Source organism: Catenuloplanes sp. NPDC051500 (assembly GCF_044454585.1).
In the GTDB taxonomy this organism is placed as follows: domain Bacteria; phylum Actinomycetota; class Actinomycetes; order Mycobacteriales; family Micromonosporaceae; genus Catenuloplanes.
The window spans coordinates 103,373-161,043 of the sequence record NZ_JBITDX010000007.1; the positions used below are offsets into that span (position 1 = coordinate 103,373).

Below are 57,671 nucleotides of genomic sequence, written 5' to 3' on the forward strand. Positions count from 1 at the left end.
GCCGCCCGCCCACACCTCCCCCCCCCCCCCCCCCGCGCCGCCCCCCCCCCCGCCGGCCCTGCCCGCGGCCCCCCCCCCCCCCCCCGGCCCCCCCCCCGCCCGGCGCGGTCGAGGCCATGTTCGCGCCGGTACGCGCGTCCGGCCTGGACATCCTGGTCAACAACGCCGGGATCGCACCGGCCGCGCCGCTCGCCGACCTCACCGGCGCGGACTTCGACCACGTGATGGCGGTCAACGCCCGCTTCCCCCTCCTCGCCATGCGCGAGGCCTCCCCACTGCTGCGCGACGGCGGCCGGATCATCAACGTGTCCACGCTCAACACCGTGCTCCCCGCCCCGGGCCTCGCGCTCTACTGCGCCAGCAAGGCCGCGCTCGAACAGTTCACCGCGGTCGCCGCCCGTGAACTCGGCCCCCGCCGCATCACTGTCAACACCGTCTCCCCCGGCCAGACTGACACCGACATGCTGCACGCCAGCGCCCCCGCCGACGCCATCCGGTCCGCGTCGGCACTGAGCGCGCTCGGCCGCATCGGCACGCCCGACGAGGTCGCCGCCGTCATCACCTGGCTGGCCGGCCCGGACGCCACCTGGATCACCGGCCAGAACATCCGCGCCACCGGCGGCCTGCTCCTCTGATGAGCCTCTGTGACGTCCGCGAGCAGCGCCGCATCACAGTGCGTAGGCATCCTAGGAGGCTAGTCGTATGCCAGGTACGGGCTCCCTGCGGCTGACTCCGCGCGTGGCCTGGTCTGGCCGCACGTCGTGAAGACCCCCTCGCCGCGCATCCAGAGGGCCTCTTGGGCCACCGCCCTGGCATTGGGCAGGCTTTAAGCTCGATGGATGACGAACGTGATCATCGCTGGTGGTGGGGTCGCGGGCGTGGCCACCGCGCTCGCGCTGCATCGGGCCGGGATTGCCGCCGCGGTCTACGAAGCACACGAGGCCGGCGGTGCGGACGCGGGCGCGTTCCTGACCGTGATGGCGAACGGCATGGCCGCCCTCGAGTCGCTCGGCGCCACCGACGCGGTGACAGCCGTGTCGTACCCGGCCCGCACCGTGGACCTCTACGACGCCCGGGGAGTGAACCTCGGGCACCGCGCGATCTCCGGACCGGCACGGACGCTGCGCCGGGACGCGCTCTACCGGGCACTTCAGGAGTTGGCGGTGGCGCGCGGGATCCCGGTCCACCACGGCCGGCGACTGACCGGGGTGGCGGCCGGTATCGTCGCCACGTTCGCGGATGGCAGCACGGCCGAGGGTGACGTCCTGGTCGGCGCGGACGGCATCCACTCGCTTGTCCGCCGGCTGATCGACGCGGACGCGCCGTCGCCCCGCTTCACCGGGCAGCATGTGATCTACGGCTACGCGGACGGCAATGCGGCAGGTGTCGCGGAGGACGGCTACCACATGGTGCGCGGCGAGCGGGCATCGTTCGGGTTCACCGCACCCGGCGACGGGCGCACCTGGTGGTTCGCCCGCATTCCCGGCGAGCCCGGAACCACTGCGGGCCACAGTGGGCACGTGTGGCGGGACCTCGCGCTGGCCGCGGTCCGGGACGACGCCACCCCCGCCACGGCGATCATCTCAGCGACCGCCGGGGAGAACGTCCTCGGCGGCGACTCCTACGACATTCCCACCACACCACGCTGGTACGGCGGCGGAATGGTGCTGGCCGGGGACGCGGCACACGCGGCCTCTCCCGCCACGGCCCAGGGCGCCTCGATGGCGCTGGCGGACGGGGTGGCGCTCGCGGCGGCGCTCAGCGCACATCCGGACGAGCCCGCGCGCGCCTTCGCCGCCTACGAGACCCTCCGCCGCGCCGAGACGGAGGAGAACGTGGCGGCCAGCGCAGCCCTCAACCGGCGCTGAGCACACCCGGACGCGCCCTCACCCGCCTCCGACACCCGACGGCGAGCCGAACGGACGAGAACAGGGCGGCCGGCGCAGCCTCAACCGGCGCTGAGGCCGAGGGCGGTCTTCGGCCCGGCATCGAGGCCACACCGACGCCGGGACCGGCAGGTCAGTCGTCGTCGCGGTCGGTGGAGAAGCCGCGGGCCAGCAGGGCCGCGATCGCGACGCCGACGACCGCGATGCCGACCTGCACGCCCACCACAAGCCAGTCGAAACCGCGGTCGAACAGCGTGAACGTGTAGTCGCTGTGCAGGCCGTAGCGGTCGGAGACCCAGGTACCGCCGACGGCGGCGGCCACTCCGATCAGCACGGTCAGGATGACGCCGATGCTCTGCCGTCCAGGGAGCAGAATCCTGGCCACGACACCGATCACCGCACCGAACACGATCGCCGACACATAGTCCTCGATACCCATGATCCGATCATGCCCGGTGCACGCAAGCACCCGGCCCGGCGGCTCCGGCGCCGATGGGATGGGGCGGTCATCGGCATGGCAGCTCGGCGAGTTGCTCCGCGGTCAGGCCCCACAGCGCGACGCGCTCCCCCGCCCGCCGCCGGAGCGCCGTGAAGTCCGCCGTCCGGGAAATGTCGTGGAGGTGCATCAGCGCCACGTCGGTGCCGATCGACGCCAGCACGTCCAGGCCTGTGACAGCGCGGGCATGTCCGCCCTTTGCCGGCCAGATACGGATGATCGGCGCCAGGCGGCGTACCGTCTCGCCATTGCCGATGTCGCCGAGCGTGGTCAGCGCCCAGCGGTGCTTCGCGGGCATCCCGGCCTCCTCCCAACGCCTGAAGACGATCCAGCCAAACTCCGCCAGGTCCGCCCGGTCCAGCACGTCGAGGTCGGACGGGTGCCCGCCGCCTGCGAACACGGTAAGCAGCCGCGTGGCGGACGAGACGGGCAGCACGCCGGAACCGTCCCGCAGCGCGATCCTCGGCAGCGTGACCGCGTCCGTCCACGCCGGGAGCAGCGCGCTGCGCTTGGTCGGCGATACCTCCCAGCTCGGTGGTTCCTCGGCCGTGCGCCTCCCGGTCCGCGGCGGCGCGACCACCGACGGAGGCGGCTCGCATGCACTGCCCCGGCGGCGGCCCCGGCTGCCGGGCTCTCCCCGCGCTTCAGTCGCGACACGACCACGCGATTCGCCCTCCATCGCGTCCGCACTCGTGAACCGGCCGTCTGCTCCCGCCTCCCGGATGTCGACCGCGTCGGCGAGGATCGCGCGGAGCCGGGCGGCCGCCACATCGGGCAGCTCCGGAAGCACCGCGCGGGCCAACTCCGGGAACCGCATCACGTGCACCCGCAGCAGTTCCTCCACCGCCCCGGACGAGGAGAGCGGAGCGAGCCGCATCGCCCGCCCGGGGTAGCGGGTCATCGCGGCACGCACCGCGTCGCGCGCGTCCCGGTCGTCGGCGCGGTCGAGGAGCGCGGTGAGCGCCGGGGCGGACGGCAGCCCGGCGAGTGTCTCCGCAAGGCGCCGGCGGGCCATGACCGGGAGGCTGCGGTCGTCGAACCAGCGCGCCAGCAGCGGCGCCGCCGTCACGCCGACGCCCTCGACCAGGGACGGGAGCATCCCGCCGTACCAGTTGACGGCCGGTGTGTGCAGCGCGGCGGCGACCGCCTCGAGCTGCCCGGCGGTCCGCACGGAGGAGAGCAGCAGTGGTACCCCGCACCTGACCGGCACCTCGGCGATCAGCGCGAGGTCCTCGTCCACCCAGTCCTGGCGCTCCGGCAGCAGGAACGACGTCACAAGCCGCTGAAGCGGAAGACCGGCGCGGCGGTACGGCGTGAGCGCGGCCGTCACCGCCGCCGTCTCCTCGTCGCCGGCCGTTGCCAGCCGGGCCCGCACCCCGGTGCTGAAGTCGGTGCTCCAGTCCGGCCAGCCGTGTCCGGGCCAGCCCTGCACGGCCTCGTCCTGCGGAAACCCGTCCGCGGTCGTGCGCCGGCGCACCGGGTCGCCGGAGATCAGGCCGGCCAGCAGCACCGCCGCCTCGGCCGCGGTCACCGGCCCGTGCCCGCACGCCCAGCGCGCGCCCTCCTCGACCGCGGCGTGCCGCAGGTGCCAGGGAAGCGATGCGGCCGCCGCGGACACCACCACCGCCACACCGAGCGGGGTGACGCGAGACAGGTCCCCGAGCGCGGCCAGGCCTGCCGCGGCCAGGTCAGGTGGGGTCGCCGGGTTGCCGAGAACGCGGCGCACGCCGTCGGCAGGTGCCGTCGGGACGTCGGTGGCCGGGTCAGGCGGTGGTGCATCGGTGAACCAGCCGCCGCGTCGCAGATGGTGGCGTTGTTTCCAGGGGGCGGGCAGCACCAGCACGTCTTCGGTGGACGCGGGTGGGGTGGCGCGCGCGGCGTACCCACCGGCTTGTCTGTGGGTGATGCTCTGCTTCAGGTGGGCGGCGGCGAGGGCCGCGGACGGGTAGCGCTCGGCCTGCTCGACCGGGATCGCGCCGGGCCGGGTGAAGCGCACGGTCACGACCGCCCCGGCGCGGCTGATCTGCCAGAGAGCGCCGCCCGGCGACTCGAAGGCGCGCACGGGGTCTCCTAACCGGATGCGAGCGCGGCCGCCTGGGCCAGCAGGGCCGGGTCGTGGGCGCTGACGATTGTCAGGTCCGGGTCGGCGCGGCGGTGCAGGGCTGCGAGCCGGCGGTGGTTGTCGCGGACCTGCGCCCGGTCGACCGCCACGGCCTGCTCCTGCACGCGCAGCGCAAGTGGCTCCCGGCCGGCGCCGGTGAGCACGCTGCGGTCGTAGAACGCGTCGCCGGCGTGCAGAATCCAGCGGGAACCGGCGTCCACGGCGACTGCGGCATGACCCCGGGTGTGGCCGGGGAGCGGGATCAGCACGACGCCTGCCACCTCGCGCGCGCCCGCGAAACCGCGCCATTCGTCGCCGCCGGGGCCGTGGGTGACGACGTGCGGGCCGTGCTCCCACTGGGCGGCGCGGTAGCGGGCGCGTTCGCCGGCCGTGGCCGGGTGGCGGGCGGCCTGCCACTCGCGCTCGGTCAGGTGCACGCGGGCGCCGGGGAAGTCGGCCAGGCCGCCCGCGTGGTCCATGTCCAGGTGGGTGAGCACGATGTCGCGCACGTCGGCAGGATCCAGTCCGGCGGCTCTGACCTGCGCGATCGCGGTCTCCGCCGGGTCCAGGACCGGGCGGCTGACCCGCCGGTACGCGCCGAGCCGCCGGCCCGGTTCCGCGACGTCCGCCATGCCGTAGCCGGTGTCGACAAGCGTCAGTCCGTCGCCGGTCTCGACAAGCAGCACATGGCAGACGATCGTCGCGCCGGGAATGCGCATGGTGCCGCAGTTGAGATGCCGCACCCGTGTTCCGTCATCCACGTCGATGCACCCTACCCACAGGCGGGGCCGAGCTCAGGAGCGGGACCAGGCGGCCGCGCGGATCTCGCGGAGGGCGGCGCGGCGGGCATCACCGCGGAGCGTGTCGACGTAGAGGCGGCCGGAGAGGTGGTCGGTCTCGTGCTGGAGGATGCGGGCGAGGAAGCCGGAGCCGGAGACGGTGAGCGGGGCGCCGTGCTGGTCGACGCCGCGGACGGTGGCGGTGGTGGCGCGCACGGTCGGGAAGAACAGGCCGGGGACGGAGAGGCAGCCCTCGTCGTCCTCCTCGGTGTCGGGGCCGAGTTCGATGGTCGGGTTGACGACATGTCCCCGGTGACCTTCGTCATCGTCGTAGACGAACACGGCCGCGCCGACGCCGATCTGCGGGGCGGCGACGCCGACCCGGCCGGGCTTGCCGGTAAGCGTGTCCATCAGGTCGGTCACCAGCTCACGGAGGCCGGCGTCGAAGGTCGTCACGGTGTCGGCGGGGCTGCGGAGGACCGCGTCGCCGAGCACCCGGATGGGCCGCATCGTCATGACCGACAGGCTAGCGGAGTCCTTACCGGGTGCGGAGCGACACGGCGGGCGCCGGACAATAGGTGTGGCACCTCTGGCGGGCGGGAGTCACACTCGGAGCGTGACAGCGATGACGATCTCCGTAACGCTGGGATCACCCCGAGTGGGAGCGATCCCATCCGTCCGGACTGATGTAGATCAGCCGAACGGAGGATTCACGTTCATTCGCGCACCGCAGGCTCGGAGGTGCACTAGCGCCTTGGTAATGTGCATCACCGGGCATGTGAAACATGCCACAGAAATCCCCCCGACCGGAGAAAACCTGATGTGTCAGCACCAATGCCCCTGTCCGACCTCTGATGCCACCGATCGGGAGGCCGCGAAGGTGATCGCGTCCTTCCCGGAGCAGGGCTGGAGCCTGCTCTGCAACGGTGTCATCGTCTTCGAGGACACGGGCGAACTGCTGCCGGACGGCAGCTGCATCGAGCCCCACCGCGGTCCTGCACGGCACGCCCTGGCGGCTTGATCCACCCCCAGCCGGACGTCGACGACGCCACTCCGGCGGTGGCTTCACTTAGCCACTCCATGTAACGCACCGTACCGGTGCGGCTCAGCGTCGAGCTATCTCTCCGTAACCAATCGGTCGTCTTCCGACGGCTGGTCCGATGAGCGCTGCCTCACGTGTGGCGGCGGCCGGATCAGCACGGCGCCGGAGACCACCGCGGCCGCAACCCGGCCCGCGCCACAGCCCGCCCGGACGGTGACGTCCGCCGGCTCGGTGCGCCCGCAGCCGCCCGGCTCCCCCTGACTGACCGGGGCAGAAAAGACATACGCCGGGCGGTGCGGCCGCCCGGCGTACCCTCACAACGTTTTTAGTCTTCGAACGCCTCGGGTGACGGGCAGGAGCAGACCAGGTTGCGGTCGCCGAACGCGCCGTCGATCCGGCGGACCGGCGGCCAGTACTTGGCGGCCCGGTCCACACCCGGCGGGTAGGCGGCGATCGAGCGCGGGTAGGCGTGCGCCCACTCGTCCGCGCTTACCGACGCGGCGGTGTGCGGCGCGTTGGAGAGCGGGCTGTCGGCCAGCGGCCACTCCCCCGCCTCGACCCGGGCGATCTCCTCGCGGATGGCGATCATCGCGTCGCAGAACCGGTCCAGCTCGGCCAGGTCCTCGGACTCGGTCGGCTCGACCATCAGCGTGCCGGCCACCGGGAACGACATGGTCGGCGCGTGGAAGCCGTAGTCGATCAGGCGCTTGGCCACGTCGTCGACTGTCACGCCTGTCGCCTTCGTGAGCGGCCGCAGGTCGAGGATGCACTCGTGCGCGACCAGGCCCTTGTTGCCCGCGTAGAGCACCGGGTAGTGGTTGCGCAGCCGGACCGCGACGTAGTTGGCGGCGAGCACGGCGGCACCTGTCGCGGCGACCAGGCCGTCCGGGCCCATCATCCGCAGGTACGCCCACGGGATCGGCAGGATGCCTGCGGAGCCGTGCCGGGCGGCGGAGACCGCGCCGACCGCGCCGTCGGCAGCCGGCGTCAGCGGGTCGCCCGGCAGGAACGGCGCCAGGTGCGACCGGACCGCGACCGGGCCCACGCCCGGACCGCCGCCACCGTGCGGGATGCAGAACGTCTTGTGCAGGTTCAGGTGCGAGACGTCCGCGCCGAACCGGCCCGGCTTGGCGAAGCCGACGAGCGCGTTCAGGTTCGCGCCGTCGACGTAGACCTGGCCGCCCGCGTCGTGCACCTTGGCGCAGAGCGACGCGATGCCTGTCTCGTAGACGCCGTGCGTGGACGGGTAGGTCACCATGATCGCGGCGAGCGCGTCCCGGTGCGCCTCAATCTTGCGGTCCAGGTCGGCCAGGTCGACGGTGCCGTCCTCCTGGCTGGCGACCACGACGACCTTCATGCCGGCCATCACCGCGGAGGCCGCGTTGGTGCCGTGCGCGGACGACGGGATAAGGCAGACCGTGCGCTGCGCGTCACCGTTCGCCAGGTGGTAGGCGCGGATCGCGAGCAGGCCGGCCAGCTCACCCTGCGAGCCGGCGTTCGGCTGCACGCTTACCTTGTCGTAGCCGGTGACCTCGGCCAGCCAGCCCTCGAGCTGCGCGATCAGCTGCGCGTAGCCGGCCGCCTGCGAGTCCGGCGCGAACGGGTGCAGCTGGGAGAACTCGGGCCAGGTGATGGCCTCCATCTCCGCGGTCGCGTTCAGCTTCATGGTGCAGGAGCCGAGCGGGATCATGCCGCGGTCGAGCGCGTAGTCCATGTCGCTGAGGCGGCGCAGGTAGCGAAGCATCGCGGTCTCGGAGTGGTGGCTGGAGAAGACCGGGTGGGTGAGGTACTCGGTCGTGCGGACCAGCGCCTCCGGGAAGGCCTTGGCGTCGGTGCTGCCGAGAGCGCCGCCGCCGAACACCGCGAGCACCGCCTCGAGGTGCGCGACAGTCGTGGTCTCGTCACACGAGATGCCGAGGTGATCGGCGTCCACCCGCCGCAGGTTGATGCCCGACTTTTCGGCCTTTGAAGCGATTTCAACGGCCTTCGCGGGTACGCGTACCAGCAGCGTGTCGAAGAAGTCGTCGTGCACGACTGTCACGCCGTCGATCGCGCGCAGACCGTCGGCGAGCTGAGACGCCCGCAGGTGCACCCGCCGGGCGATCGACTGCAGCCCGGCCGGGCCGTGGTAGACCGCGTACATGCTTGCCATCACGGCCAGCAGCACCTGCGCGGTGCAGATGTTGCTCGTCGCCTTCTCCCGGCGGATGTGCTGCTCACGGGTCTGCAGCGCCAGCCGGTACGCCGGGGCCCCGTCCGCGTCCTTGGACACGCCGACAAGCCGGCCCGGCAGCGAGCGCTCAAGCCCGGCCCGGACCGCGAGGTAGCCGGCGTGCGGGCCGCCGAAGCCCATCGGCACGCCGAAGCGCTGGGTGGTGCCGGCCGCGATGTCCGCGCCGATCTCGCCGGGCGCCCGCAGCAGCGTCAGCGCCAGCAGGTCGGCCGCGACAGTGACCAGCGCGCCCTTGGCGTGTGCCGCCTCGATCAGCGCGGCGTCGTCACGGACCACGCCGGACGCGCCCGGGTACTGCAGGTGCAGGCCGAAGAACTCGTCCGGGAGGCCGTCCTCGCCGAGGTTCCGCACGTCGATGGTGAGCCCGAGCGGCTCGGCCCGGGTCAGGATGATGTTGAGCGACTGCGGCAGCGTCTCGGAGTCGACCACGTACACGTTGCTCTTGCTCTTCGAGGCGCGGCGGGCAAGCGTCATCGCCTCGGCGACCGCGGTGCCCTCGTCGAGCATCGACGCGTTCGCGGTGGTCAGGCCGGTGAGGTCGGCGACCATCGTCTGGAAGTTGAGCAGCGCCTCGAGGCGGCCCTGGGAGATCTCCGGCTGGTACGGCGTGTAGGCCGTGTACCAGGCGGGATTCTCGAGCACGTTGCGCAGGATCACGCCGGGCGTGTGCGTGCCGTGGTAACCGAGGCCGATCATCGAGACCGCGACCGTGTTCTGCGAGGCGAGCGCGCGCAGCTCGGCGAGCGCCTCCGCCTCGGTCGACGCGGCGGGCAGGTCGAGCGTGCCGTGCCAGCGGATGACCTCGGGAATGGCGACGTCCATCAGCTCCTCGACGGAGCCGTACCCGATGGCCTGGACCATGCGCCGCTGGTCCTCGGCGGACGGGCCGATGTGACGCGCGGAGAACAGGTCGGGATCGTCAAAAGGGGGCATGGCACGGCTCCTCGGGCGGAGAGGTCGACAGGATCCAACCTCCCCCTCTGTCGCGCCCGCCGATCTGGTTATAGATCAGCACACACTTCAGAGTCGCCTGCCCGTACGGTCCTTTTGCCTGAGAGGTTCCGGGGAGGATTTGCCCCTTCGGCGCCCGGGATGTCGAGTCTCTCCCGTACGGATGATGCCGGCAGCGCCAACGCTACCAGTGATCATGTTTCGGCCCGGTCACGAGGCGCTCGGCGCTCACGGACGACTGCTCACCGACAGGTCGTTGACGGCGGAACCGGTTCAGTGTTGTGATTTTCTCGCGTTTTACGTTATCGCAGGTGAAACGGGCACAAACCCACACACTGCACGGTCCACTCAGTCGGGGGGCGCGGTTGACGATCGGGGATGCCCGGAGCGGGCTCGTGCTGAGCGTGCGCCAGGTCACGGTCGACGGCGCGCTCCGCGAGGTGGGCTTCGACCTGCCCGGCGGCGCCATCCTCGGCGTGACAGGCGAGCGCGGCAGCGGCCGGACCACACTCACCCGCGTGCTCACCGGCGACCTGCGCGATTTCGAGGGCCGGCTGACACTCCGCCCGCGCGACGGCGGCGCCGAGATCACGCTCTCCGCGGAGACCCCCCGGCCGAGCCGTGGCGAGCGCCTGGCCGCCGCCTCCCCGCGCGTCCTGGACAGCGACGATCCCATCCTCACACCCCGCCAGCGGTACGCGGACGTGCTGGTCATCGACGACATGCCGGCCGAGGCCGCGGGCCGGCTGCGCGCGCTGCGCGACAGGCACGGCTTCGCGATCGTGGTGACCGGCACCGACCCGGCCGCGCTGCACGGCGTGGCGGACGAGATAGCGGTGCTGCACGCCGGCCGGATCGTCGAGCACGGCCGCGCCGAGGACCTCTGGGCCGGCCCTCACCATCCGCACACGATCGACCTGTTCGCCGGCGCACCACCCGCACCCCCGGCGGCTGCGCCCGGCTGTCTCTATCGCGCGCGCTGCGCGTACCAAATGGGGATTTGTCATGATTCTGATCCGGTTCTTGATCTGGTGACCGTCGGCAGCGGTGGAACCACGCTCACCGCCTGCCTGCAATATGACGAGGGCAAGCCGGATCCGGCGCTGCTGGCCGCCTCCGCACACGCCGTCACCCAGCGGGGATACGCTTCCCCGCGTGACGTACAACCCCGCAAGTGACCGCTACCAGACCATGACCTACCGGCGCTCCGGGCGCAGCGGGCTGAAGCTGCCCGCGATCTCGCTCGGGCTCTGGCACAACTTCGGCCACACGCGGCCGCTGGAGACCCAGCGGGAGATCGTGCGCCGGGCCTTCGACCTGGGCGTCACGCACTTCGACCTGGCGAACAACTACGGGCCGCCGGCCGGCTCCGCGGAAACGAACTTCGGCGCGATCCTGCGCAGCGACCTGGCCGCGCACCGCGACGAGATCGTCATCTCGTCCAAGGCCGGCTACTTCATGTGGGAGGGCCCGTACGGCGAGTGGGGCTCCCGCAAGCAGCTCGTCTCGTCCCTGGACCAGTCGCTGAAGCGCCTCGGCGTGGAATACGTGGACATCTTCTACCACCACCGCCCGGACCCGGACACCCCGCTCGAGGAGACCATGTCCGCGCTTGACGCGATCGTCCGGTCCGGCAAGGCACTCTACGTCGGCGTCTCCAACTACACCGCCTCGCAGACCGCCGCCGCCGCCGAAATCCTGCGCGGGCTCGGCACGCCGCTGCTCATCCACCAGCCGTCGTACTCGATGCTCAACCGCTGGATCGAGCGCGACGGCCTGCTCGACGCGCTGGAGACGGCCGGCGCCGGCTGCATCGCGTTCAGCCCGCTCCAGCAGGGCCTGCTCACCGACCGCTACCTGCGCGGCGTCCCCTCCGACTCACGCGTCGCGACAAGCCACTTCCTCAACGAGTCCGACCTGTCCGACGACACCATGGACAAGGTCCGCGCACTCAACGAGATCGCCTCCGGACGCGGCCAGACACTGGCCCAGCTCGCCCTCGCCTGGGCACTTCGCGACCCGCGGATGACCAGCCTGATCATCGGCGCGTCAAGCGTCGCGCAGCTGGAGGGCAACATCGCGGCGCTCGGCAACCTGTCCTTCAGCGACGACGAGCTGGCCGACATCGAGAAGTACGCGGTGGACCGGAGCTGACGGTCTCCCTGCCGCTGCTTCTCGACGACGCGGGCCGCCGGCGGCTGGAGCCATGGGCGGCCGGCGAGCCGGTGGCCGGGGGTCCATCGGCTGCTTCAACGGCGTGGCCGGCGTCGCCGCGTCGGTCCGCACTGGGACGATCTGCCTGACGCGGTACGCGGAGAAGGCCGCCGCCGGCACGACGACCAGACAGCCGAACATCGCACCAATACGCGGATTCCGCCGATATCAGGGCTCTGCAGTCACGATGACCGGCACCTGGTCGCAAGAACTGGCAACGATGCACGGGTCAGCGGATGTTTTCGATCCATGGTGCCGCTGACGGAATCCGGATGGCGGAACCAGGCCGGCCTGGGTCATGCCGCGACCGCACGCTCGACGAGATCGTTCCCTTCTCCGGGCCGTCCACGCACGAGACCGGCCGCAGCGCCGACGACTTCCCGATCACGGTTCCGCCGGCCGCACGAACGAGACCTGGACGCATCGTGCCGTCTTCGCCCCCGGGCCCCGGCCGCACAACTCTTCACAGCCGACCCACAGATCGAGCACCTCGCCTCTCGACCCGCACTGCCACTCCATCACATCCGCCCTGGCCCGTCGCACGACCAGCACCTCCCACCCGCTCTTGCCGCATAACCAGCGCTTTCACCTGCGCCCGCTGCGTAACCAGCGCTTTCTAGCCCGGCCCGCCGCACAATGGTGCTTTCACCCCGGCCCGCCGCAAGAGCACCGCACCCCCACCCGCTGTAGAAGACGCTTTTCACCCCGGGCCCGATGCACAAGAACCGAACACCCGACCTGCCGCAGGACGAAGCCTCGCACCCGATATTTCATTATAAAGCGGTCCAAATTGACTGGTCCAGCAGCGCAAGAAAGTGCGTAAATGCTCGCCACAAAAACGAATCATCAAGCGCGGTGAGATTTGCACCGCAATGGCGCGAGCCAACGCGCCTCGCCCGATATTTCATCTTTTATCGTCGAGTGCGCGGACCCCTCGCACAATCGCTCCCCAAACCCCTCAAGATCAACCGTCGAATGTACATGGGAGTCGTTATAAAGCCGCCATAACCACTCTCATGTACATTCGACGGTTGATCTTGCGAATCGATTGAAAGAATCGCACCAGTTGCTTCAGCATCGCCGAAGAACTCAGAACAACCGCACAGGGCCAGCCCAAGCCCCGCATGACGACGCGGAGCTTGGGCTGGGGTGGCAGGGTGGCGCCTCAGGACTTGAGGGCGTCGGAGACCAGCGCCCGCGCCTCCTCCTGGATGAGGGCCAGGTGGTCGTCGCCCTTGAAGGACTCGGCGTAGATCTTGTAGACGTCCTCGGTGCCGGAGGGGCGGGCGGCGAACCAGCCGTTCTCGGTGGTGACCTTGAGGCCGCCGATCGGGGCGTTGTTGCCGGGGGCGGAGGTCAGTGTGGCCGTGATCGGCTCGCCGGCCAGTGAGGTCGCGGTGACCTGGGACGGGGAGAGCTTGGCGAGCACCGCCTTTTCCTCGCGGGTGGCGGGGGCGTCGATGCGGGCGTAGGACGGGGCGCCGAACTTCTCGACAAGTGTTGCGTAGTGCTGGGACGGGGACCTGCCGGTGACGGCCAGGATCTCGGAGGCGAGGAGGCAGAGCAGGAGGCCGTCCTTGTCGGTGGTCCAGACCGAGCCGTCGCGGCGCAGGAACGATGCGCCGGCGCTTTCCTCGCCGCCGAACGCGACCGAGCCGTCGAGCAGGCCGGGGACGAACCACTTGAAGCCGACCGGGACCTCGACCAGGCGGCGGCCGAGGGACTCGGCGACCCGGTCGATCATCGAGGAGGAGACGAGCGTCTTGCCGATCGCGGCGTCGGCGCCCCAGCCGTCGCGGGAGGAGTAGAGGTACTGGATGGCGACGGCGAGGTAGTGGTTCGGATTCATCAGGCCGCCGTCGGGGGTGACGATGCCGTGGCGGTCCGCGTCGGCGTCGTTGCCGGTGGCGAGCTGGTAGGCGTCGCGCTTGCCGATCAGCGAGGCCATCGCGTACGGCGAGGAACAGTCCATGCGGATCTTGCCGTCCCAGTCGAGCGTCATGAAGCGCCAGGCCGGGTCGACGTCCGGGTTGACGACTGTCAGGTCCAGGCCGTGGCGGGACGCGATCTCGCCCCAGTAGGCCACGCTGGCGCCGCCGAGCGGATCAGCTCCGATCCGTACCCCCGCGTTCTTGATCGCTTCGAGGTCCACGACCGAGGGCAGGTCGTCCACGTAGGACTCCAGGAAGTCGTACCGGCCGGTGGTGTCGGCGTTGACTGCCTGGCTGTAGGGGATCCGCTTGACACCGCGCAGACCGTCCGCGATCAGCGCATTCGCCCGGTCCTGGATCCACTTTGTGGCGTCCGTGTCGGCGGGGCCGCCGTTCGGCGGGTTGTACTTGAAGCCGCCGTCCGCGGGCGGGTTGTGCGACGGCGTGACCACCACGCCGTCGGCCAGGCCGTTGCGGCGTCCCCGGTTCGCGGTGAGGATCGCGTGCGAGACGGCGGGCGTGGGCGTGAAACCGTCGCGGCTGTCCAGCAGCACCGTCACACCGTTCGCCGCGAAGACCTCGACCGCGCTGATCGTGGCCGGCTCGGAGAGCGCGTGCGTGTCGCGCCCGATGAACAGCGGGCCGTCCGTGCCCTGGCCCTCGCGATATTCGCAGATGGCCTGGCTGATCGCGACGATGTGGTCCTCGTTGAACGCGCTCTTCAGCGACGACCCGCGATGCCCGGACGTGCCGAACGCGACCTGCTCCGCCGGGACCGACACGTCCGGATGCCGCTCGCCGTAAGCCCGCAGCAGCTCCGGCACGTCGATGAGGTCACCGGGCTCCGCGGTCTGACCGGCACGGGGGTGAACGGACACAGCGGTCTCCTCGGGGTCGCGCATGGGAGGACGTGGGAGGACGTCTCCCCCGACCCTAATCTCCACGCCCGCACACCGCCCGCCACACCCCCAAGATCAACCTAATCGGTCACAAAGACCCAGAAGATCCGGCTTTTCCCGCTCACGCGGTGGGCACGACCCGCACGCTCCCGCGGGCCGCGGATCCGCGGGTGGTCACGAAACCCTCGGACGGCTCAGACCTGAGGCTGCGTCACGCTTCCGTGGACCGGGTCGGACGCGGTCTCCGGGATGTGCGGCACGTCCACCAGGCGGTCCGCGTCGGTGAGCCAGTCCTGCAGCCACGCGCCGGCCTCCGGGTCGCGCGTGGCCAGGGCGGCGAGCGCGTCGGCGAGCACACCGACCCGGGCCGGGTCGCCGGGCGTGTCCTGGACGGCGGTGAGCGTCGCGGCGGTCTCGTCGTGGCGCGCGGCGAACGCGGTCAGCGCGGACCAGACGGCCGTGCCGTCCTGGCCTGCGGCGCCGGTCGCGAGCGGGACGATTGTGGCGGCCAGAGCCGCGGCGGTGACGGGTTCCACGCGTGCACCGTACCCCGTATATCGCTTGTAGATCGTGAGGGCGTACAACAACGCCGGACATCCGCACGTTCTGCAGGGAGTTGTTTGCGCATGGCACGGTTCCTCTTCGCGGCCACGCCCGCGGCCGGCCACGTCACCCCCGCGTTGCCGCTGGTCAAGGCGTTACGCGAGGCCGGTCACGAGGTACGGTTCACCACCGGGCGGGAGTTCGGGAGCGCGGCCACCCGGGCCGGGGCGGAGTTCACCCCGATCCCGGAGGAGGTGGACTGGAGCGGGATGACGCCGGACGAGCGCTGGCCGGAGCGGGCCGCGCTGACCGGGCTGAAGAAGCTCCAGTGGGACATCGCCAACTACTTCATCGCGCCGGTCGCCACGCACGTGCGGCACCTGCAGGCGATGCTCGCCGACGCGCCCGCGGACGTGGTGGTGGCGGACGGCCCGTTCGGCGCGGTGTCGGCGCTCCGCGAGCTGGGCGGCCCGCCTGTCGTCTACTACGGCATCACCGCGCTCGGGCTGCCGAGCCGGGACCTGCCGCCGTTCGGCCTGGGGCTGCCGCCGATGGGCGGACCGTTCGGGCGGCTGCGCAACCGGGCGCTTGCCGCGTTCGTGCGCCGGACCGTGTTCGCGCCGAGCGTCGCCCAGGTCGACGCGCAGCGTGCGGCGCTCGGCCTGGAGCCGGCCGGGCGTACCGCGATGGAGACGTCCCGGGACCCGGCGCTGTACCTGCAGCTGTCCACGCCCGGCTTCGAGTATCCGCGTACCGACCTGCCGTCCTACGTGGCGTTCGTCGGGCATCCGGCGCCGCTGCCGTCCGCGACCGCGTTCACGCCGCCGCCGTGGTGGCCTGAGGTGACGTCCGGCGGGCGCCAGGTGGTGGTGGTCTCGCAGGGCACGATCGCGACCGACCCGTCCGAGCTGCTGCGCCCCGCGCTCACCGCGCTCGCGGAGGAGGACGTGCTTGTGGTGGCCGTGACCGGCGGCGCGGACCCGTCAGTGCTGGGCGAGGTGCCGGCCAACGCGCGGGTGGCGTCGTTCATCCCGTTCGCGGAGCTGTTCCCGGCCGCGTCCGCGGTGGTGACGAACGGCGGCTACGGCACGATCCAGCTCGCGCTGGCGCACGGGCTGCCGTTGGTGGTCGCGGGCCGTACCGAGGACAAGCCGGAGACGACCGCGCGGGTGGCCTGGTCCGGCGTCGGCGTCAACCTGCGCACCCAGACCCCTGCCCCGTCGCGGATCCGGGACGGCGTGCAGGCGGTGCTTGCCGACCCGTCGTTCGCGGCCCGGGCCCGCGCTCTGCGGGACGAGCTGTCCGACGGCGAGACGCCGGAGTCCCGGGCGGTGCGGCTGCTGGAGAAGGTGGCGGCCGGCTGACGTGGGACCCCCGCCGGGGTCCCACGCCGCGCGGTCACTCCGTGTAGAAGGTGGCGTCGGCCGGGGCGGTGGTGCCGGACAGCGCCTGAACGTAGAACAGACTGTTCGCGTGCCTGAGGTAGCGGCCTGCATAGTTGTACGACTCGAACGAGACGGCGGCGGTGTCGGCCAGACCGGCGCGCTGATGGAAGCTCGCGTCGCCGTTGAACACGGCCGTGCCGTCGCTCTTCTCCACGTACACCTCGAAGTTCCTGTGCCGCAGGTAGTAGCCGGGGAAGTTCGTCGACTCCAGACTCACGGTGCCGCTTCCGGCGAGCCCGGTGACCACGCGGAACTGCGAGTCGGCGAGCGGGCTGACGTTCGCCTCGAGCCGGGCCCGGTACTCCCAGTGGCGCAGGTACCGGGCGGGGTTGTTGTAGGAGCGCAGCCGCACCGGGTGCTTCCCGTCCGGGATCGGGATGCCGAGGTCAGGGGTGCCGTCCGCCTTCCAGTAGATCTTCTGGACGCGGGTGCGCCGGTTCGGGTCGTTGAGCGGGTCGCCGGAGATGTCCCGGTAGTTCCGGTCGTGGTAGACCATGATGTCGCTCTGGCCGTCCTCGGACACCGTGAACGAGTTGTGCCCCGGGCCGTACTGGCCGGTGTTCGTGTTGCTTGTGAAGACCGGGGTCTGCGTCTTGACCCAGGATGACGGGCTCAGCAGGTTCGCGCTCGCGGACGCGGTCAGCAGCCCGAGGCAGTAGTTGGCGTCCGTGGCGCTCGCCGAGTAGGTCAGGAAGATCTTGCCGTTGCGCTGCAGCACGGCCGGCCCCTCGTTGACCTGGTAGCCGATTTTCTCCCAGGCCAGCGTGGGTGCGGAGATGCTCACCGCGGCGGAGGAGAGCGTCCACGGGTTCGACATCGAGGCGATGTAGAGGCTTGTGTTGCTGGCCGGCAGGTTGTTGTCGTGCTGCGCCCAGACCAGGTAGCGGGTGCCGTTGGTGACGAACGTGGACGCGTCGAGCGCGAAGCTCTGCCAGCCGGTCTGGATCTGCCCCTTCTCGGCCCAGCTCGCGGTGAGCGGGTTCGCGCCGGTGCCCTCCAGCACGTAGGGGCGGATCGCCCAGACGTCGTCCCCGCCGGCGGCGAAGTACACGTACCACGTGCCGTTTATGAAGTGGATCTCCGGTGCCCAGATGTGAGAGCTCATCGGGCCGCTGGCGTGCCGGGTCCAGATCGTCGTCTCGGCCGCGCTCGACAGGCCCTGGATCGTGGTGGCACGGCGCAGGATGATCCGGTCGTAGGCGGGCACTGTCGCGGTCAGGTAGTAGTACCCGTCCGTGTGCTTGTAGATGTGCGGGTCGGCGCGCTGGGCGGCGATCGGGTTCGTATAGGACACGGCGGGCGCGGCGGCGGCCGGCGCCGGGGGCCCGAGCACCGCCAGGCCGGTGGCCACCAGGACGGCGGTGACCACGAGCCTTCCCACGGTACGTCTCATCGATGTCTTTCCTTTCCGGAGAACGGGATTCGTCGATGAGTGTTAGCGCTCACATGCGCATCGTCAAGGTCTGCCGCGGAGTGGCCGGCCCTTTCGGGCGATGCGATCCGGCTACCGATCGGATACTAATGTACTTAATGTCCACAATCGATGGATCAAGGCCTTCCCTGGTACGGGACGGAGCGTTGCCAGCGGCGCCCACACTTGACGCACCGAAGGGGGAGACCTATGGATTCCGATGATCGGGCCTTCCGGATCGCCGCCGTCGCGTTGCCGGTCACGGTCGTGGGCGGCGCGCTGTTCCTTGCGTACAGTCATCCGACCCTGCTCGGTGCGCTTGCCGCCGCGCTGCTCGGCCTGCCGTTCGGGTTGTTCGCCGTCCGCGCCGCCGGCCACCGCACGCCGTCGCCCGGCGGATCCGGCCCACCACGCCCACCCGGCCCACCCGGCCCGCGCGCACCTGTCGTGCCGGCCGAGTTGCCGCCGCCCGCGGCCGTGTTCGTCGGCCGGGACCGCGAACTGCGTGAGATGGACACCTGGTGGGCGGCGAATCGACAACGGACCTCCCGGACCATTTCCCTGTTCGGCCCGCCCGGCATCGGAAAGACCGCGATCGTCACCCAGTTCGCCATCCAGCATGCGGCGGAATTCCCGCACGGCCGCCTTTACGGCTCCGCGAAACTGCGCGACCGGCCGGCCGACGCCGCGCGTGATCTGCTGACCGCGTTCGTCGAGTCGCTCAGCGAGCCCGGCGCGGTGACGCCGCCCGACCTGCCCGGCCTGGCGGCGGCGTTCCAGCGGCTCACCCGCGACCGCCGCCTCCTGGTGATCCTCGACGACCTGGCGGACGACGCCGCGTTCGCACCGCTCGTCCCGTCCGGCCCCGGTTGCCTGACCGTCCTGACCAGCCGGCGGGAGCTGACAGCGGTCCCGGTCGGGCTGGGGATCCCGCTCCGGCCGCTTGACCGTTCCGACTCGCTCGCGCTGCTCGGCCGGACCATGGGCGGCGACCGCGTCACCACGAGCGCGGACGCCGCGACCGAGATCGTGGAGAAGTCAGGCGACCTGCCGCTTGCCGTCCAGCTCACCGGCAGCACGCTTGCCGGGCGCCCGCACTGGGACCTGGAACTGGCCGTCGCCCGGCTGCGCGAGTCCGGCACCGACCGGGAGCCGGGCGCGCTCGACCTGCTCTTCGGCCTGCTCACCGCGGAGGAACAGGGCGCCTTCCTGCGACTCGGCATGCTCCCCGCGCCGGACTTCGCGCTCTGGGAGCTGATCGCGGCCGGCGGCGCACGCGACGAGGACGAGGCCCGCCGGATCGCCGGACGGCTCGCGGACGCCGGACTTATCGAGCGGGTCACGCCGCGCGGGACCGGCGGCCCCGGCTACCGGACCCTCGACCACGTGCACGGGTACGCGGTGTTCCGCGTCGAGTCCGATCCGGAGCTGCGCCGCACGCGCGACGCGGTTCAGCGGGAGCTGCGCGAGGCGACCGGCAGGCGCACCCGGCAGGCCCAGCGCAGCGACTGGACACTGCAGCGGCGGGCCTACGCGGAGAAGGACCGGGGCGAGCTGGACCGGGCGCTCGGCACGGTACGCGGCGTGCTCACCGCCGCCGGCGAGCCGCACCGGGGCCGCACGTCCGCGCTCGCGCTCGCCACACTCGCCGAGCTGAACACGGAGCTGTGCCGTACCAACCGGACGCTTGAGCAGGCGGAGGCATCCGAGTACGCCCGCGACCCGCAGGTGCTGGCGCGGACACTGCGCTGCCGGGCGCTTGAGCACCGCCGCAACCGGCGGATCGCGGAGGCGCTTGCCGACTTCGACCGGGCGCTCGCGGCACTTGACGAGGCCACGCTGTCCGCCGAGGACGTGGACCGCGAACGGGTCCGCACGCTTCGCGAACGCGCGATGGCGTGCGCGCTCGGCGCGACCCCGTCCGACGGCCGGCGGGACCTGGCCCGGATCGAGCAGATCCTGCTCCGGCACCGCGGCTTCGAGCAGCAGTTCCGTCCCGGCGTGCAGTGGGCGCTGGGCAGCCTGCTCGACTACGCGGACAGCCACGCCGACGCGGTCCGCGAGCTCCACCACGGCGAGCGCCTGGCCGCGGACTCGCAGCAGCGGCTCTGGCAGGCCTGGCTGCGGCACGCGCTGGCCCGGGTGACGCTCGAGGAGGGCAACAGCGAGGCCTGCCGAGAGCACGCGAACATCGCGCTTGAGCTGTTCGGGGCGATGCGTCACAGGTACGGGATCAGCCACACCCGCCTGCTGCTCGGCCGCGCCGACTACAAGGCCGGGCTGGTCGACGTCGCGGTCGTCAGGTACGAGGAGACGCTCGAGACGCTCCGCGGCTGCGACGACCGCAACCTCGAGGCCGTCACGTACGGCGAGCTGGCCGCGGCCCGATCCGCGCAGGGCGGCCACCAGGAGGCCCAGCGGCTGCGGGAACTCGCGAAATCAATGCTGCGCGGCGTCGGCGACACCTACGCCGCGGACCTGATCGATCACGAGCCGATGCCCGCGCCGCACACCCCGGCCGCGCCCGCTTCCGGCTAGAAAGGAGGGACCACCATGTCGGACCGGTCCTCCCGGCGCCGGTTGCGCCGTTACGCCGTCTCCGTGCTGCTCGCGCTGACCCCGCTCGAACTCGTCGCCGGCGTCGTGTCGATGGACTACCGCCCCGCCGTGTACCTGGTGTTCCTGCTCCTGCCGATGCTTACCGCGGCCGGGACCGCGCTCGTGGTGATCCGGCGGCTGGACCCGCTGGCTGCGCCCGGCGTGCCCAAGCCGCAGGCAGCCGTGAGCGAGCCGCTGCCGCCGGTCCGGTCCGCCGCGTCGGCCGCGCTGCCCGCGCCGCGCCCGTTCGCCGGGCGGCAGGCCGAGCTGCACCTGCTTACCGAGAGCTACCGGCGGCAACAGGGTCAGGACACCGGCGCGGTCCAGCTCTACCTGCACGGCCCGGCCGGCTCCGGCAAGAGTGCTGTCGCGCTTCACTTCGCGCACCGCGTCGCGGACGAGCACCCGGACGGCCGGGTCTGCTTCGACTTCCGGATCTCCGCGGACCGGCGCAGCACCAACGACGTGCTTGAGGCATTCACCGCGGAGTTGGCGCACCTGGCCGCGCCCGGCCAGCCGGCCGGCCCACGCCGGTTCGGGACGCTGCTCAACGGCCGCCGGGTGCTGATCGTGCTGCTCGGGGCGGAGGACGCGGGCCAGATCCAGGAGCTGATCCCGTTCCAGCCCGGCTGCACCGTGATCGTCACCAGCCGCCGCTCGCTCGGCCCGTCCGTCCGGGTCGGCGAGGCTACCCGCGCGGACGCGGTACGCATCCTTCGCCTGGCCATGGTGTCCGATCGGCCGCTCGCCGACTCCGTCTACGCCGCCCGCATCGTCCGCCAGGCCGGTCGGCTGCCCCGGGCGCTCCGGGCCGCCGGGGAGCGGGCCGCTGGTGCGCCGGCCGGGCGGGGCCAGCCCGGAAAAGGGCTCGCGGAGGTGTCGCGCGAGCTGGACTCGGTACGCCGCCCGCTTGAGGTCTTCCAGTTCCGTGAGCACGACATCGGCGGCCAGTACCGCGACGAGTACGACGGCCGGCTGCTGCCCCGGGAGCAGGAGGCGTTGCGCATGCTCGCGCTTGTCGGCTCCGACTCGTTCCTGCCGTGGGTGCTGTCGCCGCTGCTGGAGATCGGGTTCACCGAGGCCGAGGACGTGATGGCAAGCCTGTACGCGGCCCAGTTCGTCGCGGACTCCGGCCCGGACCGGACCGCCCGCCTGGCCCGGTACCGGCTCAACGCGCTTGTGCGCCGGTTCGCCGCGGAGAAGCTCGACTCGGTGCCCGCCGCGTCCCGGGAGGCCGCGCGCCGGCGGCTGCTCACCGAGTACCTGGCGATCGTCGAGGCGGTGCTGCGGCGGATCGAGCCGGGCTTCGCGCGCGGCCGTCCCGCGTCGCCGTCGTACCTCCCCGACCTCGACCTTCCCGTTCGGATCAGCAGGCAGCCGCGTCGCTGGATCCGCGCCGAGTACCTCAACCTGGTCGCCGCCGCGCTGTACGCCGCCGAGAACGGCGAACCCGAACTGGTCTGGCGGATCATGGAGCACCTGGGCGACTGCGTGCCGCGCGCGCTTGACCGGCAGCGCTGCCGTGCGGCATTCGACGCGGCCACGGCAGCGGCCGAGACGGACCCGACCGGCGGCGACTACGCGCGGATCTCGGTCATGCTCGCCCGGTGCGGCTACCTGATCGGCATCGAGCACTACGACGAGGCGCTTGAGCTGCTGCGGTACGTGTCGAGCGAGGCCGGGCCGGTCGCGGACAAGGAGACCGACCAGGTCCGGGCCGGACGGCTGCGGCTGTTCCGCGCGCAGAGCGAGCGCCGGATCGGCGAGATCCGGCTCCGGATCGGCAACTTCACACTTGCGCACGTGAGCCTGGAGACGGCCCGGGACCACGCGCCGGCCGACCCCGGCGAGGAAGCTACAGCGGAGCGGACGCTCATCGCGCTGTTGCTCGCGGAGGCGGAAGGCCACCTGTTCCCCCGCGAGTGGTTGCAGCACGACAGGTACGACGGCATCGGGCGGGACAACGGCGACGAGGCAGTGGACTTCGCGCTCCGCCTCTGCCTCGCCGAGTCGGAGATCCGCAACGCGCGCTGGCACCAGGGCATCGACCACCTCGACACGGCCCGGGAACGCGCGGACGACTGGGGGCGTACCGCAATCGTGGATCTTCGGGTGTCCCGCCTGCACCTGTGCCGGCTGCGCGACACGAAGGACCCGGTGGAGCGCACCCGGCTGGCCGAGGACGCCGCCGACCGGGCCGCCGCCGCGGTGGTCTCGTTCGAGCGGACCGGAAGCATGGTCGGCGTGGTCAGATCCCGGCTGCAGCTCGCGGAGGTGCTGCTGCTGGCCGGCGCGCTCGAAGGGGCCGAGGAGCAGCTGCACCTCGCGGAGCAGGACCGGGAGGAGGCCCGCGAGGCGCGGATCGCGGCGGGCACGATGGAGGCCGGCATCCGGCGGGTGCGCGGCCTGCTCCGCCTGGCCCGGCGCCAGGACTTCGGCGACGGCCGGATCCAGCTGAACCGGGCGGAGAGCATCGTTGAGGAGTACGGCGACTGGTGCGCGCTCGCGGACGTCCGGCTCCAGCTCGGCCGCACGCACGCGGCCATGGCCCGGCAGTACCACCGCGACGAGCTGTTCTTCGAGGCGACCACCTACCTGGCGAAGGCGCTGAACGCCTACAGCGAGGCCCTGGACCGGCACGGGATCGCGCGGGTCCTCACCGCGATCAACGACGTGGACGCGGAGGTCACGCCGTAGCTCACAGGCGGCGCACCGCGTTCTCGAGCGCGGCTACCCGGGCGCGGGCCAGGTCGGACGCGGTGCCCGGACCGGTCCGGCGGATCTCGTCTATCCCGGACGCGATCTGACGCAGCAACGCGCGGACCTCGTGAACCTGCCGCCCCTGGTCGCCCGGCCCGGCCTCCCGGGCAGCGGTGATCACCGACAGGTCGTTCACCTCCCGCTCCGCGTCGTCACACAGCTGTCCGCGCCAGGCCTGCGGCTGCACGGTGGACAGCCGGTCCATGGCGTCCCGCAGCGCGGCGAGGTGCGCGCGCATCAGCGGGGCGGCCCCGCCGCCAGTCAACGACCCGGAGATCAAAGGCTCAGACGCCGCGGGTACGGGTGGAGTGGTTTCTGGCGGCACGGACGGGGAGGGCGCGGGTGCGACAGTGGCGGGCTCGGACGTCACCGGCTCCGGCGGTACGCCGCCGGCCTGGGCCGCCTCCGGGTGCAGGCCGAGGAAGGCGGCCGCCGCCACGGACGCCACCCGCAGGCACCACCACCGGTCCTCGTCCGGGAACGGCCGGGACGCGGCCCGCAGCGCACACCCCACGATCGACAGCAACGTCTGGGCGCGCCACTCGCTCAGCCCGCCCTTGCTCTCCGCCCACTGCTCGCCGCCCTCCCGGATCTGCCGGGCGATCTCCGCGAACCCGGCCGTCTCCGGCGAGGTGAACGACGGCTCGACAAGTGCGCGGATCAGGTCGGTCCGGGTCTCCGCGCCGGCCGCGTAGCCGCTCACCCGCTCGGTCGCGATCGAGATCAGCAGGTGGGCCGGGTCGCGGGTGAGCGGCGCGTGCGACGAGTACCTGTCGTAGTCGATCAGCCGGAACGCGCCCGGATCGGCCGGGTCGACGGGCAACAGCACGTTCCGCACGCTCAGATCGCCGTGTGCCCGCCCGTGGAACGCCTTCCGGACCGTCGCCTGCGACGCGCACAGTGCCAGCGGGCCGGCGGCGAGCCGGTCCGGCCGGTCCCGCTGCGTCGCCAGCCAGCGGGTCAGTGCGCCGTCCGGGCCCAGCCGGTCGCCGACGTGCGCGTCAAGGAAGTCGGCGACTGTCATCTCCCAGACCGGCACCGCGGCCACCGCGTTCCACTCGGTAAGCAGCGCGCCGACGACGGTGCGGCAGCGCCTGCCGAAATCCGGCTCGCGGGCCGCGTCCGCAAGCTGGCGCACCCGGCTGAAATCCCCCTCCGCGACGCGCTGGAAGATCACGTGCCAGGACGGCGTCAGGATCGGGTCGCCGGCCAGCTCGACCAGGTGGGACCCGCGGAAACCGGCCGGGCTGTCGTCAAGGACGGCCCGGTGCGCGGCGGCGGCCGCCTCGTTCGCCCGGGGGATGCACTTGAGCAGGCGCACGCCGTCGTACCCGGTCGCGGACGAGACCTCGACCAGCCCGACCGGGGAGCCGCTGCGCCCGTCCTCAAGCCAGGTGACGTCGTGCAGCCTCTGGCCGCGCAGCCGTAGCGCCCGGACCAGGAACGCGTGGTCCTCCCGGCCGACTCGCATCCACCGCGGATCGTGGTCACCCACCGCTGCGATCTCCTCACCACCAGGTGTCCCGGCCCGAGCGTAGTGGATCCCCGCCGCGCGGACCCACCTGTGACACGGCCCTCTATCGTGGAGAGTCCCGACGCGGACGGGAGTCCCATGAACGAGGCCGGTCCCACTGACGCCCACGACCGCGAGCTGCTCTGGGGCATGTACACGGACGTGCGTTCGCACTCCCGGCACGCCGAGTCACTCCGGTCCAGCGCGGTCAACTTCGTGCTTGTCGCCGCGTCCGTGCTGATCGCTGTGGTCTTCTCCGACCAGCGGGTCGGCGCCGGAGATCTGCCCGCCGGCCTGGCGATCGTGCTGGTCGGCGGCTTCGGCACCGCGTTCGCCGCCAGCTACACGGAGCTGTACCACCGCAACCGCCGCCGCGCCGAGGTGTTCCGGGCCGCGCTGGACGGGTCCGGCCTGGTCGAGGAGCTGCTGCGCGCGTCCGACCGCGAACACGAACGCACCAGGCTGCACCGCTGGGGCCGCCGCGCCACCGGCAGCACACACGCCTTCTGGCTGTCACTGCCCGCGCTTGTCGCGCTCGCCGGCCTGATCCTCAGCGGGCTCGCACTGCGCTGACCGTCTTACCCGACTGCCCACACAGCTTTTCGCCCATACGGCCGACTCGTTCCGGCCGTCACTCAACACAATCATTCCTACACTTAGGGCTATCCTCTAACGCCTCGCAGAGTGGACGCCTCTGTGACCAATCGCCTCGCACTGCTTATCGGAGTCGGTTCCTACGACCACGACCTTTTCACTCCCATCCCGCATGTGGTGTCGGCCGACACCGAACGAATGCGGACAGCGCTTGAGGCCTCGGGCTACGCGGTGCGGCGCTGTGGCATCGGTGCCTCGGACAACAAGCCGCCCAGCAGCAACAACATCCAAACCGCCATCAGCGACGCGGTCGACGCCGCGCCTGAGGGCGGTGTGTTGCTGATCTACTTCTCCGGCCACGGCGTGACGCTCGACGACGGTCGGAGCTACCTCGTACCGCAGGATCCGAGGGTACGCAGGGGCACACTCGTCCCCACCAGCCTTGTCCCGATCGCGGTCGACGGAATTGAAGAGTGCCGTGCCCGCCTGGTCGTGTTCGTCGTTGACGCCTGCCGCAGCAACTCCGCGCACCAGCCGTTCCGGCCCCGGACGACCCTCGACGTCGCTCCCACCGAGGTCGTGCTGATCAGCAGCTGCCGTTCCGGCCAGGAGAGCACCCACACCGCGACCAGCAGCTCGTTCACACAGGCGATCGCGGCGGCACTCAGCCCTCGTCAACCCGCACGTACCGTCCGGCAGGTCTTCGACGCGGCGAGGCAGCAGCTCTCCATGCTGTTGCCGCTCGACGACGATGCGGCCCCGGAACCGGAGTACATCGCGGGCCCACGTGCCGGTCCGGGAAGCCCGGGGCCGGATCAGGTGATCATCTGCGACGGCGAGAGCGTCGGCGAGCTGTGGCGTACCGCCGCCCGGGACAGCCCGCTGTGGCAATTCGTCACCTGCGCCGATGACGTCAAGACGACCGCCCGCGATCTCGCGGTAGGAGTCGCTGATGCGAGCGCGGCGGCGTGGCTCGGGTCCAAGGAGGCATTCGAGACCGCGGCGCGCTTCGCGGATCCGTGGGCTTCACCTGAGTACCCCGCTCGGCTGCTGGCCTGCGCCGCGAAGTGCCTGCCGCCGGACATCCGGATAACCGCAGTGGAGGCGGCGGCCGCGGTTGCGGCCCCGTTCCTGCGGGAGATCGCCTACAGCGTCGGCATCCGCAATGCACCCGACGTCGATCCGACCTCGTTCGCTCCGACGAACGCCCGGTCGGCCCGCGCCGACTTGGAAATCATTCATCAGGCGCACGAGCACGTGGCCAGGCGCGCCGAAGGGCTCGGCAAGCGAGGGTACGACGAGCTGCGTAACGCGCTGGCCATGTGGCTCGTACATCGTTGGCTGTCCGACCGTGCGACGCTGTGGAAAGAACCCGCGTTCACCGACGCCGCCACCGGACTTGCGCACGCGCTGCGCCCGCTGTCCACCGGCTCACTCACCGAAGGTGAGCTAATCGGTGTCGTGCAGGCGATGGCCCAGTGCACCGGCGCGGAACCGGAGGACCAGCGCCTGGTGGGCCGGCTTGTCGGCCGGGATTTCACCGACGACACCCGGACACTGGCCGCGGCGGTGTGGCTCGGCGGTCTGATGGCGGTCGACCCGAGGCGGATGGCGCCTGTGATTGTCGATCATCTCGGCGTCGGCTCGAAGATGAGCATGGCGGACGTGCACGCGGCAGTCGGTTCCTCCGGCGACGCGGCCCACTGGCATCGGCACGGCGACAATCTGGAACTCAAAGCCGCATGCCGGTTCCCCGCAGTGTTCGATGCGCTTGACATCGCCGCGAAGAGCGTCGAGCACACACTTTCCGCGTCGGTCAGCCTGTTGAGAGGTGTCTCCGGGCTGCCCCGCAGTGTCAGCAAGGACGGCTTGCGACCGGACACCGATGGGGGCAAGGACCGCTTCGAGACGCCGTTGCTGCGATTTCGCCTCTCCGAGGACAAGATTCGCGAGCTGCTGATGGGCCGTCAGCTCTACGGAGAGCCGGAACTGGCCATCCGCGAGTTGTACCAGAACGCGCTGGACGCCTGTAGATACCGCGCCGTCCGCCGGGAGTTTCTACAGCGGCAAGGCACGGAACTGGCCCCATGGGAGGGCCTCATCGCGTTCACCCAGGGCGTGGACGCAGACGGTCGCGCATACATCCAGTGTCGCGACAACGGCGTCGGCATGGACGATCAGACACTTAAGATGACCTTCGCCAATGCCGGCGAACGGTTTGTCTACCAAGCCGCGTTCCGGCAGGAGCAGGCCGACTGGCAGGAGCTCGATCCGGCGCTGCGCCTGATCCCGAACAGCCAGTTCGGCGTAGGCGTGTTCAGCTACTTCATGCTGGCCGAGGAGATCGAGATCGTCACCCGGCGGATGGACCGGATGGAGATTCCGGGATCAACCGGCTACCGGGTACGCATCGCCAGCAGCGGCAGCCTCTTCGAGATCTCGTCGGCGGAGCGCGCCGAGCCCGGCACCAGGGTAACGCTCTATCTGACCGGCGACGACGACGTGTCCGTACTCCGCACCATCCGCGACTTGCTGCGCATCTCCGAACACCGGGTGGAGGTCCACCAGGACGGTGTACTCCAGGACGAATGGATTCCCGAACAGCTGCACGACGGTGAAGATTCATGCAAAGTCGGCGAAGATTTCTGGTGGGTCAACGGTAAGGGTTGCCTCGCCGCTGACGGAATCTCCACCGCCGAGGATCGTTTCGGGTTCGTAGCGAATCTGCGCGGCCGCCAGCGTCCGCAGTTCACCGTGGATCGAAAGAAGCTGCGTTCGTGGAACAAGGAGTGGGTCCGTGATCAGGTCCATAACGCCCTGCCCGACCTCGGCCAGTGGCCCAGCCTGACGCTCTCCTGGCTCTGGCGTGTCGCCGAGGAGACGCCGGACATTGCCGGCGACATTTACGAGTGGCTGTGCACGGAGAACCGGGACATCGTCGTCGCCGGCGCGCTCGGGAATGGCGTCCGGGCGCTGCCGCAGAAAGTCGGCTGCATACCACTGGATCAACACATTCTCAGTGGGACCCTGTTCGGCTACGGCGGCGCCCAAGGATGGCTCGCCCGATGGCGGCTGGCGGTATGGCGAGATCACGTGCGCCTACCCGGCTGGCTGAAGCTGGCCTCTCCAGACCGGCTTGACGGGTACCCGGTCGTGCATCCACTGGATGCTGAGATCCTCAACGCCCTCCACGATCAACTCTCCTACCGACTCGCAGACTGGCGTGCCACACCGACCACCCGCATGCTTCTCGAGCTGGCGGAAGAGGAAGGCGCCGTCCTTGTGGACAAGCTCACCCGCCTACGGCGCTTCGCCATCCTCGATCTCGACCTCTCGGCAGCGCGGAACACCCCAGCAATCAACCGGGCCCTGGACAAGAACGAAAGAGACGTCGTGACCGCGCTAGCAGCCTGGGCTCCACCCGGCCGAACCCCATCGATCGCTATCGGCGGCCCACTCGCAGCAACCTCAGGGGACCTTCGCGTACCCCTGAGAACGGTGCTCGACCGGGCCGAGAAGCTGGCACCGCCCGGCTGGACCGGCCCCGACCGCTCGTCGCTGACGGGTCTACTCGGGTACACCTTCACCGCGAATGACATCAAGATCTTCTACATGTCCAACGATGTCGCTGAACACGCGGAACGATGGACGCATGGGATCATCTCACCCGCCGGGGTCGCCAATCGTGTCCTGGCGATCAATCAGTCGACCGACGAGGTACTGAGGATTCTGGACAGGTTTGCCCCGCTCGGCATCGAGGTCGACATGCGGGATGCCTACCCACCTGAGATCACACCGGTGGAATTCGAAGCATTCCGGATTACATTTTGCGCCGGCCGCGAGCTCAACCACGCCGAGATATTCCTTCTGGCAGGTCAGCTCGGTCAATCAATTGGCGCCGTCCGTGAAGCCTTGCAGCGCCTGCACGAATCCGGGCTGATTCGCCTACCGGAGGGCGGTCCAAGTAGGGAGATCGCTCCAACTCAGGACGAGACGGAAGCCATCAAATCAGCACACCCGATATGGAGCTACTTCTGGCAGACCGACGACTACGCAATGGAGAGCGAGTTTTTTGTCAGAATTCTAAGCTATATGGGCCGGCCGGAGGACAGTCAGTTTGCCGACAAGCTCAACAAGCGTCGACGGCCGCTCGAGACCTTCAAGCATTTCCATCAGGCGACCGTACCGGAAATAATACGAATATCTCATAGAATGAGCTCCACCATTTCCACGGTAGCTTCATTGCTGGAGGATATATATTCGGACCATGCAATCCTGGACGGTCTGCCGATGGATGAACTAAAGCAGGAGCAAACCTCACTTGATATCTACGAGAGCTCGATTCTTGCCGGCTACCCATACATCAAACCTCAGCCGACCGGCTGGCAACTGACCCCCAATGAGTTTGCTGACGCACTCATCTGGAACTCACAGTCGATATCCCAGATCCTTGATCGCATTGAGCCGTTCCGTCGCTTCGGAGCGCCGATCCCGACACTCGACGAAAGCCAGCGTGCGGCGTTCACCACCATTCCGGTGACAGCGCAGGATCGGGCCCTGCTGGTCGAGACCGACGATCAGGGCAACTATCAACCGGTGATGAGCTTCGACGCCTTCGACGTCATCCGCTCAGCCGCACGCTTCGGCTGGACGCCTCAGCACACCGACGCTCGCCTTCGCCGTCTCGAACCGCTTCGCCTCACGCTCGACTACGACGTCGAGCACTGCCCGGACGGACTTGTGTGCTGGCAAGATCTCCTAGCGCTCACCGTCCACTGTGACGGACGGGCACCGGCCGTCACCGGGAACGTCGGATCGCAGCATCTCTCGATGGTCGCAGCCGCCATTGGCGAGGACCACGAACAGGTTCGAGAGCGGCTCCGACCCTATGCGGCGTTCCTCGGCTTCGTTCTGGACGAGAGGGAAACCGATGGCTGAGCAGCGACCGGACCATCGCCCCATTCTATGGTTGCGCACCGACCATGATCACCGCGCAGACTTCACCGTCGAGGAGCTCGCGGACAACTGTGGCTACCTCGTCACCGGAATCTGCCCAGGTTGTGGCGGCCGGATCCGTCGCATCTGGCCCTATGGGTCGGGCAGCGGCTACAAGGGGATCTTCAACAAGCGCGCGCACCCGAAGCCGCCGCCGGGACCGCGCCTCCTACGCTGCAACTGCGGAAACGTGCACGGCGAGCGTCCGGCGGAGGAGACGCTCATTGGGTGTGGGGCCTACTGGACCGTGGAGCTTCAGTGAGCGACGACCTCCTACGGTGGGACGCCCTCGCGGATGACCTGGCTTTTCACCAGCTTCCGACCGTGCGCAAGCAAGCCGAAGCGTGGCGGACCGGACTCGCAGGTCTGACCGGGCTTCTCGGGGCGGTGTTGATCGTCAAAGGGCGGGATACCGTGGCCGAGCTGTCCGAGGCGTACCGCGTGCTGATTCTGATCGGCCTTGGCCTTGGTCTGGTCCTGCTGGTGTCCGCGACGCTGATCGCGATTCGGGCCGCGTCCGGAAGTCCGGATGACCATACGCTGCTGACGGCGGAGGATCTACGCCGATGGACCGGCGATGCGGTCAAGGGATCGTTGCGGGACATCCGGTGGGCGCGGGCACTGACACTGGCCGGGATCGCCGTGGTGGCGGTCGCGATCGGCGTGTCCTGGCTGGCCCCGTCACCGCCGAAGGACGGGCTGGTGTTGGTCGAGGCCGCCGGCTCATCGCTCTGCGGGACTCTCAGCGCATCCCCGTCGGGGATGCTGACTGTGGCCCGCGGCAGGGAGGTGACGGTCGTGGCGTTGCCGACCGTCACCCGGATGACCCCGGTGACCCGCTGCCCGTAGAAACGCTACATCCGGCCGACGTCGGTGATTCGCAGGACCGCGACGCCGGCCTCGTCGGAGGCGGCCAGGTCGACGACCGCGGTGATGTGCCAGTCGTGGTCCTCGGCCGGGTCGTCGAGGAACTGGCGGACGGTCCACTCGGTACGGTCCTGGGTGATCTGCAGCAGCGCGGGCCCGCGGGCGTCCGGGCCGGTGCCGATGTCCTCGTGCTCCTCGTAGTACGGGGTCAGCGCGTCGGCCCAGGAGGCGGCGTCCCAGCCGGACTCCGCGTCCAGCTCGCCGAGCGCGGCCCACTGGTGCAGCGCGGCCAGCTCGACGCGGCGGAACATGGCGTTGCGGACCAGGACCTTGAACGCGCGCAGGTTGCGGGTGACGGCGGGCGGCTTGTCCTCGAGCGGCGCGGGCTTCAGCGGATCGGTGCCGGGGTTGCGCAGCCGCTCCCACTCGTCGAACAGCGACGAGTCGACCTGGCGGACCAGCTCGCCGAGCCACTCGATCAGGTCGACGAGTTCCTCGGTCTTGGCCTCTTCCGGGACGGTCTGGCGCAGCGCGCGGTACGCGTCCGCGAGGTAGCGCAGCACCAGGCCCTCGGAGCGGGACAGGCCGTAGAACGCGACGAACTCGCCGAACGTCATGGCGCGCTCGAAGAGGTCGCGGATCACGGACTTCGGCGCGAGCTCGTAGTCGGCGACCCACGGGTGGCCGCGCCGGTACGTCTCGTAGGCGGCCTCGAGCATCTCCGCGAGCGGGCGCGGGTGGGTCACCTGTTCGAGCAGTTCCATGCGCTGGTCGTACTCGATGCCCTCGGCCTTCATGGCGTTGACCGCCTCGCCGCGCGCCTTGAACTGCTGCGCGGAGAGGATCTGCCGGGGGTTCTCGAGCGTCGACTCGATGACGGAGACGACGTCGAGCGCGTAGGACGGCGCCTCGCGGTCGAGCAGTTCAAGCGAGGCCACGGCGAACGGGGACAGCGGCTGGTTGAGCGCGAAGTCGAGCTGCAGGTCCATGGTCACCCGGACGGTGCGGCCGTCCTCGTCCGGCTCGGGCAGCCGTTCGATCACGCCGCCGGCAAGCAGCGCGCGGTAGATGAGAATCCCGCGGTGGACGAGGCGGCGCTGGCCGGCGCGCTCCTCGTCGTTCTCGGTGAGCAGTCGGCGCATGTGCGCGAAGAAGTCGCCGCGCCGGGCCAGCACGTTCAGCAGCATCGCGTGCGACACCTGGAACGAGGAGGTCAGCGGCTCCGGCTCGGCGTCGACAAGCCTGTCGAACGTGGGCTTGCCCCAGCCGATCGTGCCCTCCGGCGGCTTCTTCTTCACCACCTTGCGGCGCTTCTTCGGGTCGTCACCGGCCTTCGCGAGCGCGCGCTCGTTGTCGATCACGTGCTCCGGCGCCTGCACGACCACCCGGCCGATGGTGTCGAACCCGGCCCGGCCGGCCCGGCCCGCGATCTGGTGGAACTCGCGGGCGCGCAGCAGCCGGGTGCGGATGCCGTCATATTTGGACATGCCGGTGAAGAGCACGGTGCGGATCGGCACGTTGATGCCGACGCCGAGCGTGTCCGTGCCGCAGATGACCTTGAGCAGGCCGGCCTGGGCGAGCGTCTCCACAAGGCGGCGGTACTTGGGCAGCATTCCCGCGTGGTGCACGCCGATGCCGTGCCGGACGAGCCGGGAGAGCGTCCGCCCGAACCCGGCCGCGAACCGGAAGTTGCCGATCATCTCCGCGATGGCGTCTTTTTCCGCGCGGGTGCAGACGTTCACCGACATCAGGGACTGGGCCCGCTCCAGCGCGGCGGCCTGGGTGAAGTGCACGACGTACACCGGCGCCTGGTGGGTGGTGAGCAGTTCCTCGATGGTCTCGTGCATCGGCGTCGTCACGTAGGAGAACAGCAGCGGCACCGGCCGTTCCACCGAGCGCACCACAGCCGTCGAGCGCCCGGTCCGCCGGTTCAGGTCCTTCTCGAACCGGGACACGTCGCCGAGCGTCGCCGACATCAGCACGAACTGCGCCTTGGTCAGCTCCAGCAGCGGCACCTGCCACGCCCAGCCCCGGTCCGGCTCCGCGTAGAAGTGGAACTCGTCCATGACGACCTGGTCGACGTCCGCGTCCACGCCCTCGCGCAGCGCGATGTTCGCCAAAATCTCCGCCGTGCAGCAGATGATCGGCGCGTCCTCGTTGACCGAGGCGTCGCCGGTCAGCATGCCCACGTTCTCCGGGCCGAAGACCTCGACGAGCGAGAAGAACTTCTCCGAGACCAGCGCCTTGATCGGCGCGGTGTAGAACGTGGTGCCGCCCCGGGCCAGCGCCGCGAAGTGCGCCGCGATCGCGACCAGACTCTTCCCGGACCCGGTGGGCGTGTTCAGGATGAGATTCGCACCGGAGACAATCTCGATCAACGCCTCCTCCTGGTGCGGATAGAGGCTGAGCCCCTTCTCCTGCGCCCAGAGGCTGAAGATCTCGTAGAGGGAGTCGGGGTCCGGTGTGCCGGGAATCCGGTCGGTCAGCGTGGTCATGGTGTCACCGATCATGCCTGGTCCGGTAACTCCCCCGCCAACCGGGCTTTACGCGCACCCGTGCGCCGGCAGTCACCTCAGACAAAGCCGCCGTACCGCCGAGATGTCGATATGCCGCCGATGCCGCCTTTACCCCGACCGGCAACCTCAGGTCACCTTGAAGATCCAAATCATCCGCGGGTACGCGAGGGAGCTTCTTCGGGCGCGGCGGAGGCCGACGCCACAGCACCGTCGGGGACATGGGCGATCTCCTCGACCACCGCCCGCCGGGGTCTGAGCAGCACCGCGAGCCCGGCGCCCGCCACCGCGACAAGCGCGCCCGCGTAGCCGTTGACCGGATAGCCCAGCCCGGCCGCGAGAACCACGCCGCCGATCGACGTGCCGACCACGTTCGCCAGGTTGAGCGCGGACTGGTTGAGCGCCGCCGCCACCGCGGGCGCACCTGGCGCCGCGTCCATCAACCGCAGCTGCAGCGACGGATACATGATCAACTGAACCAGCCCGATCCCGAACGCCCCGGCGAACGGCGCCCACGGCATCGTCATCACGCCCGCGAAGCCGGCCAGCACCACCCCGGCGGCGACACCGGCCAGCGGCACGGTCCGGCCGACGTTCCAGTCGGCGAGTCGACCACCGATCAGCGCGCCCACTGTCATACCGGCGCCGTAGAGCATCAACACGATCGGCGTCGCCCCGGCCGGAAGCCCCGCGACGTCGGTGGTGATCGGCGCGATGAAGCTCAGCACGCAGTACAGGCCCGCGAAGCCGCTCGCCGCCACAGCGATCCCGGCCCAGAGATCCCCCGACCGCAGCAGTCCGGCAGTTCCGGCCCCACCCCACCGTCGTGACCGGCCCGCCAGCGACGGCCAGACCCTGCCCACCGTCCCCTGGGCGCGACCGGTAGGAGATTGCGGCCGCGCAGCAGCCGGCCGCCCGCGTTCAGCGTTCGAGGACGACCGGCAGGTGTCAGCCGTTTCGCGCGACCTTTCCTGCCGTGACCGCCGGGCTGGTGCGGGCAGCCCTGGATCGGACGGCACGAAGGCGGAGACCGCCGCGAAAGCCGCCACGAAGATCACGACCGCGAGTGCCAGCGACGCACGCCAGCTCACGGCCTGACCGAGGAAGATCGCCAGGGGCACGCCCAGGATGCTGGCGACCGTCTGCCCGACGCCGACCAACGCGGTCGCCCTCCCCCGCCGCTCTCGCGTCACAAGCGAGGCCGCGGTCGCGGCCGCGAGCGCCAGGTAGGCGCCGTGCGGCAGCCCCGCGACGAACCGTGCCACGTCGAACAGCATCAGGCTCGGGGCAAGCAGCGCGGCCGTGTTGCCCACGATGAACAGCACCAACGTGCCGAGCAGCAGCCGGTGCCGGGGCACGCGCGCACCCGCGATGGTGATCAGCGGCGCGCCGACGACCACGCCGAGCGCGTAGAGCGAGATGGCGGTGCCGAGGCTGGCCGCGCTCGCGTTCAGGTCCGCCGCGATGCTCCCGAGCAGCCCGGTCACGGTCATCTCCGCGACGCCGATCCCGAACGCACCGAGCGCGAGCGCTGCCAACGCGGCCCGGACACCACGCGTGCCCGCCGGCGCCGGGGATTCCACGGTCGGCACACCACGCGCGTCAGCCGGCGGGTCAACAGCGCCCGCTGGAAGGCCGCCCCCTTCACCCGGCGCCGTGAGCACGGCCGGCCGCAAGGCCTCGCCGGGCACCGTCGACGGAAGGGCGTCGCCGAGAACGGTCTGCCGCTGGGCGGCGCCCGGAACTGCCGACTGCAAAGCGTCACCGGGAACCGGCGGGGTGCGGGAGCCGGCGTCCGGAGTGGGTGAGGGCTCAGTCATCGAGACGCGCCACGGAGGTGCCGGCGACCAGGACCGGGTCGACGGTGACTGTCACCGGCGCGGAATCGCCGCCGGGGTCCGCCAGCCGGGCCAGCAGCAGCTCTGCCGCCCGCGCCGCGATCTCGTGGGTGGGCTGCTCGATGATGCTGAGCCGGGGAAGCGTGGCCATCGCCAACTCGCGGTTGTCGAAGCCGATCATGGACACGTCCCGGCCGAGTCGCAGCCCGGAGTCGTTGAGGGCGATCAGCGCGCCGAGCGTCAGGTGGTGGCTGGCGCAGAAGACCGCGGTCGGCCGGTCCCGCGCCGCGAGGATGCGCTGCATCGCGGCCTGGCCGCCCGCGACCGTGGCCGGCCCGGTCCGGAGCAGTTCGCCCTCGGGCGTGATCCCGGCGCGGTCCAGCTCCGCGCGGAAGCCGGCGAGCCGGTCCCGGGCGGTGGAGATCTCCGTGGGGCCGCCGACCGCGCCGATCCGCCGGTGGCCGTGGTCGAGCAGCAGCCGGGCCGCCATCGTGCCCGCGCCGAGGTTGTCCAGGTAGACGCGGTCGGTGTCCAGGCCCGGTGCCTCCCAGTCGAGCTGGATGACCGGGATCTCCGCGCCGGCGCGGGCCAGCGCGGGCGCGTCGTGGGCCGGCGGGACCGTGATGATGCCCTCGACCATGCGGCCGAGCAGCAGGTCGACGGCGCCGGCGCCGGGGGTGGGGCTGGTCGCGACAAGCACGCTCAGGCCGGCGTCGCGCAGTGCGAGCTCCACGCCCGCGATGATCGTCAGGTGGAAGTCGTCGGTGAGCGCGGGGAGCAGCACGCCGACCGTCCGGGACCGGCCGAACCGCAGGTTGCGCGCGATGCCGTTGGGCCGGAAGCCCAGCCGGGCGGCGGCCTCCTCGATCGCGCGGCGGTTCGCGGGCAGCACCGTACCCCCGTTGTAGTGCTTGGAGATCGTCGCCAACGACAGGCCGGTCAGCCGCTGGAGGTCCTTATACGTCGTCACCCACACCTCCGATCGAAACGTTCCTCTGCTAATTTAGCTCGCAAAACTGGCCAGCCGAAGAGCACAGGGCGAAACGTTTCGCTCAACCGGGACGTATCCACCGGACCTGTGCGCAGTTGACCTGTCCATCTACCGTGGGACGGACAAGATCCAAGGTCAGAGGGGTGCGATGGTGACCACCGAAAGCCCGGTACGCACGCCGGTGCCGCGAAGCGCCGCGGCGGTGCGCGACACCGCGCCACCGGCCCCGACGCTCCGCGGCAGCCTGACGGCGGGTCTCCGGCACACGCCCGGCCGCCTCGCGTTGTGGATGACGGTGCTCGTCGCGCTCGCGCTGCTGGCCGGCGTCGCCGCGGTCACCGGCATCCGGCAGCGCGCCACGCACATCGACGCGCTGGCCGAGCGGAACGGCCCGCTTACCGTCGCCTCGCTGGACCTCTACCGCGCGCTCTCCGACGCGGACGCGACGGCGGCGTCCGCGTTCCTCTCCGGCGGGCTCGAGCCGCCCGTGCTTCGCGACCGCTACCAGGCGGACATCGCCGAGTCCGGCCGCGCGCTGACAGTGCTCGGCGCCGGCCTGGGCAGCGGTGGCGGTGACGGCGCCGCGCACCTGGCCGTGCTCAACTCCCGGCTGCCGGTCTACACCGGGCTGATCGAGACCGCGCGCAGCCTGAACCGGCAGGGCCTGCCGGTCGGCGCGGCCTACCTGCGCGAGGCGAACGGCCTGATGCGCGGTGAGCTGCTGCCCGCCGCGCAGGGCGTCTACGACGACGCGGCGGGCGAACTGCGCGATGCCCGCGACGACGGCGGCGCGGTCCCGTGGCTGGCCGTGCTGCTGTGTCTGGCCGCGATCGCCGCGCTGGTCGTGGTGCAGCGGCGGCTGGCCCGGCTGACCAACCGGGTGTTCAACGTCGGCCTGCTTGTCGCGACCGGCGCGGCCGTCCTGCTCACGCTCTGGCTTGGCGTCTCCGCGACCACTGCCGGCATCAACCTGGCCGCCGGCCGGGACGAGGGTTCGGACCAGGTCGACAGGATGGCGCGGGTACGGATCGCGGCGCTGCAGGCCCGTACGGACGAGGCGCTGACGCTTGTGGCGCGCGGTGGCGGCGCCGCGTTCGAGACGCACTACGCGGAGGTGCTTGACGGCATCACCCGGGACGGCGGCTCAATCGACGAGATCCGCGCGCACGCCACCGGCGCGGATTCCGCACCGCTCACGTCCGCGGACGACGCGGCGACGGCCTGGCTGGCCGCCCACCGGGACGTGCGGGCCAAGGACGACGGCGGCGACTACACAGGCGCGGTCGAGGTCACGCTCGGCGAGGCGGCCACCCGGTTCGCCGCGCTTGATGGCGGGCTCGACGCCGCAATCAAGGCCGACAGTGCCGTGTTCGCCGCGAAGGCCGACGCGGCGGGCGGCGCGCTGCGCTTCGCGGACCTGGGCGCGGGCGCGCTGACCGTGATCATGATCGCCGGTATCGCGATCGGAGTGCAGCGACGAAGGGCGGAGTTCCGATGAAGAGACGCCGAGGCCTGGTGCTTGGCTCGCTGCTGCTCACCGTCGCGCTTGCCGGGTGCGGCACCGGGAACGCCGGGCTGCCGGACGTGCGGGTCGGCGCGGGTGCGCCGCTGCCGGTCGGCGCGCAGGACCCGGCGCCCAGCCCGTCCGCTCCCCCGGCCGGCGGTCAGGACTGCGACCCGCGGGCCAGCCTCCGCCCGCCCGCCGCGCTGCCTGCTGCGAACCGCATGCCTGCCGGTGGCACGCTCGCCGCGATCCAGGCGCGCGGCAAGCTGATCGCGGGCGTGGACCAGAACAGCTACCGGTTCGGGTTCCGGGACCCGCTTACCGGCGAGCTGACCGGCTTCGACATCGACATCGCCAAGCAGGTGGCCAAGGCGATCTTCGGCGACGAGAACCGCATCCAGTTCAAGACCGTCACCTCGGCCACCCGGATCGACGCGGTCCGCAACGGCGAGGTCGACCTGGTGGTCGAGACGATGACGATGAACTGTGAGCGCTGGCAGCAGGTCAGCTTCTCAAGCGAGTACTTCACGGCCGGGCAGCGGGTGCTCGTGCTCCGCGGCTCCGGAATCACCGGCATCGCGGACCTGGCCGGGAAGAAGGTGTGCGCCGCCTCGGGCAGCACCTCGATCCGGAACATCGCCTCGGACCCCGCCAGGCCGGTCCCGGTCGCGGTCGCGGGCTGGACCGACTGCCTGGTGATGCTGCAGCAGAACCAGGTCGAGGCGGTCTCCACCGACGACAGCATCCTGGCCGGGCTCGCCGCCCAGGACCCGAACACCGAGGTGGTGGGCGCGGCGTTCACCGACGAGCCGTACGGGATCGCGATCAAGAAGGAGAACGCGGACCTGGTCCGGTTCGTCAACGGCGTGCTGGAGAGGGTCCGCGCGGACGGCACCTGGACCAGTCTGCACCGTACCTGGCTGGCAGCGCTGAACACCGACACGCCCGCGCCGCCGGCCGCCCGGTACCAGGACTGACGTGACCACGCCGATGGGCCGGGACGAGGCCGACGCCGCGCTTGTCGGCCTCACCGCCGCGCACGACCGGATCTCCGCGGCCATGTACTGGCTCGACAACCACAAGGGCCTGGCCGCACTGCGCCGGACCGGGCTGACCGGGCGTACCGCGCGGACCGCCACCGAGACGCTGCACCGGGTCGGCGTGCTGTGGTCCCAGTTCGCCGCGCTCGGCGCCCGTCTGGACCGGGCCCGGGAGGCGCGCGCCGCCGCCGGGAACCGCCCGAACCCGGCCGAGCTTCGCGCGCTCACCGCGATGCTCCGCGAGCCCGCCGTGCCGGTCGGCCCGGACGGCATGGTGCTCGACGCGGGCCCGCCGGTGCTGACGCTTCCCGCGCTCGCGAACGGCCTGGAGGAGCAGACCGCGCAGGTCCAGGCCGTGTGCATGCAGGTCGAGGCCGCGCGGGTCGCGATCTCCGAGCGCCTCGCGCCGCTTACCACAGCGCTCGACCGGGCCCGGGCCACCGCGTCCGGGCTCGGCGACACCGGCGGTGCGCACGCCGGGCTCGCTGACGTGGAGGCACGGCTCGCCGAGGAGCACCTGACCGCGCTCTCCGACCCGCTCGGCGGCGCCGGCAACGACTGGCAGGCCGCGGCCCGGCTTCGCGAACTGGCCGAGGAGGTCAACCGGATCGTCGCCGGACTGGCCGGACTGGCCCGGTTGCGCGACGGCTTCCCGGAACGGCTGGCCCGCCTCGGCCGGGACGTCGACGGCGTCGCGGCCGCTGAGGAGCGCGCCGCCGCGGTCTTCGCCACCGTGCACGAGAAGATCCTGGCCCCGGGCCTGCCGGAGGCGCCGCACGCGGCCGAGTCGCTGCGCGCGCACCTGCGCCAGATCGCGGAGATCCAGCGGGAGGGCCGCTGGCCGAGGCTCGGCGAGGAGCTTGAGGCGGCGGAGCGGGGTGCGGCAGCGGCGCTGGAACGGGCCGGGCACCTGCACGAGGCCGCGGACGGCCTGCTGCGCCGGCGCACCGAGCTGCGCGGGCGGCTGACCGCGTACCGGGCGAAGGCGGCGCGGCTCGGCCTGCTCGAGGACGGGCACGCGGCCACGCTTCACGAGGCGGCGGAGACGCTGCTCTACACGTCGCCGTGCGACCTCCCGGCCGCGACCCGGGCCGTGATGGCCTACCAGCGGGCGCTCTCCGGCGCCGGCCCCGAACCGACAGGCATACCGGCCTGGAACAACGAACCTCCTCGAGGGGAGCCTCTGTGATGAGCGCGCTCTGCCTGCGTCCCGGCTGTCCCGGCAGCTACGGCCCGGACGGCTACTGCGACGAGTGCGGCCGCAAGGCCCCGCCGGAGGCACAGGCACCACAAGCACCACAAGCCACAAACGCCACGGTGGGTACGCGGGGATCGGCGCGGACCGGCAGCGGGCGCACCCGCGGCTCGCGGTCCGGGCGCACCGGCACCGGCCGGGGGCGGCTCGGCGCCGGCCTGGTCGAGATCCCGCGCGTCCCCCTTCGCGACCCGGCCACCGCGGTGATGACCGATCCGGTGGTGGCCGAGCCGAAGCGGTTCTGCACCAGCTGCGAGAAGCCGGTCGGGCGCGGGCGCGACGGCAGACCGGGCCGCACCGAGGGCTTCTGCCCGCACTGCGGCACCGCGTTCTCGTTCCTGCCCCGGCTGGCGGCCGGCGACGTGGTCCACGACCGCTACGAGGTGCTTGGCGCGCTCGCGTACGGCGGCCTGGGCTGGATCTACCTGGCCCGGGACCGGAACGTCTCGGACTCGGTGTCCGACCGCTGGGTGGTGCTGAAGGGCCTGATCAACACGGCCGACCCGGACGCGGCCGCCGCGGCCGTGACCGAGCGCCGCTACCTCGTCGAGATCGACCACCCGAACATCGTCAAGATCCACGACTTCGTGCAGCACCCGGACGCGAAGACCGGCGAGCAGGTCGGCTACATCGTGATGGAGTACGTCGGCGGCAGCTCGCTGCGGGACCTGCTGGTGTCCCGGCGCGACACAGGCGGTGAGGCAGGTATGCCGCTGGCCGAGGTGATCGCCTACGGCGTGGAGATCCTGCCCGCGCTCGACTACCTGCACGGCCGGGACCTGCTCTTCTGCGACTTCAAGCCGGACAACGTGATCCAGGCCGAGGAGCAGCTGAAACTCATCGACCTGGGCGCGGTCCGGCACCTGTCCGACGAGGAGTCCGCGATCTACGGCACGCCCGGCTACCAGGCGCCGGAGATCGCGGACGAGGGCCCGTCCGTCGCCTCCGACCTCTACACGGTCGGCCGCACGCTCGCCGTCATGGCGCTCGGTTTCAAGGGCTTCACGAGCACGTACGCGACCCGGCTGCCGACACCGGCCGAGGCGCCGCTGCTCGCCCGGCACGACTCGTTCCTGCGCGTGCTGGAACGCGCCACCCACCCCGAGGCGGACCGGCGGTTCGGATCCGCGAGCGAGTTCAGCGAGCAGCTGCTCGGCGTGCTGCGCGAGGTGCTGGCCGCCGGCGACGGCATGCCCCGGCCGAGCACGTCGCTGCGGTTCACGCCGGAGCGGCGCACGTTCGGCACCGCGGCAGGCGAGGTGGTGACCGGCGAGGGCGGCGTCGACCCGCGCGAGGTCGCGGCCGCGCTGCCCACACCGCTCGTCGACGTGCTGGATCCGGGCGCGGGCTTCCTCGCCTCGCTCGGCTCCGGCGCCCCGGCCGAGGTGGTCGCCGCGCTGACCGCCGCGCCGGTGACCAGCCCCGAGGTCGCGTTCCGGCTGGTCCGCGCGCACATCGAGGCCGGTGACCTGGAGACCGCGGGCGCGGACCTGGACGCGCTGGCCGAGGAGGACCCGCTCGACTGGCGCGTCGACTGGCACCGCGGGCTGGCCGCGCTGGCCGGCGGCGACACGGAGACGGCCCGGACCGCGTTCGAGGCGGTCTACCACGAGCTGCCCGGCGAGCGCGCCGCCCGGCTGGCGCTGGCCGCCGCGTGCGAGTGCGCAGGCGACACCGAGGCGGCGGCCGCACACTACGCGCGCGTGTGGGCGGTCGACCGGGGCTTCCTCAGCGCCGCGTTCGGCCTGGCCCGGCTCCGGCTGGCGACCGGCGACCGGGCGGGTGCGCTCACCGTGCTGGACCAGGTGCCGGAGAGCTCCGCGCAGTACCTGACCGCACAGGTCGCGGCGACCCGGGCCGGGATCGCGGGCACGGCCGTGGGCGGCGGGCCGGTCGACGACCTGATCGGCGCGGCCCGGCGGCTGGAACGGCTGACCCTGGACACGGAACGGCAGTCCCGGCTCGCCGCGGAGCTGCTGGAGACCGCACTCAACTGGCTGGCCGGCGCGGGCGCCGCGGGCGGCACGCGCCCGGCGGGCAGCACGGCCGCGGCTGGTGGCACGGGTCCGGCTGGTGGCACGGGACAGCAGATTCTCGGCAATGACCTGACCGAGCGGGGCGTGCGGTTCGGGCTGGAGCGCACCTACCGGATGCTGGCACAGCACGCGCGCACCCGCGAGGAGCGGTACGCGCTTGTCGACCGGGCAAACGCGGTCCGCCCGAGGACGCTGGTGTGAGCGCCGCCCCGGCCTGCCCGGAGCACGGCGAGGCCTACGACGACGCGGTCTTCTGCGAGGTGTGCGGACGCAACCTGCTGACCGGCGCGCTCCCGGCTCCGCGCCCGGTACCGCCCGCCGCGGGCGGTGCGGAGGCGGGGAGGCCGGATCGTGACGGTGCGGGCTCTCTGCCTCGTGCGGCGGCGTCGGGCGGCGACGGCGTACCCGCGGAGGATTGTGAATGGGTTTCGGCTCGTGAGTCCGGTGGGAAATGCGCGGCGTGCGGTGCGGTAGGAGATGCGGACAACGGCTGGTGCAATGAGTGCGGGCGGCGGCTGAGCGCGGCGCGGGACCGGGCGGAGCTGGAGTTGGACGGCATCGCGGCGGTGACCGACAAGGCGCGGCGGCGACACAACGAGGATGCGGTGGCGATCGGGCGGGCCGGTGACGCGCGGGTGGCAGTGGTCTGCGACGGGATCTCGACGGCCCGGCGCGCGGACGCGGCCTCCACAGTTGCGGCCGAAGCCGGCATGATCGCGCTGCTGGGAGCGCTTGCGGGCAGCACCGGTGATTCCCGCGCGACACCGCACCACGCTGCGACCACCGCGGCCGCACCTCACTCCGCCGTCACCGCGACACCTCACTCGGCCGCCACCGCGACCACACCACACGCGGCCACCGCGACCACACCACACGCGGCCACCGCGACCACACCACACGCGGCCACCGCGACCACACCCCACTCGGTCGCTGCCGCGACGGTGCGCGCGGCCGCGGACGCGGCGAAGGCGGCCGCCGGGACCGGGCGGGCCGAGGACGGGGATTCGCCGCCGGGCTGTACCTACGTCTCCGCGGTGGTGGCGGCGGACGGCGTGACCGTGGGGTGGATCGGGGACAGCCGCGCCTACTGGGTGGGCGCGGACGGGGATGCGCAGCAGTTGACCGTGGACGACTCGCTCGCGGCGATCCATGCGGCCGGGCGGCGGGTGCCGGACGGGCTGCAGGACGCGGATCCGGAGTCGCTCGCGCTGGTGCGCTGGCTGGGCGCGGATTCCGGGGAGGTGGAGGCGCAGGTGATCTCGTTCCGGCCGGCGCGGCCGGGGCTGGTGATCGTCTGCACGGACGGGCTGTCGCACTACCTTCCGACGGCCGCGGACCTGGCGGCCGAGGTGGCCCGGCACGACGGCGTCACGCCGTTGCGGCTGGCCGCGGAGCTGACCGCGACGGCGATCCGCGCAGGCGGCCACGACAACATCGCGGTGGCGATCCTGCCCGTCACCGCCGGCCCGAACACAGACAGCCCGGAGCCAGACAGCGCTGAGTCCGGCAGCGCAGAGACACGCAGCGCAGAGACACGCAGCGCAGAGACACGCAGCGCAGAGACACGCAGCGCAGAGAGACGCAGCCCGGGGACACGCCGCGCAGCGACCGGCAGCACAGAGAGGAGCGCGTGATGGCCAGCAGCAACGCCCAGCCGCAGTTCGAGGCGGAGGTGGACCAGAACGAGTATCTGCCCGAGGGTGGCAGGACTGTGGACGCGATCCTCACCGTGACCGCGACCGGCGGGCCGGGGAACGCATCGGACACCGGCGCACAGAGCACCGGGGCGGCCTCCGGCACGCGGACCGCGCAGATCATCATCGTGGACGTGTCCGGTTCGATGGCCGCGCCCGCGACCAAGATGACCGAGGCGAAGAAGGCGACCCAGACCGCGATCGACGCGCTTCCGGACGGCACGCCGTTCGCGGTGATCGCGGGTAACGGCGCGGCGACAATGGTCTATCCGCCGCAGCCGGGCACGGTCGTCGCGGACCGGCGGACCCGGGACGAGGCGCGGCACGCGGTGCACCTGCTGTGGGCGAACGGTGGCACCGCGATCGGCCGCTGGCTTGACCTGGCGAACTTCGTGTTCGCGAGCACCACCGCGGAGATCAAGCACGCGATCCTGCTCACCGACGGCGAGAATCAGCACGAGACGCGCGAGCAGCTGGAGAAGGTGCTGGCCGCGTGCGAGGGGAAGTTCATCTGTGACGCGCGCGGCGTCGGGCACGGCTGGGTCGCGGAGGAGCTGCGGCTGATCTCGTCGGCGCTGCTCGGCACCGCGGACGGCCTGGAGAGCCCGGACGAGCTGGCCGGCGCGTTCGCGGCGATGACGCGGGCCGCGCAGGGCAAGACGGTCGCTGACGTGTCGCTGCGGCTATGGACGCCGGCGAACTCGGTGATCCGGTCCGTGAAGCAGGTGTTCCCGCAGGTGGAGGACCTGACGGCGCGGCGGGTGGAGGTAAGCGCGCGGATCGGCGAGTACCCGACCGGCGCGTGGGGCGCGGAGGGCCGCGACTATCACATCACCGTGGACGTGGAGCCGGACGCGGTCGGCGAGGAGGTGCTCGCGGGCCGGGTGAGCCTGGTGAGCAACGGGCAGGTGCTGACCGAGAAGCTGATTCTGGCGAAGTGGACGGACGACGAGGCACGCTCCACGAAGATTAACAAGCGGGTGGCGGCCTACACCGGGCAGGCGGAGCTGGCCTCGGCGATCCAGGAAGGGCTGAAGGCGCGCGACGCCGGCGACGAGGAGACCGCTACCGCGAAGCTCGGGCGGGCGGTGCAGCTGGCCGAGGAGACCGGCCACACCGACACCGCGAAGCTGCTGGCCCGCGTGGTCGAGGTGGAGGACGCCAAGGCCGGCACGGTACGGCTGAAGCGGCGCACGGCGGACGAGAACACCGAGATCATCAACGTCCGGTCGACGAAGACGGTCCGCGTGCAGCGGCAGAAGGAGAGCTGACGATGGCCAGCTGCCCGAAGGGGCACGAGTCCGCGACGCTTGACTACTGCGACACCTGCGGGGCGCCGATGGGCGGGGCGTCGAGGCCTGCGCCGGCGCCGTCGATGGAGGCCACGCAGCCGGCGGGATTGCCATCGGCGGGAACGGTTCCCGCGGCCGAGGGAACGCTCTGCCCGGTGTGCGGCACGCCCAAGGCGGGCCGGTTCTGCGAGGAGGACGGCTACGACTTCCTGCTCGCGCCGCCTGTGACACCGCCGGCAGCCCTGCCGGATTCACAGGCCACCCCCACCGTGGGTACGGAGTCCGCGCCCGAGCCGCCGGCCGCCGGCCTCGAGGTTGTGGTCGGCCCGGACAGGGCGTACTTCGACGGCGTCATCGCACAGGGCGGTGAGGACTCGGGCGGCATGACGTTCCCCCGGTTCGCCGCGGAGCGCCGGTTCCCGCTGACCGGGGAGAAGCTGCTGATCGGCAGGCTCAGCCGTTCGCGCGGCGTACACCCGGACATCGACCTGGCGGCCGCGCCGGAGGACCCGGGCGTCTCGCACACGCATGCGCTGCTGTTGAACGAGGGCGGAAAATGGTCCATCGTGGACCTCGGCTCCGCCAACGGGACATACGTCAACGATCCGGCCAGTGCGGCCATTCCGGCGGAGACGCCGGTGCCACTGCGGCCGGGAGACCGTGTCTACCTTGGAGCGTGGACATCGCTGACCGTGAGGGAGGCACAATAGCGCTCCCCCGGCCGCCCGGCGGGAAAAGCCGGATATCTGACGGCAGGTTTCTGCGGAATTGAACCACCATTGCGAGATCGCTCGCCATTGGGCGACTGTGCGGTGAATTCCCGACAGTAGCCCGTATTCAAATTCGAGCTCCCATTCCCTGCCGCTTCCCGCGACGTCCGAGGTCAGAGCGGATGTCGCGGGAAGCGGCCGTCCCGTTTGGTGCAGCGGCCCCAACTGCTCCACATGGGATGGTCAGCCCCGGTAGCGCCCGATTCGCGCGCACCGCGGTCCACCTGACCGAACGGATGAGTCACGCCTCCCCCATAGGGTTGAGGTTGGCGACCCGGATGGCCGTTTTCGTCACTCCGTGCGGCTACGACGAACGCTCTGAGTAGCGATCTTTCATCGTTCGGCGGATATGGTCCGCCACGCCCGCGCCCGGTGGATTTGCACAACGCTCATGTCCGGAGTGTCAACTGCTGGTTACGCGCACCCCCGGAAAACCCCACGTCAGGACCGTGAACAACCCTCGTGTCCACAGGGGAGCGGAATTGATCTCAATGGCTGCAAACGATTTTCCAGCCTGATTCGACTAGCACTCCGGCAGTTCCGCGTCAATGCGCAATCCGCGTTCTGCAGGTGGCCAGAGGGTGCTTGCGATCATTGCTAGCGTTCTCCATTGTTCTCGCCGGGCACCGCCGTCCTGGGGCCCCGGCCAGGCCGGAAGTCCTGGATGGACTCAACCACTCGGCTCCTCATCGGAGGTTCACCAGATGGTCCTCACCGGACCCGCACGCCGCCATGCCGCGGCGCGAATCGCACTCGCCGGGGTGACCGCACTAGCGGTCGTGCTCGGCGCGCAGACGCCGGGCAGCGCACAGCTCCCGGCCGCGCCGGCCTCCCCCGGCGCTCAGCCGCCGGCCGTCGCCGGATACGGCCAGGTCGACACACCGGCCTTCCAGGTCCCCGGCCCGCTGCCGGTGCGGACCGGCAGCGTCCCCGTCGTCACGCCGAAGTCGGCGCAGAAGGCGTTCGCGGCCGAGGCCATCAACGACCAGGTCGCGGTGCGTGCACTGATCATCGCCACGGACAGCGCCGACTTCGGCGTGCCCACCTGGAAGGCGACGCTCGACCGGGTCGGCGCGACCTACGACGTGCTGTACGCCGCGAGCACCCCGATCACCACAAGCACGCTTGTCAGCGGCGGCATCGGCAAGTACAACGCGATCCTGCTGACGAACAGCATGCTGCTGGTCCCGCAGGGCGCCAACTACGTCTCCGCGCTGGACTCCACCGAGTGGAACATCCTCTGGTCGTACGAGCTGAACTTCGGCGTGCGCCAGGCCGCGCTCTACACCAGCTACGGCACCTGGCCGGAGAACTACTGCCTGACCAGTGCGGGCGATGTCAGCGTCGGTGACACGGTGCTGCCGGCCACGCTCACCACGGCGGGCGCGGGCGTCTTCGACTACCTGAAGTCGACGGCGACCATCCCGATCCAGCAGTCCTACGTGTACCGCACCACAGTCACGGCGAACTGCGGCGCGGAGAAGCTGCTGCAGGACTCGAGCGGCAACGCGCTCGCGGTCAAGGTCGACTCGGGCGGCCGGCAGAAGATCGCGCTGACGTTCACCTCGAACGTCAACCTGATCCAGTCCGACCTGCTGGTCTACGGCCTGTTCGAGTGGACCACCAAGGGCATCTTTTTCGGCGAGCGCAAGCACCACCTGAACGTCGACATCGACGACTGGTTCAACAGCGCGGACCACTACCACGACGACGGCACGATCGAGTACACGCCGGGCTTCTACGTCAGCGGCCACGACACGATCAACCTGGCCGCGAAGCAGACCGCGCTGCGCACCGACCACCCGAGCTCGCCGAACTTCACGTACAACCTGGCGTACAACGGTGGTGACATCGACCCGTTCGCCGGCAACGCCTGCATCGACGGCGACTCCACCACGCTCACCTCGACCACGAAGTGCCTGAAGGACAGCTTCCGCTGGGTGAACCACACGGTGAACCACCCGGAGCTGAACTTCACGAACTACAACGACTCGCTCGCCGAGATCCAGGGCAACCTGACCGCGGGCGCGGGCATCGGGCTGAGCGTGCCGGTGTCGGTGCTGAAGACCCCTGAGTACTCCGGGCTCGGCGTCTACAACGACGACCCGAACAACGACACCGGCCCGCCGACCGACCACGGCCTCGCCGCGTCGAACCAGGCGCTGCTTGACGCGGCCGCCGCGGCGGGCGTCACCCACCTGCACGGCAACATGTCGTTCAACAGCCACAAGCCGACGAACTTCAACACCAACATCAGGCACCCGTTGAAGAGCGCTATCGGCATCGTGCCGGACTGGCCGACGAACATCGCGTACCACACCACCACGCCGGCCGAGGAGACGCACTTCTACAACGCGTTCTACGGACCGGGCGGGCTGTTCCCGTACTGGCCGTCGAACCGGACGTACCAGCAGATCCTCGACTACGAGGGCGGCTCGATCGGCTTCCAGCACGTGGCCGACGGCTCGATCTACTCGCACACGTTCCACATCGCGAACGTGCGTGACTACGGCAGCGGCAACACGCTTGTCACCGACTGGACGGACGCGGTGATGGACAAGTTCGACGCCACGTTCAACGTGCCGCTGATCAACTCGTCGTGGACCCAGATCGCGTCCTACACCGACGCCCGGAACAGCCACTTCAAGGCGCTGGCCGGCGCGACGGCGATCTACGACAGGTTCGCCGGGACCATCACGGTCAGCTCGACCCAGGCCGGGACGCTTCAGGTCGGCGGCGCGGCATCCACTGTCACCGGCGCCACCACCTACGGCAGCGCGGTCACCGCGCCGGTCACGGTGGCGGCCAACGGCACGCCTGTCGTCATCGCCGCCGCAGCGCGGCTGTAAAGCACCGAAAGCACAAGGGGGCCGCGGATGAGAGTCGCGCTGGTATCGGAAGGCACGTACCCGTACGCCATGGGGGGCGTCAGCGTCTGGTGCGAGCAGCTCATCCGCGGCATCCCGGACTACCGGTGGGAGGTCGTCGCGCTCACCGTCGACGGCACCGAGAAGCCGGCGTTCGCCTACCCGGAGAACCTGGACCGGGTGCACAACATCCCGCTGTGGGGCGCGCGGCCGGAGCGCCGCCGCTCGCTGAGCAGGGCCCTGGCACCGGTCCACCGGCCCGGCGCCGGGTTCGTCGAGTCGTACGAGGTGTTCCTGCGCGCGCTAGTCACCCCGCTTGAGTCGACCCGCTCGGAGGAGGGCGCGGTCAACCGCAGCATGTTCCTGCTGGCGCTGCGCGGCATGTTCGAGTACGCGAGCGACGGCGGCGACCTCAGCGCGGCGCTGCTGTCAAACGAGTCGCTGGACATGATGCTCGAGGCCTGGCACGCGCTGCGCGTCGACGAGCACGCGCCGGCCCCGACTGTCGCGGACGCGCTCGAGGCGGCCTGGCTCATCTCGCACATGATGCGCCCGCTGTCCGCTCCCCCGGTCAAGGCGGACATCGTGCACTCCTCGATGAACGGCCTGGCCACGCTTGTCGGCATGGCGTCGAAGTGGGCGTACGGCACGCCGATCGTGATGTCCGAGCACGGCATCTACCTGCGCGAGCGCTACATCGCCTACCTGCACGACGGCGCGCCGCACGCGGTCCGGGTGCTTGTGCTCAGCTTCTTCCGGTCGCTCGCGGGCGCGGCCTACCTGATCTCCGACGTGCTGGCGCCGCACTCCGCCTACAACCGGCGCTGGCAGCTGCACAACGGCGCGGACCCGGACCGCATGTGGACCATGTACAACGGCGTCGAGCCGGACGAGTTCCCGGCCGCGACAGGCGAGCCGGAGCTGCCGACCATCTCGTTCATGGGCCGGGTCGACCCGCTCAAGGACCTGCACACGCTGATCCGCGCGTTCGCGCTGGTCCGCAAGGAGATCCCGAACGCGCGACTGCGGATCTTCGGCGGTACCCCGGTGGCGAACCGGATCTACCACCAGAGCTGCCAGGAGCTGATCGACGAGCTCGGGCTTACCGACTGCGCCACCCTTGAGGGCCGGGTCGGCAACGCGGTCGAGGCGTACCACGCGGGCAACATCGTGGCGCTCACAAGCATCTCCGAGGGGTTCCCGTACACGGTGGTGGAGGCCATGGCGTGCGGGCGCCCGACGGTCTGCACGAACGTGGGCGGCGTCTCCGAGGCGGTCGAGGAGACCGGCATAGTGGTCGCGCCCCGCGACTTCGCCGCCGTCGCGGAGGCCTGCATCGCGCTGCTCCAGGACAAGGAGCGCCGGCTGCGGCTCGGCGCGGCGGCCCGGGCGCGGGTGCTTGAGCACTTCACGCTGCGCCGCTCGCTTGAGGCGTACCGCAACGTCTACGAGGGCCTGGCCCAGCCGGACGGGCAGACCGCGGCCCCGCGCCACCTTCGCGGGCAGGCCCAGGGCCGGGTGATCGTGCCGGAGAAGCGCACCCGCCCCGGCGTGGCGCCGATCCCGAAGCAGCGGCCCCGCAAGGGCATGGCCGCGGTGCCACGACGAGATCCGGGGGTACGCCCGGCGTGGCCGCCGCTGCCGCCGGTGCCGGTGTCCGCGGTGGTCGACGAGACAGTGGAGACGACCGGCAGCACCGACGCGACGATGGTGATCCGCCCGCGCCCCGAGCCGGTCGACGAGACCACAGTGCTGCCGCGGATATCCGACGCCGACCTCGACTCCGGCGACACCACAGCGCTCGGCGGTGAGGTGCGATGACGCTCTCCAGCGACGTCGACGACGCGAGCCCGAAGCGCAAGCGCCGGCAGCAGGGCGGCGGCATCATGGCCGCGGCCCGCGCGGCCGCCGACACCGAGGCCACCGCCACGGACATCACTGTCCTGCTGCCGAAGATCTCCACCGACCCGGTGGACGACCTGGTGGAGAAGGTACGGCCGAAGCTCGGCAAGGCGATCGACACGCTGCAGGTGGCGGCGCTGCTGGAGTCGGACGGGCACACCGACCGCGCGGCCCGCGTCGAGTACGGCTACACGGACGTGTTCGCGCTCGCCATCGAGGTCTACCGGCGGATGGGGCCGCCGTCGCCTGTCGTCCCGGACGAGCCGCCGAACCGTGGCACGCTCACCCAGGGGCGCAAGGACGCGCTGCGGATCCTGGCGCACGGGCCGCTCTACGTGCTGCCGTCCGCCGCGTTCCCGGCCGTGCTCGCCGTGGTCGGGCTGCGCGCGCTCGTCATCGGGCTGGTCGCGGCCGGCACGCTCGGCTGGGTGCTGTCCGGGACGGCCGCGCACGCGGCGTACCGCATGCTCGGCCTGGGCCGGGAGCGCTCGGCCGCCCGCCTGCTGTTCTGGGCCTCGATCATCGGGCCGCCGCTGGGCCTGCTGCTCGGCGCGGTAGTTGCGACCGGCTGGGGCGGCGGGCCGGAGCTGGTCGTGATGATGGCCGGCCAGCTCGCGTACCAGATGGCCTCCACGCTTTTGGTCTTCTACCGCCGTGAGCTGTGGCTTGGCCTGTCCATGGTGCCCGCGTTCCTGGTCGGCGCGGTCTACCTGGTCGCCGGCGGTGCGGAGCTGCGGCTGGCCTCGGTCGCGGTGACGGTGCTCGGCGTGGCGGCCGCGTACGCGTTCGGGCTGATGGCTACCACCCGCCGCGAGGACGACGAGGCGCCCACCACGCCGGAGCCGCCGCTACTCGCATCGCTGCGGCCGGAGCGGGCCGCCCTGATCGGCGTCACCGGCTACGGCCTGGCCTCGGCCGCGCTGCTGTTCCACGCGGAGGCGCCGTACCTGCTCGGCCGGCTGGACATCGCGGTCGCGGCCGTACCCCTGATCCTGTCGATGGGGTTCGTGGAGTGGCGGGCCAACCTGTTCTGGGCCGAGACCGTGGCGCTCACCCGCCGCGTGCACCGGCCGTCCGACTTCGTGACAGGCGTGTGGCGGTCGATCGTGCGTGAGGTGCTGTCCTGCCTCGCCGCGCCGGCCGTGCTCGCACTGCTGCTCCTGGCCGGGCTGCGGCTGGCCGGGCTGCTCACCCCGGCCGGCGCGCTGATGACGGCCGCGCACGTGGCGCTGGCCGGCGCGTACTACCTGGCATTCCTGCTGGCCGGGCGCGGGCGCTTCGGCTGGCTCTGCGTGACCATGACCGCCGCCATCGCGCTGCACCTGGCGCTCGCCGCGCTGCTGCACGCCGGCCCGGTCCTGGACACCTCGCTCTACCTGGTCAGCGTGTTGCTGCTGATCGGGCTCTTCGCCGCAGGCCTGGTCCCGGTCATCGGGCAGGCCCGGCACTACCGGTAAGTCGTAGCTCAACCGACCGTGGGGAGGTACGGATGCACGCGGTGATCCTGGCGGGGGGCAAGGGTGTACGGCTTCGGCCGTACACGACGGCCCTGCCGAAACCCCTGATGCCCATCGGGGACAGCCACTCGATCCTGCAGATCGTGCTGGATCAGCTCTCGTCGTGCGGGTTCACCTCGGTGACCCTGGCGATCAACCATCTGGGCCCGCTGATCCGGGCGTTCGTGGGCGACGGCAGTCACTGGGGACTGTCCATCGACTACGTGGAGGAGGACAAGCCGCTCAGCACCGTCGGCCCGCTGTTCGGGCTGAAGGACAGCCTGCCCGACGAGTTCCTGGTGATGAACGGCGACATCCTCACCGACCTGGACTACGGCGACCTGCTGCGTACGCACGCGGTCTCCGGGGCGAAACTGACAGTGGCCACGTCCGAGCGGGTGCACCGGATCGACTTCGGCGTGCTTGACGTGGCGGAGGGGCGGATCACCGGGTTCCGGGAGAAGCCGTCGCTTACGTACTCGGTGAGCATGGGCGTCTACGGGATGTCCCGGAAGGCCCTCGCGCCGTACCCGCCGGGGCTGCCGTTCGGGTTCGACCAGCTCGTGCTTGACCTGCTGGACCGGGGCGAGCACGCGGCGACGTACCCGTTCGGCGGCTTCTGGCTGGACATCGGCCGTCCCGAGGACTACGACGAGGCGAACCGCAACTTCGCGGAGCTCAAGCCGATCCTGCTGCGCGAGCCGCTGCCGGTGCCGGTCTCGCCGGCCGTGACCGCCGTGCCCGTCGCGCCCGCGGTGGGTGAGCCGGTGTGACGAGGGTTCTCCTCTTCGGGGCGTCCGGCTTCATCGGCGGGCACGTGCGGGCCGCGCTGGCCGAGGATCCGCGCGTCGGCGAGGTGCTCACGCCCGGCCGCGCCCAGCACGACCTGATCGCGGGCGATGTGGACGCGCTCACCGCGCTGCTGCGCCGGACCGCGCCGGACGTCATCGTCAGCTGCGTGGGCGCGCTCGGCGGCACCGCCACCGACCTGCTGGAAGGCAACACGCTTGTGGCGGCGAAGCTGCTTGAGGCCGCGGCCGAGGCGGCACCGCGGGCACGGCTGGTGCGGATGGGCTCGGCCGGCGAGTACGGCGTGGTCGCGCCCGGCCGGTCCGTACACGAGGACGACGCGCTGGTGCCGGTCGGCGCCTACGGCGTCAGCCACGTGGCCGGCACCCGGCTGTTCACCATCGCGGACGGGCTGGACGCGGTGACGCTGCGCGTGTTCAACCCGATCGGGCCCGGCATGAGCGAGGAGACGCTGCTCGGCCGCGCCGCCGCCCGGATCAGGGCGGCCCTGCGGGACGGGGTGGACGAGATCCAGCTCGGGCCGCTCGGCGCGTACCGCGACTTCGTCGACGTGCGGGACCTGGCCTCGCTGGTCGGGACGATCGTGCTTGCGGCGCACGTGCCGAGCCGGGTCTACAACGCGGGCAGCGGGCGGGCGGTGACCGCACGCGAGGCGGTCGCGCTGCTTGCGGCCGAGGCGGGGTGGACTGGCACGATCCGGGAGGCCGGGTCCGGGCCGTCCCGGTCCGCGACTGTGGGCTGGATCCGCGCGGACATCAGCCGGGCCCGGGACGAGCTGGGCTGGACGCCGATGAGGGAGTTGGAATTGACCATCAAGGATGTCTGGAACGCCGGGGAGCGCCGGTGAATCAGGCATGGTGGCGCCGGCGCCGGTGGATCGTGGCCCTGGCCGTGGTCCTGGTGCTGGTCGTGGCCGGGGTGTGGGGGCTCGTTGCCGAGGGTCCCCACACCGCCCCGCCGGTGGCGCAGGAGTCTCCATCCGCTGTTCCACCGGGCCCGTCGGCGACCGCCTCGCCGGGGCCGGTGCCGTCACTGTTTCCGTCGCCGTCGCCGTCGGGGTCTTCCGCGGCGCCGTCTCCGGTGACACCGGTGCGGCCGCCCGGGAAGATCACCACCTGGGCGTACCAGCTGCAGGACTATCCGTCGGACGGGCTCGCGCAGCTGGCCTCCGGGCCGTACCAACTCGTGGTTGTGGATCTTGCAAGGGACGCGCACAGCGACTTCTTCCGGGCCGACGAGATCGGCGCGGTGCAGAAGACCGGGAAACGGGTGCTGTCCTACTTCGAGATCGGCAGCCTGGAGGACTTCCGGCCGGAGTACCCGGGGCTGCGCAAGGACGCCCCGGAGATCTTCGCGAACGAGTGGGGCGACTGGCCGGGCGAGTATTTCGTCAGGTACTGGGATCCGCGCTGGTGGGAGCGCGTGATCCAAGGCCGGGTGGACCAGGCGATCGCGGCCGGGTTCGACGGCGTCTACCTGGACACGCCGCTCGCCTACGAGGAGATCGACCTCGGCGCGGCACAGGGCAAGGACCGGGACGCGCTCGGCGCGGAGATGACCAAGCTGATCGTCAGGATCAGCCAGTACGCGAAGGCGAAGAGGCCCGGCTTCCTGATCGTCCCGCAGAACTCACCGGAGCTGCGCGAGCACCCCGGATACACGGCCGCCATCGACGGGATCGCGATGGAAGAGCTGTTCTACCTGGCCACCGACGAGGCGTGCACCGAGGACTGGTGCACCGAGAACCTGGACAACACCCGGGCCCTGCGCGACGCGGGCAAGTTCGTGCTCGCCGTCGACTACGCGGTCCGCAAGGACGCGGTCTCGACCGCTTGCCGGAAGTACCGGGACGAACGCTTCGCCGGCACGGTCACCGTTCGCGATCTCGACCGGCCCGCCGCGATCTGCGGCTGACCGTTCACCATCCGAGAGGAGCACAGCGCAATGCCAAGCAAGATCGGGGTCGTGGGCCTCGGCTACGTGGGCCTCACCCTTACCGCCGCCCTCGCCGAGAAGGGCTTCACCGTGTACGGCGCGGACGTGTCGCCGGCGATCCTGGACTCGCTGTCCCGCGGCCGCCCGCACATCTTCGAGCCCGGCATCGAGGAGATCTTCGCGAACCGGATCGGCTCCGGCATCTTCGTCGGCACCGAACTGCCCGCGGACGTCGAGGTCGCGGTGATCAGCGTGTCCACGCCTGTGGACGACATCACCCGCCGGCCGAACCTGGCCAACCTGGCCTCGGCCGCCCGTGCGGTCGCCGCCACCTGCGCGCCCGGCACGCTCGTCGTGGTGCGCAGCACGGTGCCGGTCGGCACCTCGCGCAACGTGGTGCTGCCGGAGTTGCAGGCCGCGTGGGGCGACGACGTCAAGCTGGTGATGGCGCCGGAGCGGACCATCCAGGGCCAGGCGCTGCGCGAGCTTGTCGAGCTGCCGCAGGTGATCGGCGGGCTGGACTCTTCAAGTTTGGAAGCGGGCGTGGAGTTCTTCTCCGGGCTGGCGCACACGATCCAGACGGTGTCGAGTCTGGAGACGGCGGAGCTGGTCAAGCTGACAAACAACTGCCACACCGACCTGATCTACTCGTTCGGCAACGAGGTCGCGCTGATCGCGGAGCGGCACGGGCTGGACCCGCTCGAGGTGATCCGCGCGACGAACGTGGACTACCCCCGGCCGGACATCGCGAAGCCTGGCTACGTCGGCGGCGGATGCCTGTCCAAGGACCCGTACATCCTGATCGACTCCGCGGGCGACCGGCCGCCGTTCCTGGTCGGCAAGGCGCGCGAGCTCAACGAGTACCTGCCGATCCACGTGGGCGAGACGATCGTCAAGATGCTCAAATCGGCGCGTGGGCGCACGCTCGGCGCACGACTCGCGGTGCTGGGCTGGGCCTACAAGGGCTGGCCGGCCACGGACGACATGCGCGGCACGCCGATCGCGACGATGATGCGGGTGTTCTCCGCAGCGGGCATCACCGTGATCGGGCACGACCCGCTTGTCAGCGACGACGTGATCCGGCAGTACGGCGGCGAGCCGGTCTCGCTCGACAAGGCGTTCTCCGACGCGGACGCGGTGCTGATCATCAACGACCACCCGGACTACCGGGCCATCCAGATCCCGGAGATCCTCGGGGGCGCCAAGCCGGCGTTCATCTACGACTCGTGGCGGGTGCTTGACGAGGCCGCGGTGCACGAGGCCGGCATCCGGTACGCGGGCCTGGGCTACCTGCCGGCCTTCTCCGCCTCGTCCGCGGCGGTGTCCGCATGAGGGCGCTTCTCCTCGGTGGTGCGGGTTTCATCGGACTGCACCTGGCCCGGCGGCTCGTCTCCCAGGGTCACGAGGTGACAATCGTGGACGACTTCTCCCGGGGCCGGCAGGACGCGTTCCTGGACGAGCTGCGGCCCTCGATCGACCTCATCTCGGGCGATCTCACCGACCCGGCCGTGTGGGCCGCGCTGCCCGCCGAGGGCTGGGACCAGATCTTCCTGCTCGCGGCCGTCGTCGGCGTGCGCAACGTGGAGAAGGACCCGGCCCGGGTGGTACGGGTGAACACCCTCTCCGCGATGCACCTGCTCGACTGGGTGGCGCCGGGTTCGCGGGTGTTCTTCGCGTCGACAAGCGAGGTCTACGCCGGCGGCGTGGACGCCGGGATCGTGCCGGTGCCGACGCCGGAGAACATTCCGGCGCAGATCTCTGACGTGACGGCGCCGCGCTTCGCGTACGCGGTCAGCAAGCTGCTCGGCGAGGCCGCCTTCATCCACACGTCGCGGGCGCGCGGTTTCGACGCCGTGGTGGGCCGCTTCCACAACGTCTACGGGCCGCGGATGGGCGCCGACCACGTCATTCCGGAGATGTCGCTCAGGGCGCTGAACGGGTCCGACCCGTTCGCGGTGCCGGGCGCGGACCAGTTCCGGGCCTTCTGCCACGTGGACGACGCGGTGTCCGCGATCCTGCTGCTGATGTCCACCCCCGCGGCCTCCGGTCAGATCGTCCACATCGGGAACGACCGCGAGGAGACAAACATCGGCGACCTCGCCAAACTGCTCCTCCGCATCGCCGGTACCTCCGCCACACTCGCGCCGTCCGACGCGCCCGCCGGCTCGGTCGCGCGCCGCTGCCCCGACCTGACACTGCTGCGATCCCTCACCGGGTACGAGCCGACCGTGCCCCTGGAGGAGGGCGTCCGGACCACGTTCGCGTGGTACAAGGAGCACGGGTGGCCGAGATGAGCAAGGGCCCGATCTGCTTCTACTACGGCAACGGCAAGCTCATCGAGCTGGCCGAGTACCCGCGCGTGGTGCTGCAGCCCGACTTCTACAAGCCCGCCGAACTCACCTACCTGGCCGATCAGGGCGTGCAGACGCTCGGCTACCTGTCCCTGTCCGAGGACACCGGCCCGCCGGCC

At 71.1% G+C, this 57,671-nt stretch carries 40 protein-coding genes and 1 riboswitch (1 of these 41 cut by a window edge); of the genes, 28 read left to right on the forward strand and 12 right to left on the reverse strand.

Annotation, left to right across the window (positions count from 1 at the left end; all coding sequences use genetic code 11):
* Nucleotides 1-116 precede the first annotated feature (116 nt).
* Nucleotides 117-635, forward strand: coding sequence for an SDR family oxidoreductase (locus ACIA8K_RS16340; RefSeq protein WP_396059479.1), 519 nt, complete (start codon nt 117-119; stop codon nt 633-635).
* 204 nt (nt 636-839) lie between these two features.
* Nucleotides 840-1,868: an FAD-dependent oxidoreductase gene (locus ACIA8K_RS16345; protein ID WP_396059481.1), complete on the forward strand. Its 1,029-nt coding sequence runs from the start codon at nt 840-842 to the stop codon at nt 1,866-1,868.
* Nucleotides 1,869-2,019: 151 nt separating this feature from the next.
* Here ACIA8K_RS16345 and ACIA8K_RS16350 read toward each other — a convergent pair whose 3' ends face one another.
* The 4 genes from ACIA8K_RS16350 to ACIA8K_RS16365 form a co-directional block, all read right to left on the reverse strand.
* Complete coding sequence (locus ACIA8K_RS16350; RefSeq protein WP_396059483.1) at nt 2,020-2,325, reverse strand: GlsB/YeaQ/YmgE family stress response membrane protein; 306 nt, start codon at nt 2,323-2,325, stop codon at nt 2,020-2,022.
* A 67-nt stretch (nt 2,326-2,392) separates the two neighbouring features.
* Nucleotides 2,393-4,444 carry a hypothetical protein gene (locus ACIA8K_RS16355; RefSeq protein WP_396059485.1) on the reverse strand — a complete coding sequence of 684 codons (2,052 nt, stop codon included), beginning with the start codon at nt 4,442-4,444 and terminating at the stop codon, nt 2,393-2,395.
* Between the two features lie 8 nt (nt 4,445-4,452).
* The gene (locus tag ACIA8K_RS16360) at nt 4,453-5,202 is read right to left on the reverse strand and encodes an MBL fold metallo-hydrolase (RefSeq protein ID WP_396059977.1); all 750 of its coding nucleotides are present in this window, start codon (nt 5,200-5,202) and stop codon (nt 4,453-4,455) included.
* Nucleotides 5,203-5,277: 75 nt separating this feature from the next.
* The gene (locus ACIA8K_RS16365; protein ID WP_396059487.1) at nt 5,278-5,778 is read right to left on the reverse strand and encodes a peptide deformylase; all 501 of its coding nucleotides are present in this window, start codon (nt 5,776-5,778) and stop codon (nt 5,278-5,280) included.
* 304 nt (nt 5,779-6,082) lie between these two features.
* Between ACIA8K_RS16365 and ACIA8K_RS16370 the strand changes: the two genes are divergently transcribed.
* Nucleotides 6,083-6,283, forward strand: a complete 201-nt coding sequence (locus tag ACIA8K_RS16370; RefSeq protein ID WP_306829691.1) for a DUF5999 family protein — start codon at nt 6,083-6,085, stop codon at nt 6,281-6,283.
* Between the two features lie 346 nt (nt 6,284-6,629).
* On the opposite strand, the gene gcvP is transcribed toward ACIA8K_RS16370, so the two are convergent.
* On the reverse strand, nt 6,630-9,470 hold the full coding sequence (gcvP, locus tag ACIA8K_RS16375; RefSeq protein ID WP_396059489.1) for an aminomethyl-transferring glycine dehydrogenase: 2,841 nt from the start codon (nt 9,468-9,470) through the stop codon (nt 6,630-6,632).
* A 96-nt stretch (nt 9,471-9,566) separates the two neighbouring features.
* A riboswitch (glycine riboswitch) is annotated at nt 9,567-9,656 on the reverse strand.
* Between the two features lie 197 nt (nt 9,657-9,853).
* On the opposite strand from gcvP, the gene ACIA8K_RS16380 reads away from it, so the two are divergent.
* On the forward strand, nt 9,854-10,666 hold the full coding sequence (locus ACIA8K_RS16380) for an ATP-binding cassette domain-containing protein (protein WP_396059491.1): 813 nt from the start codon (nt 9,854-9,856) through the stop codon (nt 10,664-10,666).
* Nucleotides 10,644-11,642 carry an L-glyceraldehyde 3-phosphate reductase gene (mgrA, locus tag ACIA8K_RS16385; RefSeq protein ID WP_396059493.1) on the forward strand — a complete coding sequence of 333 codons (999 nt, stop codon included), beginning with the start codon at nt 10,644-10,646 and terminating at the stop codon, nt 11,640-11,642. The genes ACIA8K_RS16380 and mgrA overlap by 23 nt, the downstream gene beginning before the upstream one ends.
* Before the next feature lie 1,225 nt (nt 11,643-12,867).
* Here mgrA and pgm read toward each other — a convergent pair.
* Both pgm and ACIA8K_RS16395 read right to left on the reverse strand, forming a co-directional pair.
* The gene (pgm, locus tag ACIA8K_RS16390) at nt 12,868-14,511 is read right to left on the reverse strand and encodes a phosphoglucomutase (alpha-D-glucose-1,6-bisphosphate-dependent) (RefSeq protein WP_396059495.1); all 1,644 of its coding nucleotides are present in this window, start codon (nt 14,509-14,511) and stop codon (nt 12,868-12,870) included.
* 215 nt (nt 14,512-14,726) lie between these two features.
* The gene (locus ACIA8K_RS16395) at nt 14,727-15,068 is read right to left on the reverse strand and encodes a hypothetical protein (protein WP_396059497.1); all 342 of its coding nucleotides are present in this window, start codon (nt 15,066-15,068) and stop codon (nt 14,727-14,729) included.
* A 90-nt stretch (nt 15,069-15,158) separates the two neighbouring features.
* Between ACIA8K_RS16395 and ACIA8K_RS16400 the strand changes: the two genes are divergently transcribed.
* Nucleotides 15,159-16,439 (forward strand): glycosyltransferase, encoded by a 1,281-nt coding sequence (locus ACIA8K_RS16400; RefSeq protein WP_396059499.1) that lies wholly within the window; start codon nt 15,159-15,161, stop codon nt 16,437-16,439.
* Nucleotides 16,440-16,473: 34 nt separating this feature from the next.
* On the opposite strand, the gene ACIA8K_RS16405 is transcribed toward ACIA8K_RS16400, so the two are convergent.
* On the reverse strand, nt 16,474-17,913 hold the full coding sequence (locus ACIA8K_RS16405) for a family 43 glycosylhydrolase (protein WP_396059501.1): 1,440 nt from the start codon (nt 17,911-17,913) through the stop codon (nt 16,474-16,476).
* A 228-nt stretch (nt 17,914-18,141) separates the two neighbouring features.
* Between ACIA8K_RS16405 and ACIA8K_RS16410 the strand changes: the two genes are divergently transcribed.
* Together ACIA8K_RS16410 and ACIA8K_RS16415 are read left to right on the forward strand one after the other, a co-directional pair.
* Nucleotides 18,142-20,469, forward strand: coding sequence for an NB-ARC domain-containing protein (locus ACIA8K_RS16410; RefSeq protein WP_396059503.1), 2,328 nt, complete (start codon nt 18,142-18,144; stop codon nt 20,467-20,469).
* A gap of 15 nt (nt 20,470-20,484) precedes the next feature.
* The gene (locus ACIA8K_RS16415) at nt 20,485-23,226 is read left to right on the forward strand and encodes a hypothetical protein (RefSeq protein WP_396059505.1); all 2,742 of its coding nucleotides are present in this window, start codon (nt 20,485-20,487) and stop codon (nt 23,224-23,226) included.
* A 1-nt stretch (nt 23,227) separates the two neighbouring features.
* Here the strand turns inward: ACIA8K_RS16415 and ACIA8K_RS16420 are convergent, their stop codons facing one another.
* Nucleotides 23,228-24,760 (reverse strand): hypothetical protein, encoded by a 1,533-nt coding sequence (locus tag ACIA8K_RS16420; protein ID WP_396059507.1) that lies wholly within the window; start codon nt 24,758-24,760, stop codon nt 23,228-23,230.
* Nucleotides 24,761-24,853: 93 nt separating this feature from the next.
* Between ACIA8K_RS16420 and ACIA8K_RS16425 the strand changes: the two genes are divergently transcribed.
* The 4 genes from ACIA8K_RS16425 (at nt 24,854) to ACIA8K_RS16440 (ending at nt 31,240) form a co-directional block, all read left to right on the forward strand.
* Nucleotides 24,854-25,375, forward strand: a complete 522-nt coding sequence (locus ACIA8K_RS16425) for a hypothetical protein (protein WP_396059509.1) — start codon at nt 24,854-24,856, stop codon at nt 25,373-25,375.
* A gap of 123 nt (nt 25,376-25,498) precedes the next feature.
* On the forward strand, nt 25,499-30,334 hold the full coding sequence (locus ACIA8K_RS16430; protein WP_396059511.1) for a caspase family protein: 4,836 nt from the start codon (nt 25,499-25,501) through the stop codon (nt 30,332-30,334).
* Nucleotides 30,327-30,653 (forward strand): hypothetical protein, encoded by a 327-nt coding sequence (locus tag ACIA8K_RS16435; RefSeq protein WP_396059513.1) that lies wholly within the window; start codon nt 30,327-30,329, stop codon nt 30,651-30,653. Before ACIA8K_RS16430 ends, ACIA8K_RS16435 begins: the two co-directional genes overlap by 8 nt.
* Nucleotides 30,650-31,240, forward strand: a complete 591-nt coding sequence (locus ACIA8K_RS16440) for a hypothetical protein (RefSeq protein ID WP_396059515.1) — start codon at nt 30,650-30,652, stop codon at nt 31,238-31,240. Before ACIA8K_RS16435 ends, ACIA8K_RS16440 begins: the two co-directional genes overlap by 4 nt.
* Nucleotides 31,241-31,245: 5 nt before the next feature.
* On the opposite strand, the gene ACIA8K_RS16445 is transcribed toward ACIA8K_RS16440, so the two are convergent.
* From ACIA8K_RS16445 to ACIA8K_RS16455, 3 genes are all read right to left on the reverse strand, one after another.
* Nucleotides 31,246-33,768 carry a DEAD/DEAH box helicase gene (locus tag ACIA8K_RS16445; RefSeq protein WP_396059517.1) on the reverse strand — a complete coding sequence of 841 codons (2,523 nt, stop codon included), beginning with the start codon at nt 33,766-33,768 and terminating at the stop codon, nt 31,246-31,248.
* Nucleotides 33,769-33,923: 155 nt separating this feature from the next.
* Nucleotides 33,924-35,354, reverse strand: a complete 1,431-nt coding sequence (locus ACIA8K_RS16450; RefSeq protein WP_396059519.1) for an MFS transporter — start codon at nt 35,352-35,354, stop codon at nt 33,924-33,926.
* 229 nt (nt 35,355-35,583) lie between these two features.
* Nucleotides 35,584-36,579 (reverse strand): LacI family DNA-binding transcriptional regulator, encoded by a 996-nt coding sequence (locus tag ACIA8K_RS16455; RefSeq protein ID WP_396059521.1) that lies wholly within the window; start codon nt 36,577-36,579, stop codon nt 35,584-35,586.
* A gap of 169 nt (nt 36,580-36,748) precedes the next feature.
* Here ACIA8K_RS16455 and ACIA8K_RS16460 point away from each other — a divergent pair, with 169 nt between their 5' ends.
* The 16 genes from ACIA8K_RS16460 to ACIA8K_RS16535 form a co-directional block, all read left to right on the forward strand.
* Entirely contained in the window at nt 36,749-38,098 is a 1,350-nt protein-coding gene (locus ACIA8K_RS16460; protein ID WP_396059523.1) for a hypothetical protein, read from the forward strand.
* On the forward strand, nt 38,095-39,081 hold the full coding sequence (locus ACIA8K_RS16465) for a glutamate ABC transporter substrate-binding protein (RefSeq protein ID WP_396059525.1): 987 nt from the start codon (nt 38,095-38,097) through the stop codon (nt 39,079-39,081). Before ACIA8K_RS16460 ends, ACIA8K_RS16465 begins: the two co-directional genes overlap by 4 nt.
* 1 nt (nt 39,082) lies before the next feature.
* Nucleotides 39,083-40,333 (forward strand): hypothetical protein, encoded by a 1,251-nt coding sequence (locus ACIA8K_RS16470; protein ID WP_396059527.1) that lies wholly within the window; start codon nt 39,083-39,085, stop codon nt 40,331-40,333.
* Nucleotides 40,333-42,636: a tetratricopeptide repeat protein gene (locus tag ACIA8K_RS16475; RefSeq protein ID WP_396059529.1), complete on the forward strand. Its 2,304-nt coding sequence runs from the start codon at nt 40,333-40,335 to the stop codon at nt 42,634-42,636. The genes ACIA8K_RS16470 and ACIA8K_RS16475 overlap by 1 nt, the downstream gene beginning before the upstream one ends.
* Nucleotides 42,633-44,069, forward strand: a complete 1,437-nt coding sequence (locus tag ACIA8K_RS16480; protein WP_396059531.1) for a PP2C family protein-serine/threonine phosphatase — start codon at nt 42,633-42,635, stop codon at nt 44,067-44,069. Before ACIA8K_RS16475 ends, ACIA8K_RS16480 begins: the two co-directional genes overlap by 4 nt.
* Nucleotides 44,069-45,400, forward strand: coding sequence for a VWA domain-containing protein (locus tag ACIA8K_RS16485; protein WP_396059533.1), 1,332 nt, complete (start codon nt 44,069-44,071; stop codon nt 45,398-45,400). Before ACIA8K_RS16480 ends, ACIA8K_RS16485 begins: the two co-directional genes overlap by 1 nt.
* Nucleotides 45,401-45,402: 2 nt before the next feature.
* Nucleotides 45,403-46,131, forward strand: a complete 729-nt coding sequence (locus ACIA8K_RS16490; protein ID WP_396059535.1) for an FHA domain-containing protein — start codon at nt 45,403-45,405, stop codon at nt 46,129-46,131.
* Between the two features lie 764 nt (nt 46,132-46,895).
* Complete coding sequence (locus ACIA8K_RS16495; RefSeq protein ID WP_396059537.1) at nt 46,896-49,040, forward strand: hypothetical protein; 2,145 nt, start codon at nt 46,896-46,898, stop codon at nt 49,038-49,040.
* 27 nt (nt 49,041-49,067) lie between these two features.
* Nucleotides 49,068-50,879 (forward strand): GT4 family glycosyltransferase PelF, encoded by a 1,812-nt coding sequence (pelF, locus tag ACIA8K_RS16500; RefSeq protein ID WP_396059539.1) that lies wholly within the window; start codon nt 49,068-49,070, stop codon nt 50,877-50,879.
* Nucleotides 50,876-52,417: a hypothetical protein gene (locus ACIA8K_RS16505; protein ID WP_396059541.1), complete on the forward strand. Its 1,542-nt coding sequence runs from the start codon at nt 50,876-50,878 to the stop codon at nt 52,415-52,417. The genes pelF and ACIA8K_RS16505 overlap by 4 nt, the downstream gene beginning before the upstream one ends.
* Nucleotides 52,418-52,449: 32 nt before the next feature.
* Nucleotides 52,450-53,229, forward strand: coding sequence for a sugar phosphate nucleotidyltransferase (locus ACIA8K_RS16510; RefSeq protein WP_396059543.1), 780 nt, complete (start codon nt 52,450-52,452; stop codon nt 53,227-53,229).
* Nucleotides 53,226-54,113, forward strand: coding sequence for an NAD-dependent epimerase/dehydratase family protein (locus ACIA8K_RS16515; protein ID WP_396059545.1), 888 nt, complete (start codon nt 53,226-53,228; stop codon nt 54,111-54,113). Before ACIA8K_RS16510 ends, ACIA8K_RS16515 begins: the two co-directional genes overlap by 4 nt.
* The gene (locus ACIA8K_RS16520; RefSeq protein ID WP_396059547.1) at nt 54,110-55,180 is read left to right on the forward strand and encodes an endo alpha-1,4 polygalactosaminidase; all 1,071 of its coding nucleotides are present in this window, start codon (nt 54,110-54,112) and stop codon (nt 55,178-55,180) included. Before ACIA8K_RS16515 ends, ACIA8K_RS16520 begins: the two co-directional genes overlap by 4 nt.
* A 30-nt stretch (nt 55,181-55,210) precedes the next feature.
* Complete coding sequence (locus ACIA8K_RS16525; RefSeq protein ID WP_396059549.1) at nt 55,211-56,533, forward strand: nucleotide sugar dehydrogenase; 1,323 nt, start codon at nt 55,211-55,213, stop codon at nt 56,531-56,533.
* Complete coding sequence (locus ACIA8K_RS16530; RefSeq protein WP_396059551.1) at nt 56,530-57,495, forward strand: NAD-dependent epimerase/dehydratase family protein; 966 nt, start codon at nt 56,530-56,532, stop codon at nt 57,493-57,495. The genes ACIA8K_RS16525 and ACIA8K_RS16530 overlap by 4 nt, the downstream gene beginning before the upstream one ends.
* Nucleotides 57,492-57,671, forward strand: the 5' portion of a protein-coding gene (locus ACIA8K_RS16535) for a hypothetical protein (RefSeq protein ID WP_396059979.1). 513 nt of this gene lie beyond the right edge of the window; only the first 180 of its 693 coding nucleotides appear in the window; it begins with the start codon at nt 57,492-57,494; its stop codon lies off the right edge, out of view. The genes ACIA8K_RS16530 and ACIA8K_RS16535 overlap by 4 nt, the downstream gene beginning before the upstream one ends.

What these genes read in the sequence shown, in the direction of transcription:
- ACIA8K_RS16475 (WP_396059529.1), top strand. Translation starts at nt 40,333, where the DNA reads ATGAGCGCGCTCTGCCTGCGTCCCGGCTGTCCCGGCAGCTACGGCCCG.
- ACIA8K_RS16400 (WP_396059499.1), top strand. Translation starts at nt 15,159, where the DNA reads ATGGCACGGTTCCTCTTCGCGGCCACGCCCGCGGCCGGCCACGTCACC.
- ACIA8K_RS16465 (WP_396059525.1), top strand. Translation starts at nt 38,095, where the DNA reads ATGAAGAGACGCCGAGGCCTGGTGCTTGGCTCGCTGCTGCTCACCGTC.
- ACIA8K_RS16460 (WP_396059523.1), top strand. Translation starts at nt 36,749, where the DNA reads ATGGTGACCACCGAAAGCCCGGTACGCACGCCGGTGCCGCGAAGCGCC.
- ACIA8K_RS16525 (WP_396059549.1), top strand. Translation starts at nt 55,211, where the DNA reads ATGCCAAGCAAGATCGGGGTCGTGGGCCTCGGCTACGTGGGCCTCACC.
- ACIA8K_RS16445 (WP_396059517.1), bottom strand. Translation starts at nt 33,768, where the DNA reads ATGATCGGTGACACCATGACCACGCTGACCGACCGGATTCCCGGCACA.
- ACIA8K_RS16345 (WP_396059481.1), top strand. Translation starts at nt 840, where the DNA reads ATGACGAACGTGATCATCGCTGGTGGTGGGGTCGCGGGCGTGGCCACC.
- ACIA8K_RS16530 (WP_396059551.1), top strand. Translation starts at nt 56,530, where the DNA reads ATGAGGGCGCTTCTCCTCGGTGGTGCGGGTTTCATCGGACTGCACCTG.
- pelF (WP_396059539.1), top strand. Translation starts at nt 49,068, where the DNA reads ATGAGAGTCGCGCTGGTATCGGAAGGCACGTACCCGTACGCCATGGGG.
- ACIA8K_RS16420 (WP_396059507.1), bottom strand. Translation starts at nt 24,760, where the DNA reads ATGCGAGTCGGCCGGGAGGACCACGCGTTCCTGGTCCGGGCGCTACGG.
- gcvP (WP_396059489.1), bottom strand. Translation starts at nt 9,470, where the DNA reads ATGCCCCCTTTTGACGATCCCGACCTGTTCTCCGCGCGTCACATCGGC.
- ACIA8K_RS16505 (WP_396059541.1), top strand. Translation starts at nt 50,876, where the DNA reads ATGACGCTCTCCAGCGACGTCGACGACGCGAGCCCGAAGCGCAAGCGC.
- ACIA8K_RS16405 (WP_396059501.1), bottom strand. Translation starts at nt 17,913, where the DNA reads ATGAGACGTACCGTGGGAAGGCTCGTGGTCACCGCCGTCCTGGTGGCC.
- ACIA8K_RS16370 (WP_306829691.1), top strand. Translation starts at nt 6,083, where the DNA reads ATGTGTCAGCACCAATGCCCCTGTCCGACCTCTGATGCCACCGATCGG.
- ACIA8K_RS16340 (WP_396059479.1), top strand. Translation starts at nt 117, where the DNA reads ATGTTCGCGCCGGTACGCGCGTCCGGCCTGGACATCCTGGTCAACAAC.
- ACIA8K_RS16435 (WP_396059513.1), top strand. Translation starts at nt 30,327, where the DNA reads ATGGCTGAGCAGCGACCGGACCATCGCCCCATTCTATGGTTGCGCACC.
- ACIA8K_RS16365 (WP_396059487.1), bottom strand. Translation starts at nt 5,778, where the DNA reads ATGACGATGCGGCCCATCCGGGTGCTCGGCGACGCGGTCCTCCGCAGC.
- ACIA8K_RS16410 (WP_396059503.1), top strand. Translation starts at nt 18,142, where the DNA reads ATGGATTCCGATGATCGGGCCTTCCGGATCGCCGCCGTCGCGTTGCCG.
- ACIA8K_RS16485 (WP_396059533.1), top strand. Translation starts at nt 44,069, where the DNA reads ATGGCCAGCAGCAACGCCCAGCCGCAGTTCGAGGCGGAGGTGGACCAG.
- ACIA8K_RS16360 (WP_396059977.1), bottom strand. Translation starts at nt 5,202, where the DNA reads ATGCGCATTCCCGGCGCGACGATCGTCTGCCATGTGCTGCTTGTCGAG.
- ACIA8K_RS16350 (WP_396059483.1), bottom strand. Translation starts at nt 2,325, where the DNA reads ATGGGTATCGAGGACTATGTGTCGGCGATCGTGTTCGGTGCGGTGATC.
- ACIA8K_RS16510 (WP_396059543.1), top strand. Translation starts at nt 52,450, where the DNA reads ATGCACGCGGTGATCCTGGCGGGGGGCAAGGGTGTACGGCTTCGGCCG.
- ACIA8K_RS16490 (WP_396059535.1), top strand. Translation starts at nt 45,403, where the DNA reads ATGGCCAGCTGCCCGAAGGGGCACGAGTCCGCGACGCTTGACTACTGC.
- ACIA8K_RS16415 (WP_396059505.1), top strand. Translation starts at nt 20,485, where the DNA reads ATGTCGGACCGGTCCTCCCGGCGCCGGTTGCGCCGTTACGCCGTCTCC.
- ACIA8K_RS16495 (WP_396059537.1), top strand. Translation starts at nt 46,896, where the DNA reads ATGGTCCTCACCGGACCCGCACGCCGCCATGCCGCGGCGCGAATCGCA.